We start from the raw sequence: 47,974 nt of genomic DNA on the forward strand, positions 1-47,974 counted from the left end.
ATCATGTTTGGATTGGTCGCGTTCTGGCGGTCGCTCCAGCCCTCGGCAGGCACAGTCATCCGTCCAGCGCAACAGACTGCCCGGCAGTCCGGCACTCCCTGCCGAACCCCCAAGGAATGAAAAAAGGCGCCCCGGAAGGCGCCTTTCTAACCGGCTTGGAATAAGTCTCAGCCGTTCAGAGCGGCCTGGGCCTTTTCGACGATCGCGCCGAAGGCTTCGGGCTCGTGCACGGCCAGGTCGGCCAGCACCTTGCGGTCGACTTCAATGCCGGCCAGCGAAAGGACGTTGATGAAACGCGAATAGGTCAGCGCTTCGTCATGGGCGCGGACGGCGGCGTTGATCCGCTGGATCCACAGCGCGCGGAAGTTCCGCTTGCGCACCTTGCGGTCGCGCGTTGCATACTGGTTCGCCTTGTCTACAGCTTGCGTCGCGGTGCGGAAGTTGCTGCGGCGGGCACCGAAATAGCCTTTGGCGGCCTTCAGAACCTTCTTGTGACGGGCGTGAGTGGTCGTGCCACCTTTAACTCGGGACATATCTCAAACTCCTCAGCGCGCGTAGGGCATGTAGCTTTTGACGATCTTCTCGTCGGGCTTCGACAGCACCTGCGTGCCGCGGGCATCGCGGATGAACTTCGTCGTCCGCTTGATCATGCCGTGCCGCTTGCCGGCCTGACCGGCCTTGACGCGGCCGGACGCCGTGACCTTGAAGCGCTTCTTGGCGCTCGATTTCGTCTTCATCTTGGGCATTTCCGTCTCCTCTTCGGGCGGTGAAGGCGCGACTCGGCATGCCACTGGGGCCGGTCGCACCGTTGGAAGCGGCCTTTTAGGCGGGCAAGGCGAGGTTGGCAAGCGCTTATCGGCCCTCACATCACCCAAGCGATCAGGCGGACGAACACCATCGGCACATCGGAGGGGCGGTAGCCGCCCGGATGGATCAGCGACGCGAAAACCACCATCGTTCCGGCGATCAGAAGGCTGAACACCGCGATCCGCGCGCTGCGCTGCTCGATCATGGCGCCCAGGATGCCTGTGATCGCCAGAACCCCCAGCACGATCCCGGCCGCCATGAAGAGATCGGAAACCATGCGCTGCCCCCTCCCCCGCGCGCCGGAACTTATTCCGGGTCGGACTTGTAGATCAGCCGTTCGGCACAAGGGGCGACGCGCAGGATGTTGGTGGTGCCGGGCACATTGAACGGCACGCCCGCGGTCACGACGATCTGCTCATCCTCGGTGGCGAAACCGCCCGTGCGCGCGGCCCGCGCCGCGTTCACCACGGCCATCTTGAACCGGTCGACCTCGCCTGTGATGACACAATGCATACCCCAGTGCAGGGCCAGCCGCCGGGCCGTGCCCACCAGCGGCGTCAGCGCGATGATCGGCACGGCCGGGCGTTCGCGGGCCACCAGCGCCGCGGTGGTGCCGGAATGGGTGAAACAGCAGATCACCTTGATGTCGGTCGTCTCGGCGATCTCGCGCGCGGCGGAGACGATCGCGTCGGCGACGGAAGTTTTCGTGCCGCCGCGGCTGGCCTCGACGACCTCGCGGTAAGTGGGATCGATTTCCACCTCAAGCGCGACGTTGTGCATCGTGGTGACAGCCTCGACCGGATAGGACCCGGCGGCGGATTCGGCGCTCAGCATCACGGCGTCGGCGCCCTCATAGATGGCGGTGGCCACATCGCTGACCTCGGCGCGCGTCGGCACCGGGCTTTCGATCATGGATTCGAGCATCTGGGTGGCCACGATCACGGGCTTGGCCACCGCGCGGCACCGCCGCACCAGCCGTTTCTGGATCGGCGGTACGTTCTGCACCGGCAGCTCCACGCCCAGATCGCCGCGCGCGACCATGATGCCGTCGGACGCGTCCAGGATCTCGTTGAACGCCTTCACGCCGGCGGGCTTTTCGATCTTGGACATGATCGCGGCGCGGCCCTGCACCAGTTCGCGGGCCTCCTCGACATCGGCGGCACGCTGGACGAAGCTCAGCGCAAGCCAGTCCACACCCAGCGCGCAGACATGCTCCAGATCCTCGCGATCCTTCTCCGAAAGCGCGGCAAGCGGCAGCAGGACGTCGGGCACGTTCACGCCCTTGCGGTTGGAAATGGTGCCGCCGACCGCGACCTCGCATTCGGCGAAATCAGCGCCGCATTCGCGTACCTTCAGCCGGACCTTGCCATCGTTGACCAGCAGGGTGGCGCCAACCTCAAGCGCGGCGAAGATCTCGGGGTGCGGCAGATGCACCCGACGCGCATCGCCCGGCGCCTCGTCCAGATCCAGCCGGAAACCGGCGCCCTCCTCCAGCTCGACCTCGCCTTCGGCGAAGACCCCGACGCGAAGCTTGGGTCCCTGAAGGTCGGCGAGAATGGCAATCGGGCGTTCCAGATCGCGCTCGACCTGGCGGATCATGGCGTGGCGCTCGGTGATTTCCGCGTGGCTGCCGTGGCTCATGTTCAGGCGGAACACATCGGCGCCCGCCTCGAACAGCGCGCGAATCGTCGCGTAATCGTTCGACGCAGGGCCCAGCGTGGCCACGATCTTGACATTACGGAGGCGTCTCATGTTCACCGCGGTCCTTCTGGTTGTTTGCGCAAACGTCGCAGGCGGTGCAGCTATGACTCAATTACCGGCAAGGGGCAACTGGCGCCTTGTCGCGGCGATGCGATCCGGCGCCCGGCTGCCCGCGCGGACGTTGCCCTTTGATACCGCCGCGAACAGGCCTATTTCTAGTCCCGCGGCGCAGGACCGCCGATGACAGGGAGAAAGCAATGGACGACCGGACAAGAACCGAACTGGAGGCCGCCGCCTTTCGCCGCCTGCGCGACCATCTGCGGCAGCGCACGGACGTGCAGAACATCGACATGATGAACCAGTCGGGGTTCTGCCGGAACTGCCTGTCGCGCTGGTATCAGGAAGCCGCCGCCGCGCATGGCATCGACATGGGCAAGGAAGAGGCCCGGGAGGAATTCTACGGCATGCCCTTCGCCGAATGGCGCGAGAAGTTCCAGACCGAGGCCAGCCCGGCGCAAAAAGCGCAATTCGATCGCAGCCACGACTGAAGCAACGCCTTCGGCGAGAGTATTGCGGCCAAGAAGAATGCCCTTCGCCACCTTCGACCGGCGACGAAGGGACTTCTCCTCGGGCGGTCATCGGCTCTCCAGCCTGTACCGCACCGCCATGGTGGCGCGGCGCGGTTAACCGAATGTGAAGGCGGGCTTCTTCTTGGAAAAAATACTCGCTTTCCCGGCAGGGGCGGCGCGCATCAGCTGGCTGTGTTGCGGCTTTCCTCGATGTAGATCTCGCGCAGACGCTGCGCCACGGGGCCGGGAGCGCCGTCGCCCAAGGTCTTCCCGTCGATTTCCACCACCGGCATCACGAAGGCCGAGGCGCTGGTGATGAAGGCCTCATCGGCCTGCTGGGCCTCCTCGATGGTAAAGGCGCGCTCCTCCACCTGCATCTGGGCCTCGCGGGCGAAACGCAGCACGGCGGCGCGGGTGATGCCGTGCAGGATCTCGCGGCCCAGGTGGCGGGTGATGATGCGCCCGTCCTTGACGATATAGGCGTTGTTGCTGGTGCCTTCGGTGACTTCGCCGTCCTCGACCATCCAGGCGTCATCCGCGCCCGCCTTCTTCGCCATCATCTTGCCCATCGAGGGGTAAAGCAGCTGCACGGTCTTGATATCGCGGCGGCCCCAGCGAATATCCTCTATCGAGATGACCTTGAGCCCCGTTTTCGCGGCGGGCGCCTGTGTCAGCGGCTTCGACTGGGTGAACAGCACGATCGAGGAGGGCACCGTTTCGGCATCGGGAAAGACGAAATCGCGGTCGTTGTCGGCGCCGCGGCTGATCTGCAGATAGATCATCCCCTCGTCGATGTCGTTGCGGGTGACAAGTTCGCGGTGCACCTGGCGCAGATCCTCGATCTCGATCGGGTTGGCCATGTCGAGCTCGCCCAGCGAGCGTTGCAGCCGCGCCGCGTGGCCGTCGAAATCGATCAGCTTGCCGCCCAGCACGCTGGTCACCTCATAGACGGCATCCGCAAAGAGGAACCCGCGGTCGAAGATCGACACCTTGGCCTCTTCCTCGGGCAGGTACTCTCCGTTCACGTAAACGATCCGGCTCATCCGTTCATCCTTTCAGCCCCAGAGCGCGTCACCGGGCGGGTGGACGCCGAGGTCGTTGAATTGCAATGCGTGGGGCCGGTCTTCGGCCAGCAGAAGCGGCCCGTCAAGGTCCGTCACCGCCGCGCCCTGCGCGACCAGCACCGCGGGGGCCATCGCGAGCGACGATCCCACCATGCATCCCACCATGATGCCGAACCCCGCCTCCCGCGCCGCATCGCGCAGCGCCAGCGCCTCGGTCAGGCCGCCGGTCTTGTCGAGCTTGATGTTCACCAGATCGTATTTGCCCGTGAGGTCCGGCAGGCTGTCGCGGTCGTGGCAGGATTCGTCGGCGCAGACCGGCAGGGCGCGCGCGATCTCGCCCAGCATGTCGTCCTGCCCCGCGGGCAGCGGCTGTTCCACCATATCCACGCCCAGCCGCAGCAGATGCGGCGCCAGCTCGCCGTAGACCTCGGCGGTCCAGCCTTCGTTGGCGTCGACGATGATGCGGGACGCGGGCGCGCCGCGGCGCACGGCCTCCAGCCGGGGCATGTCGTCGGGGGTGCCCAGCTTGATCTTGAGCAGCGGCCGATGGGCGTGGGTCCGCGCGGCGGCCTGCATCGCCTCGGGCGTGTCGAGCGACAGGGTAAAGGCGGTGATCTGCGGCACCGGCGGCGCCAGCCCGGCCAGCTGCCAGACCCGCTGCCCGCTTTGCTTGGCCTGAAGGTCCCAAAGCGCGCAATCGACCGCGTTGCGCGCCGCGCCCGCGGGCAGCAGCCCCTGCAAGGCGCCACGATCCAGCCGCGCGGGCAGGCCCGCGATCTGCGCCGCCACGCTGTCCGGCGTTTCGTCGTAGCGGGCGTAGGGTACGCATTCGCCCCAGCCCGTGACGCCACCCTGATGCGCGCGCACCGTCAACACCTGCGCTTCGGTGCGGGAGCCGCGGGAAATGGTGAACACCTGCGCCAGCGCGAAGACATCGCGGGCCACCTCCAGGCGAATGTCGGACGGCTGGGTCATACGGCCTCCAGGGCGTCGACCAGACGCTCCGCGCCATAGCGGAACGGGTCCACCGCGGGCAGGCCCAGCCGGGTTTCGATGTCGCGCAGGCAGGCCTCGGCGGCGGCATCGTCGAGGTTCGAGGTGTTGACCGACACCCCGACCACCCGGCAGTCGGGGTTGGCCACGCGCGCCAGCGCCAGCGCCGTGTCGCGCAGCACCTCCAGCGAGGGCAGCGCATAGCCCGGCAGGCCCCGCATATGGCTGCGCGTCGGTTCATGGCACAGGATCAGCGCATCGGGTTGCCCGCCGTGGATCAGCGCCATCGTCACGCCCGAGAACGAGACGTGGAACAGGCTGCCCTGCCCCTCGATCAGATCCCAGTGGTCGGGATCGTTGTCGGGGGTCAGCCATTCGACGGCCCCGGCCATGAAATCGGCCACCACCGCATCCAGCGGCACGCCTTCGCCGGTGATCAGGATGCCGGTCTGGCCGGTGGCGCGGAAACTGGCCCTGGTGCCGCGGGCGCGCATCACGGCCTCCATCGCGAGGGCGGTATACATCTTGCCGACCGAACAATCGGTGCCGACCGCCAGACAGCGCTTGCCGCGGCGCTTTTCGCCGTTGGCGATGGGATAGCGCACCGACGGGATGCGCACATCGTGCAGCTTGCGCCCGGCCTTGTCGGCGGCGGCCTTCAGATCGGCATCGTCGCGCAGCAGGTTGTGCAGACCGCTGGCCAGGTCATAGCCCTTTTCCAGCGCATCCAGCAGGACCTGCTTCCACGCGGGCGAAATGACGCCGCCGCGGTTGGCCACGCCGATCACCAGCGTCCTGGCGCCCGCGCGCAGACCCGCATCCAGATCCATGTCGGGCAGCCTCATGTCGGCCTTGCAGCCCGGCAGCCGCAGCTGGCCCAGCGCATATTCCGGGCGCCAGTCGCGGACGCCCTGCGCGACCTTGGCGGCCAACGCGTCGGGCGCGTCGCCCAGAAACAGAAGATAGGGTGTCTCGATCATGGAACTTCCTTTCGTTTGCGCGCAGGATAGAGCAGCGGCGCCGGAGATACCGCCGGAATCATGGCGTCGATCCAGATAAATCCGGTAGATTCTTGCGGCATGATCGAAGAATGCAGGAGAAGCTTGCGTAGCATACCCCTGCGTGCGCAGCCACTCCCCATTCGGGTTGCGAGCAGCGTCATAATATTCTACGCCATCGAACAATCTCTGCGCAATATCCTTACCCGAGGCCCCCATATGAGTTTTCGCATCCAGCCGACCGCGCCCGCTTGCCCCAATCGCTGCCAGTTGTTCGGCCCCGGCTCCCGGCCTGCCATCTTCGAGAAGATGGCGGGCAGTGCGGCGGATGTCATCAATCTGGACCTCGAAGACAGCGTCGCCCCCGACGACAAGGCCGAAGCGCGGCGCAACGTGGTCGAGGCCGTCGGCGATATCGACTGGGGCCGCAAGACCCTGTCGGTGCGCATCAACGGGCTGGACACCGAATGGTGGTATCGCGACGTGATCGACCTGATCGAACGGGCCGGGCCGCGGCTTGACCGGATCATGGTGCCCAAGGTCGGCAACGCCGCCGATCTTTATGCCGTCGATGCCCTGATCACCGCGGCCGAGCGCGCCGTGGGCCGCGAGACGCCCATCGCGCTGGAGGTCATCATCGAAAGCGCGGCTGGCATCGCCAATGTCAGCGAGATCGCCGCCGCATCGCCGCGCCTGCAAGCGATGAGCCTGGGCGCCGCCGATTATGCGGCCTCGATGGGGATGCAGACGACGGGCATCGGCGGCACGCAGGAAAACTATTACATGCTGCATGAGGGCGCGCGCCATTTGTCCGATCCCTGGCATTGGGCGCAGACCGCCATCGTCGCCGCCTGCCGCAGCAACGGCGTGCTGCCGGTGGATGGTCCCTACGGCGATTTCAGCGACGACGAAGGGTTCCGCGCGCAGGCGCGCCGCTCGGCCACGCTGGGCATGGTCGGCAAATGGGCGATCCACCCCAAGCAGGTGGCGCTGAGCAATGAGGTCTTCACCCCGTCAGAGGACGCCGTGGCCGAAGCACGCGAAATCCTCGCGGCAATGGAAAAGGCCAAATCCGAGGGATCGGGCGCGACGGTCTACAAGGGCCGCCTGGTCGATATCGCCTCGATCAAGCAGGCGGAGGTCATCGTGCGCCAGTCGGAAATGATTGCACGCTGACTGCCGCTGGCGGACATCCGCGCCCCTGCCCCTGAAAGCTCAGTGCGTGACGGGATCGCGGCCCGAGCGCCGGATGACGATGCCGCACCCGCGCGCGCTGACCTCGATATCCTTCCGCGGCTGAGCGGCGCGCAGATCGGCGTGCCTGGACGCGGCCTCGCGCACCCGCAATTCGGCGTCGGACGCGTGGCGCGGCGACGCCGAATTGCGGCCAAGACGCCCGAGAATCAGGATGATGGCAGGAGAAAGAGAGAGAAAAACCAGTACTATTTCCAAGCTGAACATACGCAACGCCTCCGAAACCTCCGTTCAGGATCGCAGGTGTTAGTGTTTCGCCAAGGGCAACAATCTGGCTTTTTCAGGGCAATGGTCGCACAACGCGGCCAATCCGGTCCGGGCTATGCGCGGCGGAGGGCGGTCGGCCACGGGGGCGGATAACGGGGGGCGCGGGTCGGGAGGCGCGGGTCGGGCAAAGATCGCCCGTCACCGGAAACCCGGAAACCTCAGGCCGCGACGGCCACGGGACGCGGCAGGCAGCTGTGCACCGCAACCCGGGCGTCGGCCTCGCCGCCGCCGACGAAAGTCAGATAAGCCACGGGTTTTTCGGCTTTTCGCAACGCCACACGGCGCGCGTTGATGCGCCCCTGCCGGATCAGGGCTGCGCAGGTCATCGAAAACACCACCAGAATCATGATCATGTAGATATTTGTAAACATCGGTTCCTCTGATGGTCTGCTCGTTTGATGGTCTGCTCGTTTGATGGTCTGCTCGTTGATTTGGCCTTCTATCGCGCCCGGCTGTGGCGGGATCATGGCAAGCCTCGGGCGTTTGCTGGGTTTCGCGGGGTCAACTGTGGCAGGACCGTCCGGGTTCCAGCGCCTTTCCGCCGATGCGCGGCACGACTGCGGTAGGGGCGCGGGCCCGCGACGCAGTTGCAAAGCGCGCCACTGCGGGCCATATACGGCCCAGCCTCCAAGGGAAGAGATCCATGCAGAACTATCTGGAATTCGAGCGTCCTCTGGCAGAAATCGAAGGCAAGGCCGAAGAGCTGCGCACGATGGGGCGCAACAATGAAAAGATGGATGTCGAAAAGGAAGCCGCCGCGCTGGATGGCAAGGCCTCCAAGCTGCTGGCGTCGCTTTACGCGGATCTGTCGCCCTGGCAAAAATGCCAGGTGGCGCGGCACCCCGCCCGCCCGCATTGTCAGGATTACATCGGCACGCTGATCACCGACTACACCCCGCTTGCCGGCGATCGCAACTTTGCCGACGATCACGCCGTGATGGGCGGGCTGGGTCGGTTCGACGGGCGGCCCGTGGTGATCATGGGGCAGGAAAAGGGCTTTGACACGAAGACCCGGATCGAACGCAACTTCGGCATGGCGCGCCCCGAAGGATACCGCAAGGCGATCCGTCTGATGGATCTGGCCGATCGCTTTCAGCTGCCGGTGATAACGCTGGTCGACACCCCCGGCGCCTATCCCGGCAAGGGGGCCGAGGAACGCGGCCAGTCCGAGGCCATCGCCCGCGCGACCGAGCGGTGCCTGCGCATCGGCGTGCCGCTGGTTTCCGTCGTCATCGGCGAGGGCGGATCGGGCGGCGCGGTGGCCTTTGCCACCGCCGACCGCATCGCGATGCTGGAACATTCGATCTATTCGGTAATCTCGCCCGAGGGGTGCGCGTCGATCCTGTGGAAGGACGCCTAGAAGATGCGCGAAGCCGCCGAGGCGCTGCGCCTGACGGCCCAGGACCTGAAAACGCTCGGCGTGATCGACCGGATCATCGCCGAACCGATGGGCGGCGCCCAGCGCAACAGCGCCGAGGCGATCGAGAATGTGCGCAAGGCAATCGCCGCCATGTTGAAGGATCTGAACGGCAAACCGGCGGAGGCGCTGGTCGCGCAGCGCCGCAAGAAATTCCTGAACATGGGCGCCAAGGGCCTGGCCGCCTAGCGCAGCCGCCCATCCGGGCGCGCCATCGCCGCGCGACGCGCCCGAAACCTGTCTTCGGCCCCTTGGGCTGCGCGATGGGCCGCCGCGTCAGGCGCGCCCGGCCTGTCCGCTCAAGGCGCGGGATCTTTCGGCGGCCGCGGATCCGAACGCTCGTGCATCGGCGGCGCGGGGCGCGGCGGGACGGTGAAGCCGCCCTCCGCCATCAGCTTGTCGGACGCATCCTCGATCACCACCTCAAGCTGGGTCAGAAAGGCGCGTTTGGTCTGGCCCGGCTCGATCACCGGCAGGAATTCCACGATCGCCGTGCCCGGCCTGCGCATCACCGCGCGCTTGGGCCAGAACAGCCCCACGTTGGTGGCCGCGGGCACGCAGGGCTGGCCCAGCTGTTCATAGAGCACGGCCGAGCCGCCCTTGTAGGTCTCCGGCGCGCCGGGGGCGACGCGGGTGCCCTGCGGGTAGATGATCAACTGACCGGGCGCCTGCAATCCGCAGGATACCTCGGCGACCATCTGCGCGATGGCGCGTCCGCGCTTGCCCCGATCGACCGGCACGCAGCCGATGCGCCGGGCGAACTGGCCCAGAATCGGGGTGTAGAGCAATTCGCGCTTCATGATGAACTTGGCGCGGGGCACATTGGCAAAGATGATGATGATATCGAGGAACGACTGGTGCTTGGCCGCGACCATGCATTCCATCGTCGGGGGCGTGCCGCGCACCTCGACCTTGAGCCCGACCATCCAGCGCGCCGACCAGATCACCCAGTTGCAAAAGGCGTGGCACGCCCCATAGGCCCAGCGGCGGCTGAACAGCGCGCCGGGGGCATAGGCGACACCGATCACGAACATGCCGAAATAGACGAAGAAGTTGAAGATGAGCGAACGCACCCACTGCACGGCATAGGCGATCATTTCAGCCTCCTGAGGGTACGGAATGCGGCGATTCGGGTCGCGGCGAACGCGACCAGCGCCGCCAGCGGCGGCACGGTGAACGGCACCAGCCAGCCAAGGCCGGAAAAGCCGAGGCCGGTCAGGAAACCGCCGGCCGGATCGGTGGCGGGCAGCATCGCTATCGCGATCATGCCCAGCATCGTGCCGATGCCCGCGCCCAGCAGCGCGCGCAGGGTGAAACGCCGCACGAAGGCGCGCGCGATGAACACGTCGCGCGCCCCCACGAGCCGCAGGACGCGGATGACCTGCGCATTGGCCGAAAGCGCCGTGTTGGCGGCAAGCGTGATCATCGCTCCGGTCGAGGCCACGATCAGCGCGATCGACAGCCACCCCAGCATCCGCAACCTGTCGGCGGCAGCGACCAGCGGCCGGCGCCAACGCGTGTGATCGTCGAAGACGGCGCCCGGCGCTTCGGCGGCCAGCCGTTGGCGCAGGCCCTCTATGTCGACGCCCTCCCCCTGTTCGGTCACCTCGATCAGCTGCGGCACCGGCAGGCTGTCCAGCGGCAGATCGGGGCCGAACCAGGGTTCCAGCAGCGCGCGCTGCTCGGCATCGCTCAGCGCGCGGGCGGACGCGACGCCGGGGGTCGTCTGCAACACGCGCAGGGCCGCGGCGGTCTGCGCCTGCATCTGGGCCTCCGGCGCGGAAATGCGCACGGTGGAGGTGCGCGCAAGCTCCGCCGACCAGCGGTCGGCCAGCCGTCCGGTGGCCAGCGACAACGCCAGCGCGAAGACGGCCAGAAACGCCATCGCGCCGGCGGTAAAGGCGGTCAGCGTGACCGTGAACCCCGAGGGCGGCACCACCTTGTCGGACCCGGTGTTGCCGCGCAACAGCGCGATCCAGCCCGCCATGCGCCCGCCATCGGCGGACCGCCCGCCGCGCGGCCCGCGCCGGGTCCCGGACCTGGCAGGGGATCGCACGGCACGTTCATCCGGCGGCACGGCGGCGCTCACAGGTCGGCCCCCGCGAGCTGGAGCTTGCGGTTGCCGATGCGCAGCACCCGCGCCGCCACGGATGATTTCGCGGCCCGGATCAGGTTCAGATCATGGGTGGCGATCAGAACGGTCTTTCCCATGCGGTTGAGTTCCAGCAACAGCGCCAGCAGCCGCTGCGACATTTCCCAGTCGATGTTGCCGGTGGGCTCATCGGCCAGGATCACGTCCGGCGACATGATGATCGCCCGCGCGAGCGCCGCGCGCTGGCGTTCGCCGCCCGACAGCTGCGGCGGCAGGGCCTCGGCACGTTCGGACAGCCCGACCCAGCCGATCAGATCGTCCAGGTTCGCCGTCTCGGCCGAGGCGGCCATGCCCGACACCTGCAACGGCAGCGCGATGTTGTCGCGCAGGCTGAGGTGATCCAGAAACTGGCAATCCTGGTGAACGACGCCGATCCGGCGACGCAGCAGCGCGACCGCATCGCGGTCGAGGTCGCGCACCTCGCGGCCCAGCAGGCGCAGATGGCCCGCCGTCGGTATCAGATCGGCATAACAGAGCTTCAGAAAGGTGGTCTTGCCCGCCCCCGACGGCCCGGTCAGAAAATGGAAGGAGCCTGTCGGAAGGTTGATCGAGATATCCGAAAGCAACTCGGCGCCGCCATAGCTGTAGGCCACGTTGTCCAGTTCGATCACTGCCTGCCTCGTTCCTCGTGTCGCGCGTGAGTGTCGCGCAACAAACCGGAGGATTCAATCGGTGCTTGCCCACAAATGCTTTGATTCCGCATATCCCGTTGTTAAAACCCGTTCGACGCCCCTATCGGTCAATCCGCGGGCCAAAACAACGAACAGGATCCCGGATGAGGTTGATCTGCCCAAATTGCGACGCTCAGTACGAGGTGGGCGCTGGCGTCATTCCGCCAGAAGGCCGCGACGTTCAGTGTTCCAATTGCGGACATATCTGGTTCACGCGCGCCGAAGATCTGGAAGCCCAGCCCGCCCCCGAAGCGCAAGCCCCCGGGACCGGGGCCGCGCGGGAGCCGGAACCCGAGGCCGAGGATCGGGCCAAAGGTGACGCCGCGCCCGTCGACAGCCGCAGCGACAAACGCGGCGAAGAGCCGACCCGAAAGGCGGCGCCGAAATCGCCCGCCCCCGCCGCTGCTGCCCCCGCCGCCTCCGCCGCATCGGCAGACGACGAGTTCGAGCAGAACCTGCGCGACGCCCTGGGCGGGGATGAGCCGCCCGACGCCGCCGAGGTCTCCGCCACCCCCGCGTCATCCTCCTCGAGGGAGGCCGATGACTTCTTCGCCGGGGCGCAGATGGGCGGCTATGAGGAAGACTACGAAGCCGCGCCGGGCGCCGTGCACACCCGGCGCGAGCTCGACCCCGACATCGCCGAGGTGCTGCGCCAGGAGGCCGAGCGCGAGGCCGCTGCCCGACGTTCCGAAACCAACACCCCACTGGAAACCCAGACCGATCTGGGCCTGGATGAGCGCCAGGACACCCGTGCAGGGGCCGCGCGCGCGCGCATGGCACAGGTCTCCGGACGGGCCGCCGCCGCCGCGGCGGCGACCGGCGCCGTGCGCGCGCGCCCCGGCGCGCCGGATCGCGACGACAGGGATGGCGGGCGCGATCTGCTGCCCGACATCGAGGAAATCAACTCCTCCCTGCGGTCGGGCGGCGCAAGGCGCAGCGGGGACACCCCCGTGATCGAAGAGCTTGAGGTCGAGAATTCGCGCAAGCAGGGGTTCCGGCTGGGCTTCGTGCTGGTGGTCCTGCTGATCGGCCTTTTGTGGGCGGCCTATGCCTATGCCCCCGCGATCGTGGAACGGGTGCCTGAATCGGGTGCGATCATGCAGCGATATGTCGACGCGGTGAACGTCCTGCGGGTCGAGCTGGACGGGCTGACACGCACCGCGGTCGAGGCGATCCAGCGCCTGACCGGCTGAACCGTCATCGGGCCGCGCGCGTGGCGGGCGACGGGTGCCTCCGGCGGGGATATTTGAGCGACAATGACGCCTGAGCCGGGATTCGGTGCCGGATGCCGCAGTCAAAAGCGGTCGAGCAGGCGGCGCAGGTAGTCGAGCTCGACATCGGGGCGGGACTGATCGCCGGACCGGCGGCGGATCTCGTCCAGAAGTTCCCGCGCGCGGCGATAGACGTCTTCGCCCTGCAACAGGTTTTCGTCGGACCCGACACGGCCCGAGCCGCCCATATCGCGGCCCAGCGGGTCGCGGTCATTACCGGACGGGCTGCCCTGCGCCATGCCGTTCTGCTGGCCCTGACCCTGCTGTTGCTGCTGGCGTGCCAGCGCGTCGCCCAGATTGCGCATCCCTTCGCGCAGCGCATCCATTGCTTCGGCCTGACCGTCCAGCGCCTCGGCGGTTTGACCGTCGCGCAGCGCTTGCTCGGCGCGATCCATCGCCTTGCCCGCACGTTCCAGCGCCTGCCGCGCGGCGTCGCCTTCGGCGGTGCCCGCGCCCGGCAGATTTCCGCGCTGTTGATCCAGTTGATCGCGCAGGGCCTGCTGCCGTTCGGCAAGACTGCCCGATTGGCCGGGAGTCCGGCCCGGATTTTGCCCTGAGTTTTGGCCCGGATTTTGGCCCTGTGATTGGCCCGGTTGATTTTGACCCTGCCGGGGCTGGCCGGGTTGGCCGCCGGGATTGAACTGATCCTGCAACTGCTGGAACGACTCGTCGGACAGACCCTGCTGTTTGCGCAGGGTGTCCGACAGACCCTCCATCGCCTGCTGGCCGGGCGATTGCTGCCCCTGCTGGCCCTGGGTCACCTGCATGTTTTCCATCATGCGCCGCAGCTGTTCCATCAGTTGCTGCGCCTCGGCCATGCGGCCCTGCTGCATCAGCTCCTGAAGCCGGTCGAGCATGTCCTGCAACTGTTGGCCGGTCATTTCCCGGGTCTGCTGGTTGTCGGCCTGCTGACGGTTCGGATCGCGCTGGTTCTGCTGGGCAAGCTCCGCGATGTAATCCTGCGTGGCTTTGCGCAGCTCATCCATCAGCTTGGCGATCTCGTCGTTGGTGGCGCCGTTTTTCATCGCCTCCGACAGGCGGTCCTGCGCGCGGCGCAGGCGGTCCAGCGCGGAGGACAGCTCCCCCTCCTCGAATTTCAGCGCGGCCTGCCACAGCATGGCCGCAACATCGTCGCGCTGCTCGACGGTCATGCCCGCGGCGACGGCGCCCTCCAGCCTGCGCATGGCGATGCGCAGCAGCAGATAACCCTTTTGGTTGGTGATGAACCCATTGGGCAGATAGGTGATCGCACGGATTATCCGGGCGGCGCGGGGGCCGTTTTCCCGGCTCCAGAGGATATCGCGGCGCTGCTCGGCGATCGAGGCGGCGACGGGGTCGAAGAACCGCCGCCCCGGCATGGTCATGTTCAGAGGCGGCGTCTGGCCCTGCTGATCCAGCGCATCGCGCACCGAAAGCGTGATGGTGACGGGCAGGCCCGCCCAGGGGTGATCGGCGAAATCCTGCACCAGCGTTTCGGTGAAATCGGCGCGGTCGCCGGAAATCGTCATCGGCAGGTCGACCACCACCGAATCGCGCGGCTCGGGCTCGACCGCGAGGCCGTAGCGGCGGTCGCGGCGCGCCCGGTCGAGCGTCAGCGTCGCGGTCCCCGACTGGACGCCGTAGTCGTCATGCGCCTCGAACCCCAGCTTGAGCGCGCCCTCGGGCGTGGTTTCGGGCGCTGCGGCGCCGAAGGTGACATGGGGCGGGGCATCGGGGACGACAGCGACCTGCCATTCCGCGCCGCCCGCGCCGTCGATGCGCAGATCGCCGGATCGCGCGATCACCCCCTCGAACCCGTTGTCGGGCGCGGCGGCTTCGGCAGGCCGGGCGGCGGGGTCATCCGGCGTTGTCTCATCCGATGCGGGCGGCGGCGGCGCGATGTCCTGCACCAGCGAGAGGGCGCCCAGCTGGCCGTAAAACCGCAGCGACAGGCGGCTGCCCTGCGGCACCGACAGCGCCCCCGGCGCGATGTCGTTGAGGTATATCCCCGGCTTGCCGGTGTAATCGGGCGGCGTGATCCAGCCTTCCCAGCTGGGGCCGACGGCCAGCACATCGCCTTGTCCCGGCGCCATGCCCGTCACGCTGGAAACGCGCCAGACCGACCCGAAGATCAGCGCCACCACGAAAACCGTGGCCGCCACATAACGCAGCGCGAAGGGATCGCGCGCGGCGATCCGCAGATCCGGGCCGACGCTGCGGACCGTCGACAGACGCTGCGCCATCCCGATCACATGGGCGTTCCAGACCGCTTGCGAGGCGGGGTCGTCCGCACCGATGGCCTGCGTATCGGCCAGCGCCGCGATCGGCCGTCCCGGCAGGCTGCGGTCGAGACGGTCCAGCGCCTCCGCCCGGATGGGCCAGCGCATCTTGCGTATGCCGTGGATCAACGCGGCCAGCAGCGCCAGCACCGAAAGGACCGCCGCCGTCCACAGGGCCTCCAGCGGGATCAGATCGTGCAACCCCATGAACAGCAGGCCGACGATCAACAGGCAGATCGACCAGAGCGGCCAGAAGGCGTAGGTGATGCGTTCGGCAACCATACCGATCCGGGTCAGCCACAGCGGCCGACCCAGCCGGGCCAGGGCGGCCGCGGGGGTCAGGGTATCGTCGCGCATCGCACTCTCCGCCGATCGGGCGCGCCCGATCAGACGCATCACAACCACGGCGGTATGCTATCGCGCGCGATGATCTGCGCATAGTCCGGTCGTGCACGTATGACAGCGAATTGATCGCCCTGCACCAGAACCTCGGGGATCAGGGGGCGGGTGTTGTATTCCGAGGCCATCACCGCCCCGTATGCGCCCGCGGAGCGGAAGGCGATCAGATCGCCCTCGGACAGGGGAGGCATGGGGCGCTGACGGGCGAATGTGTCGCCCGTCTCGCAGACCGGCCCGACGATATCGACCGGCGCCAGATCGACCCCAGCTGCGGGCTCCACCAGCGGCACGATGTCGTGATACGCCCCGTACATCGACGGGCGGACAAGATCGTTCATCGCGCCGTCCAGGATCAGGAAATCGCGATCCTCGCCCTGTTTCATCCAGATGACGCGGCTGACCATCAGCCCGGCGTTTCCGGCGATCAGCCGCCCCGGCTCCAGCTCGATGTCGCAATCCAGGTGACCGAGCGTGCGCCGGATCATCGCGCCGTATTCCAGCGGCAGCGGCGGCGCGTCGTTCGACCGGCTGTAGGGGATGCCCAGCCCGCCGCCCAGATCCAGCCTGCGGATGTCGTGACCATCGGCGCGCAGGGTCTGCGTCAGATCGGCGACCTTGGCGAAAGCCTGCTCAAAGGGTTCCAGTTCCACCAGCTGGCTGCCGATGTGCACATCGATCCCCACGACATCGAGACCCGGCATCGCCGCCGCGGCCGCATAGACGGCACGGGCGCGGGCGATGGGAATGCCGAACTTGTTTTCCGATTTGCCGGTGGCGATCTTCTCATGCGTGCGGGCGTCGACATCCGGATTGACGCGGATCGCGACCGGCGCCACCCGGCCGAGCGATTGCGCCACCTGGTTCAGCGCGGCCATCTCGGGCTCGCTCTCGATGTTGAACTGGCGGATGCCGCCCAGCAGCGCCGCGCGCATTTCCTCGCGGGTCTTGCCGACGCCGGAAAAGACGATGCGCGCGCCGGGGACCCCGGCGGCGATGGCGCGGGCGTATTCCCCGCCCGAGACCACATCCATCCCCGCCCCCGCCTGCCCGAGCAGACGCAGGATCGCCTGGTTCGAATTCGACTTCATCGCGAAGCAGATCAGATGGCCGGGATTCCAGGCAAGCGCCTCTTTGAAAAGGTTGAAATGGCGCAGCAGCGTGGCGCTGGAATAAAGGTAGAAGGGCGTGCCGACGGCGGCGGCGATCTCGGCACCGGAACATCCTCGGCATGAAGCACGCCGTTGCGGTAAAGAAAATGATCCATCCGTCTTCCTTGGTTCGCCGATGCGCGCGGGTCGCGGTGGCGGGTATTTGAGCGCCGATGTGCGGGCCCCGGCTCAGGGCGTGCCGGCAACCCCGACCTCGACCGCGCCGGAAATCTGCACGGCCGCGGGCCTTTGCTTTTCGCTGCCGGGTGCCACGGGGCGGCCATCGACGCCGCAGGCTGCGAGGCTCATCAATAGCAGGGCCGCGAGCGTCTTCATTTCAGCAGATCCTTCCACCGGGCGACCTGCGCGCGCACCTGATCGGGCGCGGTGCCGCCATAAGAGGTCCGCGAGCGCACCGAATTGTCGACCCCCAGCACATCGAACACGTCCTCGGTGATATCGCCGTGCACGGCGCGCATGTCCTCCAGGCTCAGATCCGGCAGATCGCAGCCCTTGCTTTCGGCCAGCGCGACAAGCGCGCCGGTGACGTGATGCGCGTCGCGGAACGGCAGGTTCAGCGCGCGCACGAGCCAGTCGGCCAGATCCGTCGCGGTGGAAAAGCCCGACCCGGCGGCGGCGGCCAGCGCCTCGCGGTTGGCCGACATGTCGCGCACCATGCCCTCCATCGCGGCCAGCGCCAGCATCAGCGTGTCCGCGGCGTCGAAGACCTGTTCCTTGTCTTCCTGCATGTCCTTGGAATAGGCCAGCGGCAGCCCCTTCATCACCGTGAACAGCGCCACCATCGCCCCCATGATCCGGCCGATCTTGGCGCGGATCAGCTCCGCCGCGTCGGGGTTCTTCTTCTGCGGCATGATCGACGAGCCGGTGGAGAAGCGGTCCGACAGGGTGACGAAGCGGAACTGCGCCGAGGACCAGATCACGAGCTCCTCAGCGAAGCGGCTGAGGTGCATCGCGCAGATTGAGGCCGCCGACAGGAATTCCAGCGCGAAATCGCGATCCGAAACGGCATCCAGCGAATTGGCCGAGGGCCGGTCGAACCCCAGCGTCTGCGCCGTCATGTGCCGGTCGATGGGAAAGGAGGTGCCCGCCAGCGCCGCGGCGCCCAGCGGGCATTCGTTCATGCGCACGCGGGCATCGCGCAGACGCGACAGATCGCGGCCGAACATTTCCACATAGGCCATCATGTGATGGCCCCAGGTCACCGGCTGCGCCGTTTGCAAGTGGGTGAAACCGGGCATCACCCAGTCGGCCCCCTGTTCCGCCTGCACCAGCAGCGCGCGGATCAGCGCCTCCAGCCCCTGCGCGGCGGCGTCGATCTGATCGCGCGTCCACAGTTTGAAATCCGTCGCCACCTGATCGTTGCGCGAGCGTGCGGTGTGCAGCCGCCCGGCGGGCGCGCCGATGACCTCCTTGAGCCGGGATTCCACGTTCATGTGGATATCCTCCAGCGCGGCGGAAAAGGCGAAGCTGCCGCCCTCGATCTCTGACAACACCGTGAGCAGCCCTTTCCGGATAGCCGCCGCATCGTTAGGCTCTATGATGCCTTGGGCGGCAAGCATGGCGGCATGGGCCTGCGATCCGGCGATGTCCTGCGCGCCGAGCCGTCGGTCATATCCGATCGAGGCGTTGATCGCCTCCATGATGGCGTCCGGGCCGGCGGCAAATCGTCCGCCCCACATTGCATTTGACCCGGACGGGGCTTTATCCGCGGGTCTGTCGGTCTTGTCGGTCATGAACTGGCCCTGAAGGGAAGAATTGATGAACTGGTTGCGTTACCTCGTCCTCTACACGGCACTTGGCCTTGGTGCAAATGCCGCGCTGGCCCAAGGCGCGCCCGAAAACGCGCGCCAGAGCGCGCCCGCGACGGGCGGCGCGGGCGACACGGGCAACGTGCAGGCCTCTGCCCGGCCCGTCGCAGACATCCCGACGCTGGAGGCGCTGCGCGACGGGCAAATGAAGAAGCTGATGTTCGCGGCCGAACCCGCGCCCGTGTCCGACGTACCGTTCGAGGCCGAAGACGGCAGCGAGCGCCGCCTGTCGGATTACGGCGGCAAATATGTGCTGGTGAATTTCTGGGCCACCTGGTGCGCCCCCTGCCGCAAGGAAATGCCGTCGCTGGAGGCGCTGCAAACCGAGTTTCAGAACGACAATTTCGAGGTGGTGACCATCGCGACGGGCCGCAACACCCGGCCGGGGATCAAGAAGTTCTTCGCGGAAATCGGCGTCGAGAACCTGCCGCAGAACATGGACAAGAAGTCCGCGCTGGCGCGCGAGATGGGGGTGCTCGGCCTGCCGATCACGGTGCTGCTCAACCCACAGGGGCAGGAAATCGCGCGGCTGCGCGGCGATGCCGAATGGGATACCGAAAGCGCACGCGCGATCGCGTCCGCCCTGTCCGGGAAAGCCGGGTAAGCGACATTTGAGACGATTTTGATGAATTTCCGGTGATGAGGGTTCACCGGAAATTAAGCCACCCACGCCAAAGCTGTGCCCGACCACCAAGCGCGGAGCACATCCATGTCCCATTACAATATCCAGTCGCTGTTCGACGCGCAGACCAGTCCGCTGGACGTGGCCGTGCAACGCCGCGACGCCGATATCATGAAACTGGTTGAAGGCGCGGTCCGGCGCCGGGATGTGCTGTTGGCCTATCAGCCGATCGTGCGGGCCGATGATTTCGGCCCTGCGTTCTACGAAGGGTTGATCCGCGTCATCGACGACACCGGCCGGGTCATCCCTGCGCGCGATTTCATCGGCTCGGTGGAGACCACCGAACTCGGCCGCAAGCTGGACTGTCTGGCGCTGGAAATGGGCCTGAAAACCCTTGCCGAAAACGATCACATGCGCCTGTCGATCAACATGTCGGCGCGCTCCATCGGATACGCCCCTTGGAACAAGATCCTGAAACAGGGGCTGCGCGCCTCCCCCACCGTGGCCGAACGCTTGATCCTCGAGATCACCGAACGTTCCGCCATCCTGATCCCCGAGGTGGTGACCGCCTTCATGGCCTGGCTGCACCGCAAGGGCATCAGCTTCGCGCTGGATGATTTCGGGGCGGGGTTCACGTCATTCAGACATATGCGCGATCTGCTGTTCGACATGGTCAAGATCGACGGGCAGTTCATTCAGGGCATCCACAACTCGCCGGACAACCAGATCCTGACAGAGGCGCTGATTTCCATCGCGGGGCATTTCGACATGTTCGTCGTGGCCGAAAAGGTCGAGGACGCGGCGGACGTGAGGTTTCTGCAAGAGATCGGCGTCGACTGCATGCAAGGCTATTACTTCGGCGCCGCCACCACCAAGCCCGTCTGGGCCTGCGCGCCCTCGTAAGCACCGCCCGGACCCCCGACGCCCCCCGCAGCACCTGGCAGCCCCCGGCGTGCACCGCGCCGGATAGTCCGCCGGTCATCCCACGCCTGTCGGCTTTCAGTTGCCCTTTCAAATTCCGCCCTTTACCAATGTTCCGGAACCTAAAACCGTGCGCCTCCGCGACCGGCGGTGCGCGTCATACCGGAGTTTTCCATGACCAATGTTGTGATCGCCTCTGCCGCACGCACTGCCGTCGGCAGCTTCAACGGCTCTTTCGCCAACACACCCGCCCATGACCTTGGCGCCGCGGTGCTGGAGGCGCTGGTTCAGCGCGCGGGCATCGACAAGGGTGACGTCAGCGAAACGATCCTCGGACAGGTGTTGACCGCGGGTCAGGGGCAGAATCCCGCGCGCCAGGCGCATATCAACGCCGGTCTGCCCAGGGAAAGCGCAGCCTGGGGCATCAACCAGGTCTGCGGCTCGGGCCTGCGCGCGGTGGCGCTGGCGGCCCAGCACATCCAGCTGGGTGACGCGCAGATCGTCGCCGCCGGCGGTCAGGAAAGCATGAGCCTGAGCCCCCATGTCGCGCATCTGCGCCAGGGTCAGAAAATGGGCGACATGAAGTTCATCGATTCGATGATCTGCGACGGGCTGTGGGATGCCTTCAACGGCTATCACATGGGCCAGACCGCCGAAAACGTCGCCGAAAAGTGGCAGATCAGCCGCGATCAGCAGGATGAATTCGCCGTCGCCAGCCAGAACAAGGCCGAAGCCGCGCAAAACGCGGGCCGTTTTCGCGATGAGATCATCGCCTTCACCGTCAAGACCCGCAAGGGTGAAACCGTGGTCGATCAGGACGAATACATCCGTCATGGCGCGACGATCGACGCCATGCAGAAACTGCGCCCCGCCTTTGCCAAGGATGGCAGCGTCACCGCCGCCAATGCCAGCGGCATCAACGACGGGGCCGCCGGCGCGCTGCTGATGTCCGCCGACGAGGCCGAGCGCCGCGGCATCGAGCCGCTGGCGCGCATCGCCTCCTACGCCACGGCCGGTCTGGACCCTTCGATCATGGGCGTCGGCCCGATCTACGCCAGCCGCAAGGCGCTGGAAAAGGCCGGTTGGTCGGTCGACGACCTGGACCTGGTCGAAGCCAACGAAGCCTTCGCCGCCCAGGCCTGCGCCGTGAACAAGGACATGGGCTGGGACCCGCAGATCGTGAACGTCAACGGCGGTGCCATCGCCATCGGCCATCCCATTGGTGCCTCGGGCGCGCGGGTTCTCAACACGCTGCTGTTCGAGATGAAGCGCCGCGACGCCAAGCGCGGCCTGGCCACTTTGTGCATCGGCGGCGGCATGGGCGTGGCCATGTGCCTTGAGCGCCCCTGATCGCCCCGGTAGATGCGTAATTTTATTGCGCATCTATCATTGATTTTGTACTGAGATTATAAGGCAAAAACCCGGCGGGAGGAATTATGGGCAGAGTTGCATTGGTCACCGGAGGGTCGCGCGGCATCGGCGCGTCCATTGCGCGGGCCTTGAAGGACAAGGGCTATTCGGTCGCCGCAACCTACGGCGGCAATGATGAAGCCGCTGCGAAGTTTACCGAAGAGACCGGCATCAGGACCTACAAATGGTCGGTCGCCGATTACGATGCCTGCGCCGACGGCATCGCCAAGGTGGAGGCCGACCTCGGCCCCGTCGAGGTACTGGTCAACAATGCCGGCATCACCCGCGACGCCCCGTTCCACAAGCTGACCCCTGAAAAGTGGCGCGAGGTCATCGACACCAATCTCAACGGCGTGTTCAACATGACGCATCCGCTGTGGCCCGGGATGCGCGAACGCAAGTTCGGACGGATCATCACCATCAGCTCCATCAACGGCCAGAAGGGCCAGTTTGCCCAGGCGAATTATTCCGCCGCCAAGGCCGGCGATATCGGTTTTACCAAGGCGTTGGCACAGGAAGGGGCCCGTGCGGGCATCACCGTCAACGCCATCTGTCCGGGCTATATCAACACCGAGATGATGAGCACGATTCCTGAAAAAGTTATGAACGAGGTCATCCTGCCGCAGATTCCCGTCGGTCGTCTGGGCGAGCCGGAGGAGATCGCACGGGCGGTGCTGTTCCTCGCCTCGGACGACAGCGCCTTTATCACCGGCGCGACGCTGACGGCCAATGGCGGCCAATACATGATCTGAGCGCGGCTGCGCGTCAGGATTCGGGCCGGTCGCCACGACCGGCCTTTTTCGTTGCAAGGGCCGATACATGGGCAGGAAGAGAGCAACCACGATCGGGTTCGGCGCGGTGCTGTTGTGGGCGCTGCTGGCGCTGCTGACGGTCGGATCGGCCCCCGTGCCGCCACTGCAGCTCAACGCCGTCAGCTTCGGGATCGGCGGCGGGGTCGGCCTTGTCTGGATGGCGCTGAACCGTGACAGCCCGGCGCTGCTGCGCGGAATTCCCGCCATGGTCTGGGTGTTGGGAATCGGCGGGCTGGCCGGATATCACTTCCTGTATTTCTCTGCCCTGCGCATGGCGCCGCCCGCGCAGGCGGGGCTGATCGCCTATCTGTGGCCGCTGCTCATCGTGCTGTTTTCAGGGCTCTTGCCGGGCGAGCGCTTGCGCGGCGGGCATTTGGCGGGTGCCGGTTTTGCCTTTGCCGGTGCCGCGCTGATCATCCTGCGCGATGCCACGGGCTTCGGCAGCGCCTATACCGCAGGTTACGCGCTTGCGTCGCTCGCGGCGATCACCTGGGCGGGCTATTCGGTGCTGTCGCGGGTGGCGGGGCGCACCCCCACCGCCAGCGTGGTGGTTTTCTGCCTGGGCACATCGCTATTGTCGCTGGGCGCTCATCTGGCGTTTGAGGAGACGCAATGGCCGCAAGACGCGCAGGGCTGGCTGTCGATGCTGGGCCTCGGGCTCGGCCCGGTCGGCGCTGCGTTCTACCTGTGGGACGTCGGCGTCAAGAAGGGGGATATCCAGCTGCTGGGGGTCGCGTCCTACGCCGCACCGCTGTTGTCGACGCTGATCCTCGTGGCGGCCGGGGTGGCCGCAGCCAGTTGGACACTGCTATTGGCTGCGAGCCTGATCACAGGCGGGGCAGCTCTGGCTGCCCGCGCTTCGCGGTAGCCCCTTATCTGGAAAGACGTTCGATCTCTTCCTTGAGGCGAAGCTTCTGCTTTTTCATCGAAGCGATATGGAGGGCGTCACTTGAAGGACTTCGTTGTTCCGAAGCAACCATCTGTTCGAGATTTTGGTGTTTCTTGCGGAGTTCCTGCACATGTGAACTCAATGCCATCCGTGATCTCCTTCCTGAATGTTCGGACCTTGATCCCAGCATATATTCATCATTTTGTCACTCGCCATCGTTATGGGACCGATCTTGCCAAGCTTCCACGCAAGCGATGAAGAAAGGCTTAAGAAAATCGCGTCAGCGGCGCGCCCGAACGCAGGATTTGCTCCGCCTCGGGGGAAAACCCGGTTTTCTGTCCCGCCTCAACGGCTTGCGCGTGGGTGAAAAAGCCCGGCAGCAGCCGGAATTCGCCCTTCGCTCCCTTTCGGCCCTGCAACAGGAAGCGTTTGGCCGGGCGGCTGATTTCTGCCGAGATCGGCAGCACCCGCAGGTTTCCGATACGCGCATCGAGCCCGCGCAGCAGATCGGGCAGCCGTTCCATTCGCTGAATGACGCTGAGCACCCCGCCGGGTTTCAGCCGCCGCACCGCGCTTTCCAGCCAGACGGCCAGGGGCGCGGCCTCCCGATTGGCGGTCTCGCGGCCGCGGTCGCGTGCCGGGGTGCCGCCTGCGGCCGCGAAATAGGGCGGGTTCAGCATCACATGGTCAAAGAGCTGTTGGCGCAATGCGGGGGGCGGGTGCGTCACGTCGCCCTCCTCCACCGTCATCTCGATTGCGTTGCGCCGGGCATTGCGTCGCGCCAGATCGGCATAGGCGGGCTGGATCTCCAGCCCGCTCAGCGCGACGGGCACGCGGCGCGCCAGACACAGGGCCGCCACCCCGGCCCCGCACCCCAGTTCCAGCACGGTTTCCCCGGGGCGCGCGGGCACGGCCGCGGCCAGGAAAACCGGGTCCGTGGCGGCACGATACCCGGCTTTGGGCTGCAAAATCCGCAGCGCACCGCCGAGAAAGGCGTCATCGCTGAGCGCGGCATCGTCAAAGGTCATCGGCGAGAAATCACCTTGGCGGAAGGTCGAAGTCATTGTCAGCCAGCACCGCCCGCGCGCGGAACAGATCACGTTCGATCACCATCAGGCGACGCGGCAGAACGCCGACCGATCCTTCCAATACGCTCATATGGACGTCCATTTGAAACGTCTTTATACCCTCGCCTTGCAGTAGCGCCGAGGCGAATGCGATCACTGTCGGATCGGTACTGGAAATAAGCTCTTTCATCAGCAGGACTAAATTGCAGTCGTGCCGATTTGTCGAGGGGATGGCGAAGAAGGTGATGGGATTGGACGAAATCACGACCGCAAAGCCGCACGACAGGCTTCGCCATGCGCTTGCCCGGGAACTTGACGCCGTCAACGCGTTGATCGCGGAACGCATGGCCTCGCGTCACGCGCCGCGCATTCCCGAGGTGACGCGCCATCTGGTCGACGCCGGCGGCAAGCGATTGCGCCCGATGCTGACGCTGGCCGCGGCGCGGCTGTGCGGCTACGACGGGCCATATCATGTCCATCTGGCGGCAACGGTGGAATTCATCCATACCGCCACCCTGCTGCATGACGATGTCGTCGATGAATCGGGCCAGCGACGCGGGCGCCCCACGGCGAACCTGCTGTGGGACAACAAGTCGAGCGTGCTGGTCGGCGACTACCTGTTTTCACGCTCCTTCCAGTTGATGGTGGAAACCGGATCGCTGCGGGTGCTGGATATCCTGGCCAATGCATCGGCCACCATCGCAGAAGGCGAGGTGCTGCAACTGACGGCGGCGCAGAACCTCGCGACGGATGAGGCGATCTATCAGCAGGTCATCCGCGGCAAGACGGCCGCCCTGTTCGCGGCGGCGACCGAGGTGGGCGGCGTCATCGCGGCCGCGCCGGAAGTGCAGGTTCGCGCGCTGCACGAGTATGGCGACGCGCTGGGAATCGCGTTCCAGATCGTCGACGATCTGCTGGATTACGGCGGCACCGAAGCGATCGGAAAGGACATCGGCGACGATTTCCGCGAGCGCAAGCTGACGCTGCCGGTGATCCGTGCCGTCGCGCGGGCCGACGCCGGGGAACGCGCGTTCTGGCAGCGGGTCATCGAAAAGGGCGACCAGCGCCCGGGCGATCTGGAACAGGCGCTGGCACTGATGGCGCGCCACCGGACGCTCGAGTCCACGCGTGCCACGGCGCTGGACTGGGCCGAACGCGCCAAGAGCGCGCTGAGCGCACTGCCCGACGATCCCATCCGCGACATGCTGGTCGATCTGGCCGATTACGTGGTGGCGCGCGCCACCTGATCGGGTCTGCCGAGGGCGGCCGCGGCCCGCACCCACCATTCGAAATGCGTGCGGCGCAGGGATTGCGCCGCCGCCTCGGCTTCGGCCTGCGTCTGATACATGCCGAAACAGCTCGCCCCCGACCCGGACATGCGCGCCAGCAGGCAGCCCCGCGTGTCGCGCAGCGCATCGAGCACGGCGCGGATCGTCGGCGCCTGCGCGATGGCGGGCGGCTCCAGATCGTTGCGCTGCGCGCCCAGCCATGCAGCCAAGGCGCGCGCCGTATCCGGGCGCGGCAATTTGGCGGGCAGCGCCGGATTGGCCTTGCGCCCCAGCGCCGCGAATACCTGCGGCGTCGACAGTTTGACGCCCGGATTGACCAGCACCATCCAGAATTCGGGCAACGGGCCAAACGGTTCCACCTGATCGCCGATGCCCCGCATTCGCGCGGGACGGGACCACAGGCAAACCGGCACATCCGCGCCAAGCCCCGCAACGGTTGTCGGTTCGGGCGGGGTGAGGTCGTGGATCGCGGCCAGCAGGCGCAGCGCGGCCGCCGCATCCGACGATCCGCCGCCCAGACCCGCCTGCGCCGGGAGGGTCTTTCGCAGATGGAACGCGGCGCAGGCCTGGGGGGAGAGGACACGCGCGGCGCGCAGCACCAGATTGCTGTCGTCAAGCGGAACCGCCGCGGCCTCCGGCCCGGTCACCTGCAGCGAATACGCAGGGGCCGACTGCGCACGCAGCACATCGCCCACCGACGCGAACACCACGAGGCTGTCGAGCAGATGATAGCCGTCGCCGCGCTGCCCGGTCACATGCAGCGTCAGGTTGACCTTCGCGGGGGCCAGTAGGCTGTAGACGGGCTGCGTCAGCGCGTCTCGTCCTTGGCGACCGAAACCTCGCCCGTTCCCTCATCGGCGAGAACCTTGGTCAGGCCGACTTCCAGCTTGCGGCGGATGCGGGCGGCTTCCTTTTCATCGGGGTCGAACGACAGGGCACGGCGCCACTGGAACTCGGCCTCGCGCTGGCGCCCGACCTGCCACAGCACGTCGCCGAGGTGGTCGTTGATGACCGGATCGACCGGCATCAGCTCGACCGCGCGCTCCATCGGCGCGACGGCCTCCTGATAGCGGCCGAGGCGGTAGAACACCCAGCCCAGGGAATCGGTGATATAGCCGTCATCGGGGCGTTCGGCGACCGCGCGTTCGATCATCTTGAGCGCCTCGTCCAGGTTCTTGCCCTTTTCGACGAAGGAATAGCCGAGGTAATTCAGCACCAGCGGTTGATCGGGACGCAGTTTCAGCGCCTGCCGGAAATCGGCCTCGGCATCCTGCCAGCGTTCCTGACGTTCCAGCGTGATGCCGCGGGTGTAATAGACCACCCAGTCGGATTCCGAAGGCTTGTCGATCAGCGCGATCGCCTTGTCGTAGGCGTCGGTGGCGTCCTTGTGACGCCCCATGCGGCGCAGCATGTCGCCCAGCGTGACGAAGACCGCCTCCACCTCGGGGTGGCTTTTGGCGAGCTGTTGCAGCACCTCGATCGCGGCGTCGGGCTTGTCGCTCGCGCTCAGTGCTTCGGCGCGGCCGATTTCGGCCAGCGGGAACACCGGGTTGTCGCGCGGGATCCGGTCGTAGGCCTCGGTCGCCAGATCGTGCTGGCCCAGCGTTTCCAACAGCGCCGCCGACAGAAGCAGGGCCTCGACGTGTTGCGGGCGCAGGTATTCGGCCATGCGCGAATAAAGCAGGATCAGATTTTCGTTGGCCTCGCCCTGCAAGGCCGCGCCCAGGGTATAGAACACCTCCGCCTGGCCATCGGCGGCAGAGGTCACGATGTCGAAGGGCAGCGTTTCGCCCTTGGACAGACGCTCGCGCATTGTCTGGATCATCGGGCCGCCGTTACCGGGGAAGGTCTTGTTGATCAGCGACAGCGCGTCGTCGTTCCGCTCAAGCTGGCTGAGAACCTCGACATGGGCGATCACGCCGTTGCGCGTGGCGCGCATCGGCCCGTTGGCACGACCCGAGAAAATCGCATCCGCGCCTTCCATGTCACCGGCCAGCGCCAGCGCCAGCGCCTTGTGATACAGGCCGAAATCCTTGAGCCCATCGGTGGCGATCACGGCGTCGAACGCGGCGAGCGCGGCGCTCATCTCGCCCTCGCCCAGCAGCTGCCAGGCGGATGTCAGCCCGGTCACGAGCTCTCCCGCGCCATCGGCAAGCGTGCCGATGTCCTTGCCCTGCTTGAGCCGGTCGGCCAGCAGCACCATGCTGCCGATCTGGCTGTCGGGCGCGACCTCGCGCAGGCGTTCGGCGACGGGGATGGCGTTGCCCAACTCTCCCAGCCCGACGAAGCTGATGATCAGGCTTTCCATCAGCGCGGGGTTTTTCTGATCGCGCACCAGCGCCTGGGTGTAATAGCGGACGGCGTTCCTGAAATCGCTTTGGCTGCTGGCCTGGCGCGCCGCCAGATAAGGCCCGGCAAGACCGCCAGAGGCCTGTGCCGCCCCCCCCAGCGTCATACCCAGTGCCAAGGCGGCGATTACAGTCGCAGAACGTTTCATGCCCGTCTCCTCAAGTGGATCGGAAGAACCCTAGAGCGCTTGATGCGATAGGGCAATCCATGGCGCGGCGGACCGGCGCGGCCGGATCGGTCCGAGGCCCGACCGGAAGCCCGACCCGGGGCCCGACCGGGGCCCGACCGTTCACATGTTGGGATAGTTCGGACCGTCGCCGCCCTGCGGCACGGTCCAGACGATATTCTGTGCCGGGTCCTTGATATCGCAGGTCTTGCAGTGCACGCAGTTCTGAAAATTGATCTGAAACCGCGTCTCGCCCGATTTGTCGTCGGTCACGAATTCGTAAACGCCGGCGGGGCAGTATCTTGCCGACGGGCCGGCATATTCCGGCAGATTGAATTTGACCGGCACGCTTGCGTCTTTCAGCTTCAGATGCGCGGGCTGCGATTCCTCGTGATTGGTCATCGCGAAACTGACGTTCGTGAGCCGGTCGAAGCTCAGCTTGCCGTCGGGCTTGGGGTAGTCGAGGGGCGGGTAATCCGCGGCGCGCCCCGTGGCGGCGGCGTCGGATTTGCCGTGGCCCAGGGTGCCCATCAGCGACAGGCCAAACAGGTTGTTCGTCCACATGTCGAACCCGCCCAGCGTCAGCGAGGCGGTCAGCCCCAGCCGCGACCACAGCGGCTTGACGTTGCGCACGCGCTTGAGGTCCTTGCCGATGGGGCCTTCGCGCAGCTCGGCGTCGTAGCTTTCCAGCCGGTCGCCCGCGCGGCCCGCCTTGATCGCGTCATGCGCGGCCTCTGCCGCGGCCTTGCCCGACAGCATCGCGTTGTGGTTGCCCTTGATGCGCGGCACGTTGACCAGACCCACGGAACAGCCCAGCAGCACACCGCCCGGAAAATCGGCGCGCGGCATCGACTGCCAGCCGCCCTCGCTGATCGCGCGCGCGCCGTAGGCCACGCGCTTGCCGCCCTTCAGCAGCTCGGCCACCATGGGATGATGCTTGAAGCGCTGGAATTCCATGTAGGGATACAGATGCGGGTTCCTGTAGTTCAGATGAACCACGAAGCCGACATAGACCTGATTGTTTTCCAGGTGATAGATGAACGATCCGCCGCCCGCGTTCTTGCCCAGGGGCCAGCCCATCGTGTGGGTCACGGTGCCTTCGCGGTGCTTTTCCGGGTCGATTTCCCAGATTTCCTTCATCCCGAGGCCGTATTTCTGCACGTCGGAGTCATTGTCGAGCGCGAATTTGTCGATCACCTGCTTGCTGAGCGACCCGCGCACGCCCTCTCCCAGCATGACGTATTTTCCGTGCAGTTCCACCCCCGGCTCATAGGAGGGGCCTTCGCTGCCGTCGGCGTTGCGGCCGAATTCGCCCGCAACCACGCCCTTCACCGACCCGTCGGGCCGGTAGACCAGCGCGGAACAGGACATGCCGGGAAAGATTTCCACGCCCAGCGCCTCTGCCTGTTCGGCCATCCAGCGGCAGACATTGCCCATCGACACGATGTAATTGCCGTGGTTGTTCATCAGCGGCGGCATGGCAAAGTTCGGCAGACGCATCTGCCCCTCCGCCCCCAGCATGTAGAAATTGTCGTGGCGCACCGGCACGTTCAGCGGCGCGCCCTTGTCTTTCCAGTCGGGGATCAGCGCGTTCAGCCCGCAGGGGTCCAGCACCGCGCCCGACAGGATGTGCGCCCCCACCTCGGAGCCCTTTTCCAGCACGACGACATCCAGATCCGCATCCAGCTGCTTCAGCCGGATTGCCGCGCTCAGCCCGGCGGGGCCCGCGCCAACGATCACCACGTCGTATTCCATCGACTCGCGTTCAGTTTCTGCCATCTGGTCCACCCTGATCGGTGCGCCAAGTCCCGGTTCGGACCCACGGCGCAGGATTGTTCCGTCCGACCTAGCCCGGCAAAACCGGAAAGGTCAATTGTGACGCGCCGGGAGCCGCGCGTTGAGCGCGGCCTGCGCCGCGGGGCGCGGGCGCGCGGAGGCATAGGCGCGCATCAGCCGCCACAGCACCCAGACGGCGACGATCGAGGCATAGCCGTCCACCGCATAATGCCACCCCTGATAGACGGAAAGGAACTGGAAGGCCGCCACCAGCATGGCCGCCAGCGGCCAGGCGCGCGGCATGCGCTCGCACAGGTAAAGCGCCAGCACGCAGGCCATGCCCACATGCACGCTCGGAAAGGCGGAAATGCCCGATCCTGCCGCCTGACCCCCGCTGACGTAAATATCCCACAGTTTTTCCTGCATCGCCCCGATGCCCGAGGCGGCGATGCCGCTTTGATCCAGCGCCAGCGCCAGCGCCGCGAAGTCGGAGCCGCCGATCAGCCGGTCGTGATAGACAGGCCCCGCCGACATCCCCAGCAGCGCCACGACATTGCCCAGGCCGATCCAGACAAAGACATAGAGGATCAGGAACCGCTGTCTGCGGGCGCGATCCGAATCGATCAGACCCAGGATGGCGGGCAGGAACATCGCCGGAAACAGCCAGAGCTTGAGATAGACGAGGCCGACCGCCGCGATCGGCAGCACGCCGAAGGCATGGGTCAGCCGCCACGGGTCGATCCCGAAGTGCAGGACACGGTCGAGCCGCGCAAAGAACGGATCGGCGTAAAACGGCAGTATCTGGGGCAAGCTGGTCTTGATCGCGGTGAAGCTGACGAACATCACGCCCGCCCCCATCAGCGCTGTCAGTGCCCGGCGCAGGCGCACGCCCCATTCCGCGGCCGGCGCGTCGATCACCAGCGCCACGCCCAGCACGCCCAGCCAGATCAGATTGCTCGCGAAGAAGCCCACCATCCCCGGCAGGGTGACGAACATGCGCGAAATGGTCTGCGCGGGGCTGTCTCTGACAAGCAGGACAAGCACGACACCGGCCGCCGCGTAAAGTAACGAAAATCCCAGAAACGCGCGCATGTCGCCCCTTTTGCCAACCGCCGCACGAGCGCAGGCAGTATATCGCACGCAGGCGTGCTTGCTATTGACGAACAGTCGCGACAATGAGTTAAGAAGTAATTGTTGCCTTTTTCTCTCCTAAATGAAGCGCGAGTGGAATGAACAAGATACCGATCACCCGCGCGGGCTACTCCGCGCTGGAAAAGGAATTGAAGACGCTGAAATCCGTCGAACGCCCTGCGATCATCAAGGCGATCGCGGAAGCGCGCGAGCATGGCGATCTTTCGGAAAACGCCGAGTACCATGCCGCCCGCGAAAAGCAGAGCTTCATCGAGGGCCGCGTGAAGGAGCTGGAGGCGATCCTGTCGCGCGCCGATGTGATCGATCCTTCCAAGCTGTCCGGCGCGATCAAGTTCGGGGCCAAGATCACCCTGATCGACGAGGACACCGAAGAGGAAAAGACCTATCATATCGTGGGCGAGCCCGAAGCCGACATCGAGCGCGGCAAGCTGAACATCGCATCGCCCCTGGCGCGCGCGCTGATCGGCAAGGAGGAGGGCGACAGCGTCGATGTGCGCACTCCGGGCGGCACCCGCAGCTACGAAGTCCTGCGCATCGAATACGAATAGGCGCGTCATGATCCGTCCCGCAGCAGGTCGACCGGAATGAAGTTTCGCACCGACAGATCGCGCGGCGGACGGTCCGGCAGCGGCGCCGACGACATCACGCCACGCGATGCGGCGGACACCGGCGGCGGCAGCGGCAGGCCCTCGCCCGCCGCGCTGCTGCGCGGCCTGCTGTCGGCGCCCGGCACCGAGGTGGTGGCGCTGGTGCTCAGCCTGGTGTGGATCGTCTTTGTCCTCATGCTGCTCTTCGTGCTGTCGGACCGCCCGCCGCAGGGTGACGACGCGCTGACGTCGGTGATGAGCTTCGTGTCGATCTTTCTGCCGCTGGTGCTGATCTGGATCGCGGCGGCCGGTGCGCGCGCGTCCCGCGCCCTGCGGGCCGAAGCCGCGCGGCTGCGGCGCGAACTGGACGCGCTTGGCGGGGCCTCGCGCGCGCTGCCCGATCAACGGCGCCAGACCCCCGGGCAGGACAACGCCGCGCTGGAACGGCGGATCGAACAATTGGCGCAGGCCCAAAAGGCGACGGAAAGCGCGCTGGCCATGTTCCGCACCAGCCGCCAGGACAGCCCGTCGACCACCGAAAGATTCGCCGAGACCGCGGCGCGTCCGGTGGCGCCCGGTGCAAGCCAGCAGTCCCTGCCGCTCGCCGCGCCGCCGCACCCCGTCCACACGCCGATTTCGGTCGCGGATTTCATTCGCGCCATCGATTTTCCCTCGGACGAGAACGACCGCGACGGCTTTCGCGCGCTGCGTCTGGCGCTGAAGGATCGCAACATCAGCAAGCTGGTGCGCGCCGCCGAGGATCTGCTGACGCTGCTGTCGCAGGACGGGATCTACATGGACGATCTGACACCCGATCGCGCCCGCCCCGACATCTGGCGCCGGTTCGCGGCGGGAGAGCGCGGCCGCGCCATGGGCGCGCTGGCCGGGGTGCGCGACCGCTCATGTCTGGCGCTGACCGCGGCGCGGATGAAAAACGACATGATCTTTCGCGATGCGGCGCATCATTTCCTGCGCCAGTTCGACCGCACCTTCGCGGAGTTCGAGAAACACGCCAGCGATCAGGATATCGCCGAGCTGGCGGAAACGCGCACCGCGCGGGCCTTCATGCTGGTGGGCCGCGTCGCGGGCACCTTCGACTGAACGCGGGCAAACGAGCACGGGCAACTGAGCACGGGCGACTGAACGCGGGCCGCGCCGCACCCGCTAACGGCCTCCGCGAAGAAGGCATCCGGGTGGCGCACCGGTCAGGCCTGCATCGTCCGCTCTATGTAATGGCGCAGCTCTTCGGCTTCCTGACGGGCGGCGCGCAGCCCCTCCATCGTGGCGCGCAGTTCCGCATCGCTCTGGGCCAGCTGGTTGCTCAGCTCGCTTTCGCGCTGCTGCATGTAGGCTATTGCCTGATCGCGGGTTTCCTCCGCCTCATGCAGGGCCATCGCCATCTGGTCGAGTTCCCCCAGGTCGGCCTGCGTGACGCGCGACATGCGGTTCATCAACCATGACGCAAGCCAGCCGAGAATGAAGGCCACGAACAGGATGATCGCGATGACGATGATGAATTCGCTTCTATTCAACGTGCGGCTCCGTGGGTGTTCCGGCGCGGGGGCCGCTGGTGGTTGCATCAGCGGAGGCCGCGTCAGGCGCCGCCTCCTTGGCCGGGCGGTTGCCGGGGCCATTCCCGGCGCTGGCCTCCGCCTCGGTCTCGTCACCGACCTTGCTGACCGTGTCGATCAGCTTGAATTCGATCCGGCGGTTGATCTCCCGGCCCTCTTCGGTGTCGTTGTCGGCGATGGGGAGTTTCTCGCCATAGCCGCGGGTCGTCAGGCTGCTGGTCAGCACATCGCGTTCCAGCAGGGCGTTCAGCACCGCGTCGGCGCGCGCCTTGCTGAGCGCCTCGTTCATCGTCTCGCGGCCCTGGCTGTCGGTATGGCCGCCGATTTCCATCGGCACGTCGGGGCAGGTTTCCAGCACATCGACGATGGCGTCGACGATCGGATAGGACTGTGGGTCGATGTCCGCCGATCCCGGCGCGAACAGGATCTTGTCCTCGGCCTGGATCTGATTGATGCTGCTGACGCATTCCTCGGGCGTGGGCAGGCCCGCCAGCGGGTCGAGCGCCTCCACATAGGTGACATCGAGCGAGAAATCCTGGCCTTCGCCCAGCTTGTCGGCCAGGATCTGCGCGATCCGGTCCCGCGCGTTGGGCTTTCCCGTCTCCCCCGCGAGGGAGATGTATTCCGGCTGCACCACAAGGCTGCCGTGGGCAAGCTCGGCCATCGCATCCAGCCCGGCCAGAACCCGCGTGGGCCAGCCGTCGGGCAGATCGGGGTCGACGCGGGTGGTCGCCAGCACGCGCTCGCTGCCGAATTTCGCTTGAGCAAAGCTTTCGACGGCTTTCTGCATGCGCTCATCGGTCAGCCGTCCGCGCAGCTTGACCGCGCCCTCGGTGTCTCGCGACGCGACGAATTCGGGCGTCACGTCGGTTTCGCCGCTGCCGTCGACCTCGGCCTTCTTCGGCAGCACCGCGTTGAGTGAAAAGACCTCGGGCAGCGCTGTTTCCAGCTCTCCGACGATACGGTCGAACTCTTCGGGAGCGGTGGTGTCCAGCGCCACCAGCGAGACGTCCGCATCGGAGAACGTGACCGTGCCGCCGCCCAGCTCGTCGAGCTTCTGCACCGCGACCTCGACCGCCTTCGACCAGTTCGGACTGGGCACGCCCAGCCCGATGGTGCAGGTCGCGTCACCTGTCATCCCGGCGGCCTCGGCCGCGCGCAGGATGCGGCTGCGCGCCTGCAGCGTATCGGCGGAGCAGGCGTCGAATTTCGCCCCGTCGGCGGTTTTCGTGAAACGCAGGGTGAACGGCGTGATCACCGGGCGCGGCGCAGAGATGTCCAGCACCACCTGCAACCCCTCGGGCGCCATCCGGGTCAGTTCCTTTTCCAGCCTGCGCTTTTCTTCGCCGCTGTCGGAAATGGCTGTGATTTCCACCTTGTCGGCGGCGATCGAGATTTTCGAACGTGGCAGTTTTTCCAGCGCGCCCAGACCGTAGTTCAACGACCGCGCCCAGCCCTTGGGCGGCTCGTACTCACCCACGTTGAGCATATCCGTGACCTTGAGCCCGCCTTCCAGCGCATCGACGCGTTCCAGCATGTCTTCGCGGTCGGGGCCGGCGGGGATCAGGCCGATCAGCTGCAACCCGTCATCATTGCGCAGCAATTCCACCGAAAAGCGCGGCGGCTCGATCTGCGAGGTGTCCTTGACCCGCATCCCGTCGACCAGCCGGTCGGCATCCGCGACCTTGCCGATCACCGAAAGCGCGCGGAACCGCGTCGCCTCGTCGGGGGCGATGCCGCTCATCCTGACTTGCAGCCCGTCGGCCTGCACGCGGGCCCAGTCGAACCCGTTCAGCGTGATCAGGCGTTCCACTTCGGCGACGGTGCGTTCTTCTATCCAGTCGGCTGATCGGCTCGCCGCGAAAAAACTGAACCCCGCGGCGGCCACGAAAATGGCGAAGACGAGGATTTTATGTCCCAGACGCATCGGTTTCCGACCAATCCGATAGTTCCAACTGCGACGCCCTTCTAGCGCCCGGGCGGGGGGCTGACAATCACACCAGCAGCGCGACGGCGAAAAAGGCCACCGGCAGCAGCCCCGCGTTGCGGTTCGAGCGGAAAAGCGAGAGGCAGACATCGGTGTCGTCGATGTCCAACCGGGCCATCTGCCAGCACAGATGCCAGCCGAATGCCCAGGCCCCGCCCAACGCGATCACCAGTGAAAGCACGTTGCCCTGCACCCCGGCACCACCCTGCGCGGGCATCGCGGCCGCCATCACCACCGCCGCCGCCATCAGCACGACCGCCGCCACCAGAAACCCCCTGAGCCAGCTTGGCGTACGATCGGCGAAAAGTCGCGCGGTGGACTTCACCCCGATCAGCGCATCGTCTTCCTTGTCTTGATGGGCGTAGATCGTGTCATAGAAAATCGTCCAGGCGATTCCCGCCAGATAGAGCACCACCGCGGGCCATTGCAGCCGCCCGGTATGCGCCGTCCAGGCCAGCAGCGCCCCCCAGTTGAACGCCAACCCCAGAAAGATCTGCGGCCACCAGGTGAACCGCTTGGCGAAGGGATAGATCGCCACCAGCCCCAGCGACGCCACCCCCAGCGCGATGGCGGCAGGGGGAAAGGTCAGCAGGATCAGCAGCCCCAGCCCCGCCTGCGCCCCCATCCACGCCAGCGCCTGGGCGACACTGACCTGCCCCGACGGGATCGGCCGGGAGCGCGTGCGCGCGACCGACCCGTCGATGTGGCGGTCGGTGATGTCGTTCCAGGTGCAGCCCGCGCCGCGCATCAGCCAGGCCCCCGCCCCGCAGCCGACAAAGATCCACGCATCGAAAAGGCCGAACCGCCCGTCCGACAGCGCCGCCAGCAGCAGCCCCCACCAGCAGGGCAGCAACAACAACCAGGTGCCGATCGGCCGGTCGGCCCGCGACAGGCGCAGATAGGGGCGCGTGGCGGCGGGGGCCAGACGGTCCACCCAGTTGCGATGCACCGCGTCGGCGACCCGGCCGTCAGCGCCACCACGGCCATTACAGTTGTCACGGCCATCACGGGCATCACGGGCCAAAGCAGAAGGCCGGGCGTCTGCCTCTGGCGCCGGGGGCATGTCGGTCATATGTTCGCCTCATGAGCGGAAAGATACGCCTGTTTGTAGATCACCCCCTTGGCCAAGGGCAATCGGTCCCGCTGACGCGGGATCAGGCGCATTACCTGTTCGGGGTGATGCGCCTGTCGGTGGGCGACGCGCTGACGCTGTTCAACGGGCGCGACGGCGCGTGGTCCGCCCGTGTGGCCGAGGCCCGCAAGAAAGACGGTATCCTCTCGGTGGAGGCGCAGGATGCGCCGCAGGCCGCGCCCCCCGACCTGTGGCTGCTCTTCGCCCCGATCAAGAAGGCGCGGACCGATTTCATCGTGGAAAAGGCGACCGAGATGGGCGCCGCCCGCATCTGCCCGGTGCAGACCGATTTCACCAATTCCGAACGCATTCGCCGCGACCGGCTGCAAGCCCATGCCGTCGAGGCGGCGGAACAATGCGGCGGCACCTTCGTGCCCGAGGTGACCGAATTGCGGCGCCTGGATACGCTGCTGGACCGCTGGCCCGCCGACCGCCGCCTGATGTTCTGCGACGAGGCCGCGGCGGGCGAGACCCTGCGCCTGCCCGACCGCTCCGACCCGCCCCCCCACATGTCCCCCCCGCCCTGGGCGATCCTGATCGGCCCCGAGGGCGGCTTCAGCGCGGAGGAGCGCACGCGGCTGCGTGCGATGGACCGGGCGACGCCCGTGTCGCTGGGGCCGCGCATCCTGCGCGCCGACACGGCGGCGGTGGCGGCGCTGACGCTTTGGCAGATCACGCTGGGGGACTGGCGATGAGCTTTGTGCGCCCGGAACTGCGCGCGCGGCTGTGGCTGTGGCGCGAGGTCCTGTTTTGCGCGGGGCTGGCGGCGCTGGGGCTTTGGGCGCTGCTGTCGGGCGGGTTCCTGCTGCGCATCATCGGCGGGCTGGTGATCGTGCTGGCGGCGGGGCTGGGCGTGCTGGCCCACCGTCGTCTGCGCTTTGGCCTCGGCAACGCGGACGGGCCGGGGGTCGTCCAGGTCGATGAAGGGCGCATCCGCTATTTCGGCCCGTTCTACGGCGGCGCGGTGTCGATCCCCGCCCTGTCCCGGATCGAAATGAAATCAACCGCCGATGGCAAGCGGCTGTGGCATCTGCACCATGACGACGGGCCGTCGCTGGTGATCCCGGCCGCCGCGCGCGATGCGGACCGGCTGTTCGATGCCTTCGCCGTGCTGCCGGGGCTGAACTCCGCTAAACTGGTGCAGGCGGGCGGTAGCTTGGCGGGGGGCAGCCCGACCGGCGACAGCGTCACGATCTGGCAGCGACCCGGCGCCGGGGACTTGACACGCCTCGCGTCCCGTCGCACCCCTTCCCCTCCTGAATACCTCAATTGACTGACTGACACATCGGAGCGCTGAGCATGTCCATTCCCCAAAGCGGCGGCGGTCCGATCGAACGGCATGAGCAGCTGGCGCAATACCTGGCCGACGGCTGCAAGCCGCGCGAGCACTGGCGCATCGGGACCGAGCACGAGAAATTCGGCTATTGCAAGGATACCCTGCTGCCGCTGCCCTATGAGGGCGACCGCTCCATCCGGGCGATGCTGGAAGGGCTGCGCGACCGCTTCGGCTGGGCGCCGGTGCTGGAAGGCGACAAGCTGATCGGGCTGGAAAAGGCAGGCGCCAACGTCAGCCTGGAACCCGGCGGCCAGCTGGAGCTGTCGGGCGCCCCGCTGGAAACCATCCATGAAACCTGTGACGAGGTGAACCAGCACCTCAAAGAGGTGCAGGCCGTCGCCGACCGGATCGGCGCGGGGTTCATCGGGCTGGGCGCCGCGCCGGTCTGGACGCACGACCAGATGCCGCTGATGCCCAAGGGCCGCTACAAGCTGATGGACAGCTACATGCAGCGCGTCGGCACGATGGGGCGCACGATGATGCGGCGCACCTGCACGGTGCAGGTGAACCTCGATTTCGGGTCCGAGGCCGACATGGTCCAGAAGCTGCGCGTGGCCATCGCGCTGCAACCCGTCGCCACCGCGCTTTTCGCCAATTCGCCCTTCCTCGACGGCGCCCCCAACGGCCACAAAAGCTGGCGCAGCCGGGTCTGGCGCGATCTGGACGCGGCGCGCACCGGCATGGTGCCCTTCGTCTTCGACGCGGGTTTCGGGTTCGAGGGTTGGGTGCAATACGCGCTCGATGTGCCGATGTATTTCGTTTACCGCGACGGGCAATATGTGGATGCGCTGGGGCAATCGTTCCGCGATTTCCTGAAGGGCGAGCTGCCCGCATTGCCGGGCGAAAAGCCGACGCTGTCGGATTGGGCCGATCATCTGACGACCCTGTTCCCCGAGGCGCGGATCAAGAAGTTCCTGGAAATGCGCGGCGCCGATGGCGGGCCGTGGCGCAGGCTTTGCGCGCTGCCGGCGTTCTGGGTCGGGCTGACCTATGACCAGGGGGCGCTGGATGCGGCCTGGGATCTGGTCAAGGGCTGGGACGCGGAAACGCGCGAGGCGCTGCGCGTCGCGGCATCCGTCGACGGGTTGCAGGCACGGGTCGGCTCCATCGACATGCACGATCTGTCGCGGCAGGTGCTGGACATCGCCGAGGCGGGCCTGAAGGCGCGCGCGCGCCCCGGCGCGGGCGGGCTGGTCGCGGATGAGACGCATTTCCTGAACGCCCTGCGCGAAAGCGTGGACAGCGGACAGGTGCCCGCCGATGAGCTGCTGGAAAAATACCACGGCGAATGGGGTGGCGATCTCGACCGCATCTACGCGGAATATTCCTACTGAGGCGGGCGCCCCCGGCTCAGCTCCCCCGGATCAGCGCCCTCGGATCAGCGCCCTCGGATCAGCGCCTGTGCACCGGCGGGATGCGCGAATGGCCGTAGGATTGCGGATCATCCATGGGATCGCCGATGGGACCGGCCGTCGGACCGCCGGCACGCTTCAGCGGATCGGGGCCGTAGCGATTCGGCCCCTCGGTGCCCCTGAGGCTGTGAAAGACCAGCAGCACGATAAAGCCGAGCAGCGGGATCAGGATGATCCACCACCACCAGCCCGTGCGGTCGATGTCGTGCAGCCTGCGCACCGTGACCGCCAGCGACGGCAACAGGATGCCCAGCGAAAAGAGCGTGCTGAGCGGCTGCAAGCCCCCCGCGCCGATCGCCTGGTCCAGGATACCCGCGACGAGGTTGCCGGCAAATCCGAACAGCACGAACCACCAGAATTCCGACCGCTGCGCGCGCCCCGAAAACGTGGCGTATTTGCGAAAATTACGCCGGATGGCGTCAGAAAAGCTGATCATCGGCGGCGGGCTCCTGCTGTGCGTTGCGCTTCTTGGCGCCGATGCGCGGCTCTGTCCCGGCGCGCAGCCGGGCGATGTTGGTGCTGTGACGGATGAAGATCACCGCGGCCAGCACCGCGCCCATGACCCAGGCCTGCGGCAGGCCCAGCACGATCAGCCAGACCGGCGCCGAGGCCGCAGCGACCAGCGCCGCCAGCGAAGAGATGCGGAACAGCCCCGCCACCGCCAGCCAGGTCGCGCAGACCGCCAGCCCGGCGGGCCAGTGAAGCACCAGCAGGATGCCCAGAAAGGTCGCCACCCCCTTGCCGCCGCGAAACCGCAGGAAGATCGGAAAGCAATGCCCCAGAAAGGCCGCGACCCCGGCCAGCTGCGCCGCATCGCCCGCGAAGGCCGCCCCCGCGACCCAGACCGCGACGCCGCCCTTGCCCGCATCCAGGATCAGCGTCAGGAAGGCCGCCAGCTTGTTGCCCGCCCGCAGCACATTGGTGGCGCCGATGTTGCCCGACCCGATCTTGCGCAGATCCCCCAGCCCGAACAGCCGCGCCATGACGATGCCGAAGGGCACCGAGCCCAGCAGATAGGCCGTCACGGCCGTCAGAAGCAAAGCGGACAACGATGTCTCTAGCACGGGCATTGGATCGCTCCCTGGAGGTGGCGGGCCTGCGGCGCGGATATTTTCACGACAATGAGGCGCAAGTCACAGGCCATTGGAAAACACCTGTTGTCCGGCAACCCAGGTGCCCCTTACCCGCCCTTGCATGCGGTGCCCGTCGAAGGGGGTGTTCTTGGATTTCGACAGCAGTCGCGCGCGGTCGAGCACGAAGGGCGCGTGCGGGTCGAACAGGATCAGATCGGCGGGGGCGCCTTCGGTCAGGCGGCCCGTGGGCAGGTTCAGCCTGCGGGCCGGAGCGAAGGAAAGCGCGCGGAACAGCGCGGGCAGGCTGATTTCGCCCTCGTGCCACAGGCGCAGCGCGGCGGGCAGCAGGGTTTCCAGCGCGACCGCGCCCGACGCGGCCTCTTGATAGGGCAGACGCTTGGATTCCTCGTCCTGCGGCGTGTGCATCGAGCTGATCGTGTCGATCAGGCCGGTGGCCACGGCGCGCACCAGCGCCAGGCGGTCGTCTTCGCTGCGCAGGGGCGGCTTGAGTTTGAAGAAGGTGCGGTAATCGCCCACGTCGAATTCGTTCAGCGTCAGGTGGTGGATATTCGCCCCCGCCGTCACGTCCAGCCCCGCCGCCTTGGCGCGTTCCAGCACCGGCAGGGCGGCCGCGGTGGACAGGTTGTCGGCGTGATAGCGCGCGCGCGTCATCTCGACCAGCGCCAGGTCGCGTTCCAGGCCCATCCGCTCGGCCATCGGCGAGACGGCGGGCAGGCCGCGCAGGGTCGCGAACTTGCCCGAGGTCACGGCGCTGCCCGCGGTCAATCCGGGGTCCTGCGGGTGGGCGATGACCAGCGCGCCCAGCGCGCGGGCGTAGGTGAGGCAGCGCGAAAAGACCTTGGTGTTTTCGACCACGCGGTCGCAATCGGTGAAGGCCACCGCGCCCGCGTCCATCAAGAAGCCGATTTCCACCATCTCGCGCCCGGCGCGCGCGCGGGTCAGCGCGGCCATCGGCAGGATACGCACGGGCGCCGCATCCTGGGCGCGGCGGGTGACGAACTCGAGCGCCTCGGGCGTGTCGATGGCGGGCAGGGTGTCGGGGCGGGTGATCACGCTTGTCACCCCGCCCGCCGCCGCCGCCCGCCCCGCGGTGCGGAAGCTTTCCTTGTGCCGCTCGCCCGGCTCGCCGATCTTGACGCCGATATCCACGATACCGGGGGCCAGGCAATGCCCGGCGCAGTCGATCACCTGCGCGCCGCGCGGGGGGGTGGGCGTGTCGAGCGCCGCGATGATGCCGTTGTCGACGACCAGCGCGCCCGAACGCTCGCTGCCCTTTTCGGGGTCGATCAGCCGGGCGTTGTCGAAGTAGAGGATCATGCCCTGCCCCCCTGAGCCGGGTTTTGCCCGATGTCCTGGCCGACGGCACCGTCGCGCAGGTTGCGCGCCAGCATGTCCATCGCGGCCATGCGCACGGCCACCCCCATTTCCACCTGTTCCTGAATGACCGAGCGGTTGATGTCATCGGCCAGCGTGCCGTCGATTTCGACCCCGCGGTTCATCGGGCCGGGGTGCATCACGATGGCGTCGGGCCTGGCATGGCCCAGCTTTTCGGCATCCAGCCCGTAGCGGTGGTAATATTCGCGCTCCGACGGGATGAAGCCGCCGTCCATCCGTTCCTTTTGCAGCCGCAGCATCATCACCACATCCACATCGGCCAGCCCCTCGCGCATGTCGTCGAAGACCTCGACCCCCAGATCGGCGATGCCTGCGGGCATCAGCGTCGGCGGGCCGATCAGGCGCACGCGGTTTTCCATCTTGCCCAGCAGGATCAGGTTGGACCGGGCGACGCGGCTGTGCGCGATGTCGCCGCAGATGGCGATCGACAGCCGGTGCAGCCGGCCCTTGGCGCGGCGGATGGTCAGCGCATCCAGCAGCGCCTGGGTGGGGTGTTCATGCCCCCCGTCGCCCGCGTTCAGCACCGCGCAGTTGACCTTTTCCGCCAGCAGGTTGACCGCGCCCGAATGCGGATGGCGCACGACCAGCAGGTCGGGGTGCATGGCGTTCAGCGTCATCGCCGTGTCGATCAGCGTCTCGCCCTTCTTGATGGAACTGGCCTGCATCGCCATGCTCATCACGTCGGCGCCCAGCCGCTTGCCCGCCAGCTCGAACGACGCCTGCGTGCGGGTGGAATTCTCGAAGAACATGTTGATCTGGGTCAGCCCCGACAGCACATCGCGATGTTTCTGCGACTGGCGGTTGAGGGTCACGTAATCCTCTGACAGATCCAGCAGCGCAGTGATTTCCTGCGGCGAAAGCGGCTCTATTCCCAGCAGGTGCCTGTGGCGGAATGTCATGATGCCCCCGTTCGCTGTCCGCCCGTCGCTGCGCGGCGCCGATCCTTGCCGCTTATAGAAACTCGGACCGGGTCTCACAAGTCGGCAGAACCGCGCGGTAGCGATTGTTCCCGGCGCGCTTGCGGCTTAAGTTTCGCGACATGGAATCGCAGCTTGGCCCGATACTCGATCACCGCACCGCGCGCGCCCTGCTCGAATGGCAGATCGAACTCGGCGTGGATGAGACCATCGCCGAAACGCCGGTCAACCGCTACGACGCGGTGCACACGCCCAAGCCCGGCGCCGCCATGCGCACGCCTGGGCCGCAGCCGGCTGCGGCGCAGGAGCCGGGACCGGCGGGCAGGCCGCGCGCCCCCGCACCCGCCGCACCGCCCCCGCCCCAGGCGGCCCCCGATCCGGTGGAGATGGCACGCGCACTGGCCCTGGCGGCCGCCAGCCTGGACGATCTGCGCCGGGCGGTGCATGATTTCGCGCAATGCGACCTGAGGCGGGGCGCGCGCAATTGCGTGTTCGCCGACGGCAATCCGCAGGCGCGCGTGATGGTGATCGGCGGCGCCCCCGACCGTCAGGACGACCTGGCGGGCGTCCCCTTCGCCGGGCCCGCGGGCGTGCTTCTGGATCGCATGTTCGAGGCGATCGGCATGGGGCGGCAGGCCGAGCGCGCCGCCGACCGGGCGATCTATGTCACCCCGGTCCTGCCCTGGCGCACCCCGCAGGACCGCCTGCCGAGCGCAGATGAATTGGCGATGATGCTGCCGTTTTTGGAAAAGCACGTCGCGCTGGTCGATCCGCAGGTGCTGGTCCTGATGGGGCCGCAGGCCTGTCAGGCGCTGCTGGGTCAAAGCGGGACGGCGCGGCTGCGCGGTCAATGGACGCAGGCCCTGGCGCGACCCGCATTGCCGATGTTCGCCCCCCAACAGCTGCTCAAACAGCCGCAGGCCAAGCGCGATGCCTGGCACGATCTGCTGTCGCTGCGGCAGAAACTGGAAGACCCCGCATGACCGACAGTTCCGAACGCGCCTTCGTGCCCATCCGCATCGCGGTCCTGACCGTCAGCGACAGCCGCGGCGCCGCCGAGGACCGATCCGGCGATGTGCTCGTCCAGCGGCTGGAGGCCGCAGGCCATACCCTGGCCGCCCGCACCCTGCTGCGCGACGAAAGGGCCGATATCGCGCGCCAGCTCTCCGACTGGTGCGCCGACCCCGACATTGATGTCGTGATTTCGACCGGAGGCACGGGCCTGACCGGCCGCGACGTGACGGTCGAGGCGCACCGCGACGTCTATGAAAAGGAAATCGACGCCTTCGGCACGGTCTTCACCATCGTGTCGATGAAAAAGATCGGCACCTCGGCGGTGCAGTCGCGGGCGACCGCGGGGGTGGCCAGGGGCACCTATCTCTTCGCGTTGCCCGGCAGCCCCGGCGCCTGCCGCGATGCCTGGGACGAGATCCTGGTGCATCAGCTCGATTACCGGCATCTGCCGTGCAATTTCGTGGAAATTTTTCCGCGACTGGATGAACATCTGCGACGGAAGTAGGATTGCATCGCGTATAAGGCGGGTAGTCTTCTGGCGAAAAGTCATCGGGCATCATCTGTTTCAGGCGGCCCGCCGTGCCGCCCCCTCTTGTCGGAGTTGTCTTTATGAGGTTTCTGCGCCGCAGTCTGGTCGGCTTGTTCCTGTTGGCGCTGACGCTTGGTCTTCTGGCCTTTGGCGGGCAGATGCTGTGGGGGGCGCTTCAGGACCGCTGGTCGCAGGAACAGCGCCCGCGGGCAGCGCGTGAACGGGTCTTTGCCGTCAACGTGGTGACCGCGCAGACCGGCGCCCAGCGACCGACGCTGCGGACATTCGGCGAGGTCCGCTCCCGCCGCACACTGGAAATCCGCGCGCCGTTGGGCGGGCGCATCGTGGCACTGGCGGACGGCTTCGTCGATGGCGGCACTGTCGACGAAGGCCAGCTGCTGCTGCGGATCGATCCGAGCACGGCACAATCGTCCCGCGACGTCGCCCTGACCGACGTGCAGGAGGCCGAGGCCGAGGTGCGCGATGCCGAACGCGGGCTGCAACTGGCCAAGGACGAGCGCGACGTCAGCCAGGCGCAGGCCGACCTGCGCGCGCAGGCCCTGCAACGTCAGCGCGACCTCAGCGCGCGCGGGGTGGGGACCGCCGCCGCGGTCGAGGTGGCCGAACTGGCGGCGGCCTCCGCGAACCAGGCGGTGGTGTCGCGCCGCCAGGCCGTGGCCCAGGCGGAGGCACGTGTGGATCAGGCCCGCACCGCGCTGGACCGGCAGCGCATCAAGCTGTCGGAATCCGAACGCCAACTGGCCGAAAGCGAAATACGCGCCGATTTCTCGGGCGTGCTGTCGGATGTCTCCGTGGTCGAGGGCGGGCTGATTGGCGTCAACGAGCATCTGGCCGATCTGATCGACCCGGATCGGCTGGAGGTCTCCTTCCGGCTGTCGACGGTGCAATACGCGCGGCTGCTGGATGAGAACGGCAGCCTCCTCGACGCCCCGGTCGCGGCGGTCATGGATCTGGACGGCTCGGAACTGATCGCCACCGGGCGCGTCTCGCGCGTCAGCGCGGCGGTGGGCGAGGGCCAGACCGGCCGCCTGCTGTTCGCGCAGCTGCAAGATGCGGCGGGGTTTCGGCCCGGGGATTTCGTGACGGTGCGCATCACGGAACCGGAACTAACGGATGTGGCGGTCCTGCCCGCCTCGGCGCTGGATGCGGGCAACACGGTGCTTGTTCTGGACGCGGAGGACCGGCTGGGCGTGCGGCAGGTGGATCTGCTGCGCCGCCAGGGCGACGCGGTCCTGGTGCGCGGCACCGATCTGGCGGGCAACACGTTGGACGGGGCGGAGATCGTCGCCGAACGCTCGCCGCTGCTTGGTGCCGGGATCAAGGTGCGCCCGCTGCGCCAGGGCGGCCGCGCGGATGGCGGCGCGGGTGGTGGCGCGGGTGGTGGCGACACGGCCTCCGGGCCGACCGCCCGCACCGACACCGCAATGCCCGAAGGCCCCGAGCTGGTCGCGCTGTCGCCCGAGCGCCGCCAGCGGCTGATCGATTTCGTCCAGTCTAACGACCGGATGCCCGGCGACGTGAAAAAACGCCTGCTCGCACAGCTGGCCGAGGACCGCGTGCCCGCGCAGACGGTGGACCGGCTGGAACAGCGGATGGGGGGCTAGGCGATGGCGCCGCGCCCGAATGCTGCCGCAGGCGGCGGTATCCTGTCCTATTTCGCCCGCCACCGCACCGCCGCGAACCTGCTGCTGGTGCTGATGCTGGCCGCCGGCGCCTATGCGCTGCCCAAGATGCGCGCGCAGTTCTTTCCCGATGTGGTGCTGGACAGCGTATCGGTGAGTGTCACCTGGGATGGCGCCGGCGCCGAGGATGTCGACGCGGGCATCGTGCAGCTGCTGGAACCCGTGCTGTTGAGCGTCGAGGGCGTCGAGAAGGCGGATTCCGTCTCTCGCGAAGGCAGCGCGACCGTCTCGCTGGAGTTCGAGCCGGGCTGGGACATGGCGCGCGCGGCCGAGGACGTGCAAACCGCCGTCGATACCGTGGCCAACCTGCCCGAAGACGCCGAGGACCCGCGCGTGCGCCGCGGCGCCTGGCGCGATCGCGTGACCGATCTGGTCATCACCGGGCCGGTCAGCGTCGATCAGCTGGGCAGGCTGGCCGATGAGCTTGCGACACGGCTGTTCGCGCAGGGCGTCACGCGCACCACGATCCGCGGCGTCGCGGCGCCCGAAACCATCGTCGAGGTCGCGACCATGGATCTGGTGCGCAACGACATCACCATGCGCCAGATCGCCGAGGCCATCGCGCAGGAGGCCAAGGCCGACCCGGCCGGCGACGTGACGGGCGCGAACGCCCGCGTGCGCACCGGCGTGGCCAAGCGCAGCCCCGATCAGATCGAGGCCATCGTCCTGCGCACCGGCGCCGACGGGTCCAGTCTAACGATCGGCGATGTCGCCCGCGTCCGGGTCGAGGGCATCGACCGGCAGAACGCCTATTTCGTGGGGCCCGATCCCGCGATTTCCGTTCGGGTGGACCGCACCGACCGCGGCGATGCGATCGGCATCCAGAACACGGTGCAGAAGGTGGCGGACGAACTGGCGCTCGGCGCGCCCGAGGGCGTTTCGATCCAGCTGATCCGCACCCGTGCGGAATCGATCACCGCGCGGCTGGACCTGTTGCTGGACAACGGTCTCGTGGGGTTGGGGCTGGTGGTCGTGCTGCTGTTTCTGTTCCTCAACGCCCGGACCGCCTTCTGGGTCGCCGCGGGTATTCCCGTCTCTATGCTGGCGGCGCTGGCACTGATGTACTGGTCGGGGCTGACGATCAACATGATCTCGCTTTTCGCGCTGATCATCACCCTGGGCATCGTGGTCGACGACGCCATCGTGGTCGGCGAACATGCGGATTTTCGCGCCCGCAGGCTGGGCGAGACCCCCTTGGTCGCCGCCGAAAACGCCGCGCGGCGCATGTGGCTTCCGGTGTTTTCGGCGACGATCACCACGATGATCGCCTTTTTCGCGCTGGTTGCGATCGGCGGACGCTTTGGCGATCTGATCGCGGACATTCCCTTCACCGTGGTCGCGGTGCTGCTTGCCAGCCTGGTGGAATGCTTCCTGATCCTGCCCAACCACATGAGCCACGCCCTGGCGCATTCCGCCAAGCGGCACTGGTACGACATGCCCAACCGACTTGTGAACCGCGGCTTCGGCTGGTTTCGCGACACGATCTTTCGCCGTCTGATGGGGCTGGTCGTGCGGCTGCGCTATCCGGTGCTGGCCGGTGTCATCGCCATCCTGTCCTCGCAGCTGGCTCTCGTCGTGACGGGCGATGTGCCGTGGCGCTTTTTCAACGCGCCGGAACAGGGGTCGGTTTCCGGCAACTTCGCGATGGCCAACGGCGCCGACCGCGCCGACACCCTCGAAATGATGCGCGAGATGCAGCGTGCGACGGATGCCGTGGCGCGCCGCTATGAGGACGAATACGGCACCAACCCGCTGGCCTTCGTGCTGGCCGAGATCGGCGGCACCACGGGGCGCGGACTGGCGGGCACCGACACCAAGGACAGCGATCTGCTCGGCTCCATCGCGATCGAGCTGATCGACGCCGACCTGCGGCCCTATTCGAGCTTTCGCTTTGTCGGCGACTTGCAGGAAGAGGTGCGCAATCACCCGCTGCTGGAAACCGTCTCCTTTCGCGGCTGGCGGTCCGGCCCCGGCGGCGATGCGCTGGACGTTCAGCTGTTCGGCGCCGACAGCGACACGCTGAAGACGGCCGCCGAGGCGCTGAAA

General features: G+C 67.0%; 47 protein-coding genes and 2 pseudogenes. 19 read left to right on the forward strand and 30 right to left on the reverse strand.

Annotated features, from left to right (window positions below; genetic code table 11):
• Positions 1-167: 167 nt before the first annotated feature.
• The 4 genes from rplT to pyk form a co-directional block, all read right to left on the reverse strand.
• Positions 168-533: a 50S ribosomal protein L20 gene (rplT, locus tag ACU0BR_RS00585; RefSeq protein ID WP_446154894.1), complete on the reverse strand. Its 366-nt coding sequence runs from the start codon at positions 531-533 to the stop codon at positions 168-170.
• 12 nt (positions 534-545) lie between these two features.
• Positions 546-746: a 50S ribosomal protein L35 gene (gene rpmI / locus ACU0BR_RS00590; protein ID WP_446154895.1), complete on the reverse strand. Its 201-nt coding sequence runs from the start codon at positions 744-746 to the stop codon at positions 546-548.
• A 116-nt stretch (positions 747-862) separates the two neighbouring features.
• Positions 863-1,084 carry a hypothetical protein gene (locus ACU0BR_RS00595; RefSeq protein ID WP_446154896.1) on the reverse strand — a complete coding sequence of 74 codons (222 nt, stop codon included), beginning with the start codon at positions 1,082-1,084 and terminating at the stop codon, positions 863-865.
• 29 nt (positions 1,085-1,113) lie between these two features.
• Complete coding sequence (pyk, locus tag ACU0BR_RS00600) at positions 1,114-2,559, reverse strand: pyruvate kinase (RefSeq protein ID WP_446154897.1); 1,446 nt, start codon at positions 2,557-2,559, stop codon at positions 1,114-1,116.
• Between the two features lie 206 nt (positions 2,560-2,765).
• On the opposite strand from pyk, the gene ACU0BR_RS00605 reads away from it, so the two are divergent.
• Positions 2,766-3,056, forward strand: coding sequence for a DUF1244 domain-containing protein (locus tag ACU0BR_RS00605; RefSeq protein ID WP_446154898.1), 291 nt, complete (start codon positions 2,766-2,768; stop codon positions 3,054-3,056).
• A 203-nt stretch (positions 3,057-3,259) separates the two neighbouring features.
• On the opposite strand, the gene ACU0BR_RS00610 is transcribed toward ACU0BR_RS00605, so the two are convergent.
• From ACU0BR_RS00610 to dgcN, 3 genes are read right to left on the reverse strand one after another with little or no spacing between them, the layout of a single operon-like run.
• A complete protein-coding gene (locus ACU0BR_RS00610) occupies positions 3,260-4,120 on the reverse strand; it encodes a D-amino-acid transaminase (RefSeq protein WP_446154899.1) in 861 nt (286 codons plus the stop codon).
• Positions 4,121-4,132: 12 nt separating this feature from the next.
• Complete coding sequence (gene dgcA / locus ACU0BR_RS00615) at positions 4,133-5,116, reverse strand: N-acetyl-D-Glu racemase DgcA (protein ID WP_446154900.1); 984 nt, start codon at positions 5,114-5,116, stop codon at positions 4,133-4,135.
• On the reverse strand, positions 5,113-6,114 hold the full coding sequence (gene dgcN, locus ACU0BR_RS00620) for an N-acetyltransferase DgcN (protein WP_446154901.1): 1,002 nt from the start codon (positions 6,112-6,114) through the stop codon (positions 5,113-5,115). The genes dgcA and dgcN overlap by 4 nt, the downstream gene beginning before the upstream one ends.
• Before the next feature lie 237 nt (positions 6,115-6,351).
• On the opposite strand from dgcN, the gene ACU0BR_RS00625 reads away from it, so the two are divergent.
• Positions 6,352-7,308, forward strand: a complete 957-nt coding sequence (locus tag ACU0BR_RS00625) for an L-malyl-CoA/beta-methylmalyl-CoA lyase (protein ID WP_446154902.1) — start codon at positions 6,352-6,354, stop codon at positions 7,306-7,308.
• A 39-nt stretch (positions 7,309-7,347) separates the two neighbouring features.
• Here the strand turns inward: ACU0BR_RS00625 and ACU0BR_RS00630 are convergent, their stop codons facing one another.
• Both ACU0BR_RS00630 and ACU0BR_RS00635 read right to left on the reverse strand, forming a co-directional pair.
• Positions 7,348-7,593, reverse strand: coding sequence for a hypothetical protein (locus ACU0BR_RS00630; protein WP_446154903.1), 246 nt, complete (start codon positions 7,591-7,593; stop codon positions 7,348-7,350).
• A gap of 218 nt (positions 7,594-7,811) precedes the next feature.
• The gene (locus tag ACU0BR_RS00635) at positions 7,812-8,024 is read right to left on the reverse strand and encodes a hypothetical protein (protein ID WP_446154904.1); all 213 of its coding nucleotides are present in this window, start codon (positions 8,022-8,024) and stop codon (positions 7,812-7,814) included.
• A gap of 272 nt (positions 8,025-8,296) precedes the next feature.
• On the opposite strand from ACU0BR_RS00635, the pseudogene ACU0BR_RS00640 reads away from it, so the two are divergent.
• Positions 8,297-9,259, forward strand: a pseudogene (locus tag ACU0BR_RS00640) (acetyl-CoA carboxylase carboxyltransferase subunit alpha).
• A gap of 110 nt (positions 9,260-9,369) precedes the next feature.
• Here the strand turns inward: ACU0BR_RS00640 and ACU0BR_RS00645 are convergent.
• The 3 genes from ACU0BR_RS00645 to ACU0BR_RS00655 all read right to left on the reverse strand — a co-directional run bounded on the left by ACU0BR_RS00645 (position 9,370) and on the right by ACU0BR_RS00655 (position 11,833).
• Positions 9,370-10,164: a lysophospholipid acyltransferase family protein gene (locus ACU0BR_RS00645; RefSeq protein WP_446154939.1), complete on the reverse strand. Its 795-nt coding sequence runs from the start codon at positions 10,162-10,164 to the stop codon at positions 9,370-9,372.
• Entirely contained in the window at positions 10,164-11,057 is an 894-nt protein-coding gene (locus ACU0BR_RS00650; protein WP_446154905.1) for a cell division protein FtsX, read from the reverse strand. Before ACU0BR_RS00650 ends, ACU0BR_RS00645 begins: the two co-directional genes overlap by 1 nt.
• A 98-nt stretch (positions 11,058-11,155) precedes the next feature.
• Positions 11,156-11,833 carry a cell division ATP-binding protein FtsE gene (locus ACU0BR_RS00655; RefSeq protein WP_446154906.1) on the reverse strand — a complete coding sequence of 226 codons (678 nt, stop codon included), beginning with the start codon at positions 11,831-11,833 and terminating at the stop codon, positions 11,156-11,158.
• Positions 11,834-11,997: 164 nt separating this feature from the next.
• On the opposite strand from ACU0BR_RS00655, the gene ACU0BR_RS00660 reads away from it, so the two are divergent.
• On the forward strand, positions 11,998-13,086 hold the full coding sequence (locus tag ACU0BR_RS00660; protein WP_446154907.1) for a zinc-ribbon domain-containing protein: 1,089 nt from the start codon (positions 11,998-12,000) through the stop codon (positions 13,084-13,086).
• A 101-nt stretch (positions 13,087-13,187) separates the two neighbouring features.
• Here ACU0BR_RS00660 and ACU0BR_RS00665 read toward each other — a convergent pair whose 3' ends face one another.
• From ACU0BR_RS00665 to argH, 4 genes and pseudogenes are all read right to left on the reverse strand, one after another.
• Positions 13,188-15,779, reverse strand: coding sequence for a TIGR02302 family protein (locus ACU0BR_RS00665; RefSeq protein ID WP_446154908.1), 2,592 nt, complete (start codon positions 15,777-15,779; stop codon positions 13,188-13,190).
• Positions 15,780-15,817: 38 nt separating this feature from the next.
• Positions 15,818-17,085 (reverse strand): annotated as a pseudogene (gene lysA / locus ACU0BR_RS00670) (diaminopimelate decarboxylase).
• Between the two features lie 73 nt (positions 17,086-17,158).
• The gene (locus ACU0BR_RS00675; RefSeq protein WP_446154909.1) at positions 17,159-17,305 is read right to left on the reverse strand and encodes a hypothetical protein; all 147 of its coding nucleotides are present in this window, start codon (positions 17,303-17,305) and stop codon (positions 17,159-17,161) included.
• A complete protein-coding gene (gene argH / locus ACU0BR_RS00680; protein ID WP_446154910.1) occupies positions 17,302-18,723 on the reverse strand; it encodes an argininosuccinate lyase in 1,422 nt (473 codons plus the stop codon). Before argH ends, ACU0BR_RS00675 begins: the two co-directional genes overlap by 4 nt.
• A gap of 25 nt (positions 18,724-18,748) precedes the next feature.
• On the opposite strand from argH, the gene ACU0BR_RS00685 reads away from it, so the two are divergent.
• The 5 genes from ACU0BR_RS00685 to yddG all read left to right on the forward strand — a co-directional run bounded on the left by ACU0BR_RS00685 (position 18,749) and on the right by yddG (position 23,431).
• Complete coding sequence (locus tag ACU0BR_RS00685; protein ID WP_446154911.1) at positions 18,749-19,402, forward strand: TlpA disulfide reductase family protein; 654 nt, start codon at positions 18,749-18,751, stop codon at positions 19,400-19,402.
• A 105-nt stretch (positions 19,403-19,507) separates the two neighbouring features.
• Entirely contained in the window at positions 19,508-20,323 is an 816-nt protein-coding gene (locus ACU0BR_RS00690) for an EAL domain-containing protein (protein ID WP_446154912.1), read from the forward strand.
• Between the two features lie 192 nt (positions 20,324-20,515).
• Entirely contained in the window at positions 20,516-21,691 is a 1,176-nt protein-coding gene (locus ACU0BR_RS00695) for an acetyl-CoA C-acetyltransferase (protein WP_446154913.1), read from the forward strand.
• Positions 21,692-21,777: 86 nt separating this feature from the next.
• Positions 21,778-22,503 carry an acetoacetyl-CoA reductase gene (phbB, locus tag ACU0BR_RS00700; protein ID WP_446154914.1) on the forward strand — a complete coding sequence of 242 codons (726 nt, stop codon included), beginning with the start codon at positions 21,778-21,780 and terminating at the stop codon, positions 22,501-22,503.
• A gap of 67 nt (positions 22,504-22,570) precedes the next feature.
• Positions 22,571-23,431, forward strand: coding sequence for an aromatic amino acid exporter YddG (gene yddG / locus ACU0BR_RS00705; RefSeq protein ID WP_446154915.1), 861 nt, complete (start codon positions 22,571-22,573; stop codon positions 23,429-23,431).
• A 4-nt stretch (positions 23,432-23,435) separates the two neighbouring features.
• Here yddG and ACU0BR_RS00710 read toward each other — a convergent pair whose 3' ends face one another.
• The 3 genes from ACU0BR_RS00710 to ACU0BR_RS00720 all read right to left on the reverse strand — a co-directional run bounded on the left by ACU0BR_RS00710 (position 23,436) and on the right by ACU0BR_RS00720 (position 24,709).
• On the reverse strand, positions 23,436-23,600 hold the full coding sequence (locus ACU0BR_RS00710) for a YdcH family protein (protein ID WP_446154916.1): 165 nt from the start codon (positions 23,598-23,600) through the stop codon (positions 23,436-23,438).
• A gap of 118 nt (positions 23,601-23,718) precedes the next feature.
• Positions 23,719-24,480: a tRNA1(Val) (adenine(37)-N6)-methyltransferase gene (locus ACU0BR_RS00715; RefSeq protein WP_446154917.1), complete on the reverse strand. Its 762-nt coding sequence runs from the start codon at positions 24,478-24,480 to the stop codon at positions 23,719-23,721.
• A 10-nt stretch (positions 24,481-24,490) separates the two neighbouring features.
• Positions 24,491-24,709 (reverse strand): putative signal transducing protein, encoded by a 219-nt coding sequence (locus ACU0BR_RS00720; RefSeq protein WP_446154918.1) that lies wholly within the window; start codon positions 24,707-24,709, stop codon positions 24,491-24,493.
• 55 nt (positions 24,710-24,764) lie between these two features.
• Here ACU0BR_RS00720 and ACU0BR_RS00725 point away from each other — a divergent pair, with 55 nt between their 5' ends.
• Positions 24,765-25,766, forward strand: coding sequence for a polyprenyl synthetase family protein (locus ACU0BR_RS00725; RefSeq protein WP_446154919.1), 1,002 nt, complete (start codon positions 24,765-24,767; stop codon positions 25,764-25,766).
• Here the strand turns inward: ACU0BR_RS00725 and ACU0BR_RS00730 are convergent.
• The 4 genes from ACU0BR_RS00730 to ACU0BR_RS00745 form a co-directional block, all read right to left on the reverse strand.
• Entirely contained in the window at positions 25,742-26,596 is an 855-nt protein-coding gene (locus ACU0BR_RS00730) for a 4-(cytidine 5'-diphospho)-2-C-methyl-D-erythritol kinase (RefSeq protein WP_446154940.1), read from the reverse strand. The two genes, ACU0BR_RS00725 and ACU0BR_RS00730, sit on opposite strands and share 25 nt — an antisense overlap.
• Positions 26,597-26,616: 20 nt before the next feature.
• Positions 26,617-28,305, reverse strand: coding sequence for a tetratricopeptide repeat protein (locus ACU0BR_RS00735; protein WP_446154920.1), 1,689 nt, complete (start codon positions 28,303-28,305; stop codon positions 26,617-26,619).
• 141 nt (positions 28,306-28,446) lie between these two features.
• Positions 28,447-30,102 carry a 4Fe-4S dicluster domain-containing protein gene (locus ACU0BR_RS00740; protein WP_446154921.1) on the reverse strand — a complete coding sequence of 552 codons (1,656 nt, stop codon included), beginning with the start codon at positions 30,100-30,102 and terminating at the stop codon, positions 28,447-28,449.
• 90 nt (positions 30,103-30,192) lie between these two features.
• A complete protein-coding gene (locus ACU0BR_RS00745) occupies positions 30,193-31,191 on the reverse strand; it encodes a phosphatase PAP2 family protein (protein WP_446154922.1) in 999 nt (332 codons plus the stop codon).
• 137 nt (positions 31,192-31,328) lie between these two features.
• Between ACU0BR_RS00745 and greA the strand changes: the two genes are divergently transcribed.
• Both greA and ACU0BR_RS00755 read left to right on the forward strand, forming a co-directional pair.
• On the forward strand, positions 31,329-31,799 hold the full coding sequence (gene greA, locus ACU0BR_RS00750; protein WP_446154923.1) for a transcription elongation factor GreA: 471 nt from the start codon (positions 31,329-31,331) through the stop codon (positions 31,797-31,799).
• 36 nt (positions 31,800-31,835) lie between these two features.
• A complete protein-coding gene (locus ACU0BR_RS00755; RefSeq protein ID WP_446154924.1) occupies positions 31,836-32,939 on the forward strand; it encodes a hypothetical protein in 1,104 nt (367 codons plus the stop codon).
• Between the two features lie 104 nt (positions 32,940-33,043).
• Here ACU0BR_RS00755 and ACU0BR_RS00760 read toward each other — a convergent pair whose 3' ends face one another.
• The 3 genes from ACU0BR_RS00760 to ubiA all read right to left on the reverse strand — a co-directional run bounded on the left by ACU0BR_RS00760 (position 33,044) and on the right by ubiA (position 36,468).
• Entirely contained in the window at positions 33,044-33,370 is a 327-nt protein-coding gene (locus ACU0BR_RS00760) for a hypothetical protein (RefSeq protein WP_446154925.1), read from the reverse strand.
• Entirely contained in the window at positions 33,363-35,336 is a 1,974-nt protein-coding gene (locus tag ACU0BR_RS00765; RefSeq protein ID WP_446154926.1) for an OmpA family protein, read from the reverse strand. The genes ACU0BR_RS00760 and ACU0BR_RS00765 overlap by 8 nt, the downstream gene beginning before the upstream one ends.
• 67 nt (positions 35,337-35,403) lie before the next feature.
• A complete protein-coding gene (gene ubiA, locus ACU0BR_RS00770) occupies positions 35,404-36,468 on the reverse strand; it encodes a 4-hydroxybenzoate octaprenyltransferase (protein ID WP_446154927.1) in 1,065 nt (354 codons plus the stop codon).
• 11 nt (positions 36,469-36,479) lie between these two features.
• Here ubiA and ACU0BR_RS00775 point away from each other — a divergent pair, with 11 nt between their 5' ends.
• The 3 genes from ACU0BR_RS00775 to ACU0BR_RS00785 are packed head-to-tail and all read left to right on the forward strand — an operon-like array spanning position 36,480 to position 39,198.
• Positions 36,480-37,223, forward strand: a complete 744-nt coding sequence (locus tag ACU0BR_RS00775) for a 16S rRNA (uracil(1498)-N(3))-methyltransferase (protein WP_446154928.1) — start codon at positions 36,480-36,482, stop codon at positions 37,221-37,223.
• Positions 37,220-37,801 carry a hypothetical protein gene (locus ACU0BR_RS00780; RefSeq protein ID WP_446154929.1) on the forward strand — a complete coding sequence of 194 codons (582 nt, stop codon included), beginning with the start codon at positions 37,220-37,222 and terminating at the stop codon, positions 37,799-37,801. Before ACU0BR_RS00775 ends, ACU0BR_RS00780 begins: the two co-directional genes overlap by 4 nt.
• A 26-nt stretch (positions 37,802-37,827) precedes the next feature.
• On the forward strand, positions 37,828-39,198 hold the full coding sequence (locus tag ACU0BR_RS00785) for a glutamate--cysteine ligase (protein WP_446154930.1): 1,371 nt from the start codon (positions 37,828-37,830) through the stop codon (positions 39,196-39,198).
• 58 nt (positions 39,199-39,256) lie between these two features.
• Here the strand turns inward: ACU0BR_RS00785 and ACU0BR_RS00790 are convergent, their stop codons facing one another.
• The 4 genes from ACU0BR_RS00790 to ACU0BR_RS00805 form a co-directional block, all read right to left on the reverse strand.
• Complete coding sequence (locus ACU0BR_RS00790) at positions 39,257-39,712, reverse strand: DUF805 domain-containing protein (protein WP_446154931.1); 456 nt, start codon at positions 39,710-39,712, stop codon at positions 39,257-39,259.
• Positions 39,696-40,346, reverse strand: a complete 651-nt coding sequence (plsY, locus tag ACU0BR_RS00795) for a glycerol-3-phosphate 1-O-acyltransferase PlsY (protein WP_446154932.1) — start codon at positions 40,344-40,346, stop codon at positions 39,696-39,698. Before plsY ends, ACU0BR_RS00790 begins: the two co-directional genes overlap by 17 nt.
• A gap of 63 nt (positions 40,347-40,409) precedes the next feature.
• On the reverse strand, positions 40,410-41,687 hold the full coding sequence (pyrC, locus tag ACU0BR_RS00800) for a dihydroorotase (protein ID WP_446154933.1): 1,278 nt from the start codon (positions 41,685-41,687) through the stop codon (positions 40,410-40,412).
• Positions 41,684-42,664: an aspartate carbamoyltransferase catalytic subunit gene (locus ACU0BR_RS00805; protein ID WP_446154934.1), complete on the reverse strand. Its 981-nt coding sequence runs from the start codon at positions 42,662-42,664 to the stop codon at positions 41,684-41,686. Before ACU0BR_RS00805 ends, pyrC begins: the two co-directional genes overlap by 4 nt.
• Before the next feature lie 140 nt (positions 42,665-42,804).
• On the opposite strand from ACU0BR_RS00805, the gene ACU0BR_RS00810 reads away from it, so the two are divergent.
• The 4 genes from ACU0BR_RS00810 to ACU0BR_RS00825 all read left to right on the forward strand — a co-directional run.
• Positions 42,805-43,665: a uracil-DNA glycosylase gene (locus ACU0BR_RS00810; protein WP_446154935.1), complete on the forward strand. Its 861-nt coding sequence runs from the start codon at positions 42,805-42,807 to the stop codon at positions 43,663-43,665.
• Positions 43,662-44,201, forward strand: coding sequence for a molybdenum cofactor biosynthesis protein B (gene moaB / locus ACU0BR_RS00815; protein ID WP_446154936.1), 540 nt, complete (start codon positions 43,662-43,664; stop codon positions 44,199-44,201). Before ACU0BR_RS00810 ends, moaB begins: the two co-directional genes overlap by 4 nt.
• Before the next feature lie 104 nt (positions 44,202-44,305).
• Entirely contained in the window at positions 44,306-45,850 is a 1,545-nt protein-coding gene (locus ACU0BR_RS00820) for an efflux RND transporter periplasmic adaptor subunit (RefSeq protein ID WP_446154937.1), read from the forward strand.
• 3 nt (positions 45,851-45,853) lie between these two features.
• On the forward strand, positions 45,854-47,974 hold a 2,121-nt coding region (locus ACU0BR_RS00825), incomplete at its 3' end, for an efflux RND transporter permease subunit (RefSeq protein WP_446154938.1).

This window comes from Brevirhabdus sp. (genome assembly GCF_052826345.1).

Excerpts from the sequence above, each read along its gene's own strand:
- ACU0BR_RS00665 (WP_446154908.1), bottom strand. The coding sequence starts at position 15,779 with ATGCGCGACGATACCCTGACCCCCGCGGCCGCCCTGGCCCGGCTGGGT.
- ACU0BR_RS00635 (WP_446154904.1), bottom strand. The coding sequence starts at position 8,024 with ATGTTTACAAATATCTACATGATCATGATTCTGGTGGTGTTTTCGATG.
- dgcA (WP_446154900.1), bottom strand. The coding sequence starts at position 5,116 with ATGACCCAGCCGTCCGACATTCGCCTGGAGGTGGCCCGCGATGTCTTC.
- ACU0BR_RS00810 (WP_446154935.1), top strand. The coding sequence starts at position 42,805 with ATGGAATCGCAGCTTGGCCCGATACTCGATCACCGCACCGCGCGCGCC.
- ACU0BR_RS00710 (WP_446154916.1), bottom strand. The coding sequence starts at position 23,600 with ATGGCATTGAGTTCACATGTGCAGGAACTCCGCAAGAAACACCAAAAT.
- ACU0BR_RS00695 (WP_446154913.1), top strand. The coding sequence starts at position 20,516 with ATGACCAATGTTGTGATCGCCTCTGCCGCACGCACTGCCGTCGGCAGC.
- ACU0BR_RS00660 (WP_446154907.1), top strand. The coding sequence starts at position 11,998 with ATGAGGTTGATCTGCCCAAATTGCGACGCTCAGTACGAGGTGGGCGCT.
- ACU0BR_RS00610 (WP_446154899.1), bottom strand. The coding sequence starts at position 4,120 with ATGAGCCGGATCGTTTACGTGAACGGAGAGTACCTGCCCGAGGAAGAG.
- pyrC (WP_446154933.1), bottom strand. The coding sequence starts at position 41,687 with ATGATCCTCTACTTCGACAACGCCCGGCTGATCGACCCCGAAAAGGGC.
- argH (WP_446154910.1), bottom strand. The coding sequence starts at position 18,723 with ATGACCGACAAGACCGACAGACCCGCGGATAAAGCCCCGTCCGGGTCA.
- ACU0BR_RS00690 (WP_446154912.1), top strand. The coding sequence starts at position 19,508 with ATGTCCCATTACAATATCCAGTCGCTGTTCGACGCGCAGACCAGTCCG.
- ubiA (WP_446154927.1), bottom strand. The coding sequence starts at position 36,468 with ATGACCGACATGCCCCCGGCGCCAGAGGCAGACGCCCGGCCTTCTGCT.
- yddG (WP_446154915.1), top strand. The coding sequence starts at position 22,571 with ATGGGCAGGAAGAGAGCAACCACGATCGGGTTCGGCGCGGTGCTGTTG.
- ACU0BR_RS00740 (WP_446154921.1), bottom strand. The coding sequence starts at position 30,102 with ATGGCAGAAACTGAACGCGAGTCGATGGAATACGACGTGGTGATCGTT.
- ACU0BR_RS00675 (WP_446154909.1), bottom strand. The coding sequence starts at position 17,305 with ATGAAGACGCTCGCGGCCCTGCTATTGATGAGCCTCGCAGCCTGCGGC.
- ACU0BR_RS00805 (WP_446154934.1), bottom strand. The coding sequence starts at position 42,664 with ATGACATTCCGCCACAGGCACCTGCTGGGAATAGAGCCGCTTTCGCCG.
- ACU0BR_RS00715 (WP_446154917.1), bottom strand. The coding sequence starts at position 24,480 with ATGACCTTTGACGATGCCGCGCTCAGCGATGACGCCTTTCTCGGCGGT.
- ACU0BR_RS00765 (WP_446154926.1), bottom strand. The coding sequence starts at position 35,336 with ATGCGTCTGGGACATAAAATCCTCGTCTTCGCCATTTTCGTGGCCGCC.
- ACU0BR_RS00780 (WP_446154929.1), top strand. The coding sequence starts at position 37,220 with ATGAGCTTTGTGCGCCCGGAACTGCGCGCGCGGCTGTGGCTGTGGCGC.
- rplT (WP_446154894.1), bottom strand. The coding sequence starts at position 533 with ATGTCCCGAGTTAAAGGTGGCACGACCACTCACGCCCGTCACAAGAAG.
- ACU0BR_RS00725 (WP_446154919.1), top strand. The coding sequence starts at position 24,765 with ATGGGATTGGACGAAATCACGACCGCAAAGCCGCACGACAGGCTTCGC.
- greA (WP_446154923.1), top strand. The coding sequence starts at position 31,329 with ATGAACAAGATACCGATCACCCGCGCGGGCTACTCCGCGCTGGAAAAG.
- moaB (WP_446154936.1), top strand. The coding sequence starts at position 43,662 with ATGACCGACAGTTCCGAACGCGCCTTCGTGCCCATCCGCATCGCGGTC.
- ACU0BR_RS00625 (WP_446154902.1), top strand. The coding sequence starts at position 6,352 with ATGAGTTTTCGCATCCAGCCGACCGCGCCCGCTTGCCCCAATCGCTGC.
- phbB (WP_446154914.1), top strand. The coding sequence starts at position 21,778 with ATGGGCAGAGTTGCATTGGTCACCGGAGGGTCGCGCGGCATCGGCGCG.
- ACU0BR_RS00745 (WP_446154922.1), bottom strand. The coding sequence starts at position 31,191 with ATGCGCGCGTTTCTGGGATTTTCGTTACTTTACGCGGCGGCCGGTGTC.
- ACU0BR_RS00595 (WP_446154896.1), bottom strand. The coding sequence starts at position 1,084 with ATGGTTTCCGATCTCTTCATGGCGGCCGGGATCGTGCTGGGGGTTCTG.
- dgcN (WP_446154901.1), bottom strand. The coding sequence starts at position 6,114 with ATGATCGAGACACCCTATCTTCTGTTTCTGGGCGACGCGCCCGACGCG.
- ACU0BR_RS00790 (WP_446154931.1), bottom strand. The coding sequence starts at position 39,712 with ATGATCAGCTTTTCTGACGCCATCCGGCGTAATTTTCGCAAATACGCC.
- pyk (WP_446154897.1), bottom strand. The coding sequence starts at position 2,559 with ATGAGACGCCTCCGTAATGTCAAGATCGTGGCCACGCTGGGCCCTGCG.
- ACU0BR_RS00755 (WP_446154924.1), top strand. The coding sequence starts at position 31,836 with ATGAAGTTTCGCACCGACAGATCGCGCGGCGGACGGTCCGGCAGCGGC.
- plsY (WP_446154932.1), bottom strand. The coding sequence starts at position 40,346 with ATGCCCGTGCTAGAGACATCGTTGTCCGCTTTGCTTCTGACGGCCGTG.
- ACU0BR_RS00605 (WP_446154898.1), top strand. The coding sequence starts at position 2,766 with ATGGACGACCGGACAAGAACCGAACTGGAGGCCGCCGCCTTTCGCCGC.
- ACU0BR_RS00820 (WP_446154937.1), top strand. The coding sequence starts at position 44,306 with ATGAGGTTTCTGCGCCGCAGTCTGGTCGGCTTGTTCCTGTTGGCGCTG.
- rpmI (WP_446154895.1), bottom strand. The coding sequence starts at position 746 with ATGCCCAAGATGAAGACGAAATCGAGCGCCAAGAAGCGCTTCAAGGTC.
- ACU0BR_RS00785 (WP_446154930.1), top strand. The coding sequence starts at position 37,828 with ATGTCCATTCCCCAAAGCGGCGGCGGTCCGATCGAACGGCATGAGCAG.
- ACU0BR_RS00630 (WP_446154903.1), bottom strand. The coding sequence starts at position 7,593 with ATGTTCAGCTTGGAAATAGTACTGGTTTTTCTCTCTCTTTCTCCTGCC.
- ACU0BR_RS00720 (WP_446154918.1), bottom strand. The coding sequence starts at position 24,709 with ATGAAAGAGCTTATTTCCAGTACCGATCCGACAGTGATCGCATTCGCC.
- ACU0BR_RS00650 (WP_446154905.1), bottom strand. The coding sequence starts at position 11,057 with ATGGCGGGCTGGATCGCGCTGTTGCGCGGCAACACCGGGTCCGACAAG.
- ACU0BR_RS00735 (WP_446154920.1), bottom strand. The coding sequence starts at position 28,305 with ATGAAACGTTCTGCGACTGTAATCGCCGCCTTGGCACTGGGTATGACG.
- ACU0BR_RS00775 (WP_446154928.1), top strand. The coding sequence starts at position 36,480 with ATGAGCGGAAAGATACGCCTGTTTGTAGATCACCCCCTTGGCCAAGGG.
- ACU0BR_RS00685 (WP_446154911.1), top strand. The coding sequence starts at position 18,749 with ATGAACTGGTTGCGTTACCTCGTCCTCTACACGGCACTTGGCCTTGGT.